The sequence below is a fragment of the Paenibacillus sp. GCM10027628 genome, from assembly GCF_042676385.1.
Classification (GTDB): Bacteria; Bacillota; Bacilli; order Paenibacillales; family NBRC-103111; genus Paenibacillus_E.
In genome coordinates, this window is the sequence record NZ_JBHTHA010000049.1 from 1 (window position 1) to 57,671 (window position 57,671).

The 57,671-nt window shown below is 46.1% G+C and carries 56 protein-coding genes (1 of these 56 running past the window's edge); 3 read left to right on the plus strand and 53 right to left on the minus strand.

Annotated elements, in window-relative coordinates:
• Positions 1-91 precede the first annotated feature (91 nt).
• A complete protein-coding gene (locus tag ACFQZT_RS29830; protein ID WP_379306160.1) occupies positions 92-1,267 on the minus strand; it encodes an MFS transporter in 1,176 nt (391 codons plus the stop codon).
• A gap of 139 nt (positions 1,268-1,406) precedes the next feature.
• Between ACFQZT_RS29830 and ACFQZT_RS29835 the strand changes: the two genes are divergently transcribed.
• Positions 1,407-2,270, plus strand: a complete 864-nt coding sequence (locus ACFQZT_RS29835) for a helix-turn-helix domain-containing protein (RefSeq protein ID WP_379306162.1) — start codon at positions 1,407-1,409, stop codon at positions 2,268-2,270.
• 39 nt (positions 2,271-2,309) lie between these two features.
• Here the strand turns inward: ACFQZT_RS29835 and ACFQZT_RS29840 are convergent, their stop codons facing one another.
• From ACFQZT_RS29840 to ACFQZT_RS29850, 3 genes are all read right to left on the minus strand, one after another.
• The gene (locus tag ACFQZT_RS29840; RefSeq protein ID WP_379306394.1) at positions 2,310-3,098 is read right to left on the minus strand and encodes an ABC transporter ATP-binding protein; all 789 of its coding nucleotides are present in this window, start codon (positions 3,096-3,098) and stop codon (positions 2,310-2,312) included.
• An 8-nt stretch (positions 3,099-3,106) separates the two neighbouring features.
• Positions 3,107-4,333 (minus strand): MFS transporter, encoded by a 1,227-nt coding sequence (locus ACFQZT_RS29845; RefSeq protein WP_379306396.1) that lies wholly within the window; start codon positions 4,331-4,333, stop codon positions 3,107-3,109.
• Between the two features lie 66 nt (positions 4,334-4,399).
• Positions 4,400-5,104: a FadR/GntR family transcriptional regulator gene (locus ACFQZT_RS29850; RefSeq protein WP_379306164.1), complete on the minus strand. Its 705-nt coding sequence runs from the start codon at positions 5,102-5,104 to the stop codon at positions 4,400-4,402.
• A 142-nt stretch (positions 5,105-5,246) separates the two neighbouring features.
• Between ACFQZT_RS29850 and xerS the strand changes: the two genes are divergently transcribed.
• Positions 5,247-6,329, plus strand: a complete 1,083-nt coding sequence (xerS, locus tag ACFQZT_RS29855) for a tyrosine recombinase XerS (RefSeq protein WP_379306166.1) — start codon at positions 5,247-5,249, stop codon at positions 6,327-6,329.
• A 3-nt stretch (positions 6,330-6,332) separates the two neighbouring features.
• Here xerS and mgrA read toward each other — a convergent pair whose 3' ends face one another.
• The 8 genes from mgrA to ACFQZT_RS29895 form a co-directional block, all read right to left on the minus strand.
• Positions 6,333-7,322 carry an L-glyceraldehyde 3-phosphate reductase gene (gene mgrA / locus ACFQZT_RS29860; RefSeq protein WP_379306168.1) on the minus strand — a complete coding sequence of 330 codons (990 nt, stop codon included), beginning with the start codon at positions 7,320-7,322 and terminating at the stop codon, positions 6,333-6,335.
• 205 nt (positions 7,323-7,527) lie between these two features.
• On the minus strand, positions 7,528-8,550 hold the full coding sequence (locus tag ACFQZT_RS29865) for a phosphotransferase (protein ID WP_379306170.1): 1,023 nt from the start codon (positions 8,548-8,550) through the stop codon (positions 7,528-7,530).
• Positions 8,551-8,588: 38 nt separating this feature from the next.
• The gene (locus ACFQZT_RS29870; RefSeq protein ID WP_379306398.1) at positions 8,589-9,095 is read right to left on the minus strand and encodes an ADP-heptose synthase; all 507 of its coding nucleotides are present in this window, start codon (positions 9,093-9,095) and stop codon (positions 8,589-8,591) included.
• A gap of 144 nt (positions 9,096-9,239) precedes the next feature.
• Entirely contained in the window at positions 9,240-9,824 is a 585-nt protein-coding gene (locus ACFQZT_RS29875; protein ID WP_379306400.1) for a ribonuclease H-like YkuK family protein, read from the minus strand.
• 177 nt (positions 9,825-10,001) lie between these two features.
• Positions 10,002-10,295 (minus strand): hypothetical protein, encoded by a 294-nt coding sequence (locus ACFQZT_RS29880; RefSeq protein ID WP_379306172.1) that lies wholly within the window; start codon positions 10,293-10,295, stop codon positions 10,002-10,004.
• Positions 10,296-10,376: 81 nt separating this feature from the next.
• A complete protein-coding gene (locus ACFQZT_RS29885) occupies positions 10,377-12,680 on the minus strand; it encodes a thiamine pyrophosphate-dependent enzyme (RefSeq protein WP_379306174.1) in 2,304 nt (767 codons plus the stop codon).
• 38 nt (positions 12,681-12,718) lie between these two features.
• Entirely contained in the window at positions 12,719-13,729 is a 1,011-nt protein-coding gene (locus ACFQZT_RS29890; protein ID WP_379306176.1) for a 2-oxoacid:acceptor oxidoreductase family protein, read from the minus strand.
• A 114-nt stretch (positions 13,730-13,843) separates the two neighbouring features.
• Positions 13,844-14,020, minus strand: coding sequence for a hypothetical protein (locus ACFQZT_RS29895; protein ID WP_379306178.1), 177 nt, complete (start codon positions 14,018-14,020; stop codon positions 13,844-13,846).
• Positions 14,021-14,238: 218 nt separating this feature from the next.
• Here ACFQZT_RS29895 and ACFQZT_RS29900 point away from each other — a divergent pair, with 218 nt between their 5' ends.
• Complete coding sequence (locus tag ACFQZT_RS29900) at positions 14,239-14,637, plus strand: hypothetical protein (protein ID WP_379306180.1); 399 nt, start codon at positions 14,239-14,241, stop codon at positions 14,635-14,637.
• An 81-nt stretch (positions 14,638-14,718) separates the two neighbouring features.
• Here ACFQZT_RS29900 and ACFQZT_RS29905 read toward each other — a convergent pair whose 3' ends face one another.
• The 41 genes from ACFQZT_RS29905 to truB form a co-directional block, all read right to left on the minus strand.
• A complete protein-coding gene (locus tag ACFQZT_RS29905) occupies positions 14,719-15,195 on the minus strand; it encodes a low molecular weight protein-tyrosine-phosphatase (RefSeq protein ID WP_379306183.1) in 477 nt (158 codons plus the stop codon).
• Positions 15,192-15,926 carry a phosphonate ABC transporter ATP-binding protein gene (locus tag ACFQZT_RS29910; protein ID WP_379306185.1) on the minus strand — a complete coding sequence of 245 codons (735 nt, stop codon included), beginning with the start codon at positions 15,924-15,926 and terminating at the stop codon, positions 15,192-15,194. The genes ACFQZT_RS29905 and ACFQZT_RS29910 overlap by 4 nt, the downstream gene beginning before the upstream one ends.
• Before the next feature lie 168 nt (positions 15,927-16,094).
• Positions 16,095-16,508, minus strand: coding sequence for a YlbF/YmcA family competence regulator (locus ACFQZT_RS29915; RefSeq protein WP_379306402.1), 414 nt, complete (start codon positions 16,506-16,508; stop codon positions 16,095-16,097).
• A gap of 71 nt (positions 16,509-16,579) precedes the next feature.
• On the minus strand, positions 16,580-18,049 hold the full coding sequence (gene miaB / locus ACFQZT_RS29920) for a tRNA (N6-isopentenyl adenosine(37)-C2)-methylthiotransferase MiaB (RefSeq protein WP_379306404.1): 1,470 nt from the start codon (positions 18,047-18,049) through the stop codon (positions 16,580-16,582).
• Between the two features lie 155 nt (positions 18,050-18,204).
• A complete protein-coding gene (pduL, locus tag ACFQZT_RS29925; RefSeq protein WP_379306187.1) occupies positions 18,205-18,774 on the minus strand; it encodes a phosphate propanoyltransferase in 570 nt (189 codons plus the stop codon).
• A 117-nt stretch (positions 18,775-18,891) separates the two neighbouring features.
• Positions 18,892-19,758, minus strand: a complete 867-nt coding sequence (locus ACFQZT_RS29930; protein ID WP_188174089.1) for a 2-oxoacid:ferredoxin oxidoreductase subunit beta — start codon at positions 19,756-19,758, stop codon at positions 18,892-18,894.
• Positions 19,746-21,494 (minus strand): 2-oxoacid:acceptor oxidoreductase subunit alpha, encoded by a 1,749-nt coding sequence (locus ACFQZT_RS29935; RefSeq protein WP_379306189.1) that lies wholly within the window; start codon positions 21,492-21,494, stop codon positions 19,746-19,748. The genes ACFQZT_RS29930 and ACFQZT_RS29935 overlap by 13 nt, the downstream gene beginning before the upstream one ends.
• Before the next feature lie 204 nt (positions 21,495-21,698).
• Entirely contained in the window at positions 21,699-22,640 is a 942-nt protein-coding gene (locus ACFQZT_RS29940) for a dipeptidase (RefSeq protein WP_379306191.1), read from the minus strand.
• A 104-nt stretch (positions 22,641-22,744) separates the two neighbouring features.
• Complete coding sequence (locus ACFQZT_RS29945) at positions 22,745-23,005, minus strand: stage V sporulation protein S (protein WP_005550495.1); 261 nt, start codon at positions 23,003-23,005, stop codon at positions 22,745-22,747.
• Between the two features lie 114 nt (positions 23,006-23,119).
• Positions 23,120-23,914: a TIGR00282 family metallophosphoesterase gene (locus ACFQZT_RS29950; protein WP_379306193.1), complete on the minus strand. Its 795-nt coding sequence runs from the start codon at positions 23,912-23,914 to the stop codon at positions 23,120-23,122.
• 78 nt (positions 23,915-23,992) lie between these two features.
• On the minus strand, positions 23,993-25,531 hold the full coding sequence (rny, locus tag ACFQZT_RS29955; protein ID WP_379306195.1) for a ribonuclease Y: 1,539 nt from the start codon (positions 25,529-25,531) through the stop codon (positions 23,993-23,995).
• A 384-nt stretch (positions 25,532-25,915) separates the two neighbouring features.
• Positions 25,916-26,605 (minus strand): regulatory protein RecX, encoded by a 690-nt coding sequence (locus ACFQZT_RS29960; protein WP_379306197.1) that lies wholly within the window; start codon positions 26,603-26,605, stop codon positions 25,916-25,918.
• Between the two features lie 74 nt (positions 26,606-26,679).
• Positions 26,680-27,726 (minus strand): recombinase RecA, encoded by a 1,047-nt coding sequence (recA, locus tag ACFQZT_RS29965; RefSeq protein WP_379306199.1) that lies wholly within the window; start codon positions 27,724-27,726, stop codon positions 26,680-26,682.
• A 172-nt stretch (positions 27,727-27,898) separates the two neighbouring features.
• Positions 27,899-29,149 (minus strand): competence/damage-inducible protein A, encoded by a 1,251-nt coding sequence (locus tag ACFQZT_RS29970; protein ID WP_379306201.1) that lies wholly within the window; start codon positions 29,147-29,149, stop codon positions 27,899-27,901.
• Between the two features lie 60 nt (positions 29,150-29,209).
• The gene (pgsA, locus tag ACFQZT_RS29975) at positions 29,210-29,797 is read right to left on the minus strand and encodes a CDP-diacylglycerol--glycerol-3-phosphate 3-phosphatidyltransferase (protein WP_379306203.1); all 588 of its coding nucleotides are present in this window, start codon (positions 29,795-29,797) and stop codon (positions 29,210-29,212) included.
• Positions 29,794-31,122, minus strand: a complete 1,329-nt coding sequence (rimO, locus tag ACFQZT_RS29980; protein ID WP_379306205.1) for a 30S ribosomal protein S12 methylthiotransferase RimO — start codon at positions 31,120-31,122, stop codon at positions 29,794-29,796. The genes pgsA and rimO overlap by 4 nt, the downstream gene beginning before the upstream one ends.
• A 118-nt stretch (positions 31,123-31,240) precedes the next feature.
• Positions 31,241-31,732, minus strand: coding sequence for a YajQ family cyclic di-GMP-binding protein (locus ACFQZT_RS29985; protein ID WP_379306207.1), 492 nt, complete (start codon positions 31,730-31,732; stop codon positions 31,241-31,243).
• A 141-nt stretch (positions 31,733-31,873) separates the two neighbouring features.
• Positions 31,874-32,761: a helix-turn-helix domain-containing protein gene (locus ACFQZT_RS29990; protein ID WP_379306209.1), complete on the minus strand. Its 888-nt coding sequence runs from the start codon at positions 32,759-32,761 to the stop codon at positions 31,874-31,876.
• A 48-nt stretch (positions 32,762-32,809) separates the two neighbouring features.
• Positions 32,810-33,553: a DUF3388 domain-containing protein gene (locus ACFQZT_RS29995; protein ID WP_379306406.1), complete on the minus strand. Its 744-nt coding sequence runs from the start codon at positions 33,551-33,553 to the stop codon at positions 32,810-32,812.
• 128 nt (positions 33,554-33,681) lie between these two features.
• Positions 33,682-34,533, minus strand: coding sequence for a hypothetical protein (locus tag ACFQZT_RS30000; protein ID WP_379306211.1), 852 nt, complete (start codon positions 34,531-34,533; stop codon positions 33,682-33,684).
• Between the two features lie 204 nt (positions 34,534-34,737).
• The gene (locus tag ACFQZT_RS30005) at positions 34,738-34,989 is read right to left on the minus strand and encodes a DUF3243 domain-containing protein (RefSeq protein ID WP_379306213.1); all 252 of its coding nucleotides are present in this window, start codon (positions 34,987-34,989) and stop codon (positions 34,738-34,740) included.
• 86 nt (positions 34,990-35,075) lie between these two features.
• Complete coding sequence (gene ymfI / locus ACFQZT_RS30010; RefSeq protein WP_379306215.1) at positions 35,076-35,831, minus strand: elongation factor P 5-aminopentanone reductase; 756 nt, start codon at positions 35,829-35,831, stop codon at positions 35,076-35,078.
• The gene (gene yfmH / locus ACFQZT_RS30015; RefSeq protein WP_379306217.1) at positions 35,828-37,117 is read right to left on the minus strand and encodes an EF-P 5-aminopentanol modification-associated protein YfmH; all 1,290 of its coding nucleotides are present in this window, start codon (positions 37,115-37,117) and stop codon (positions 35,828-35,830) included. Before yfmH ends, ymfI begins: the two co-directional genes overlap by 4 nt.
• A 3-nt stretch (positions 37,118-37,120) precedes the next feature.
• Positions 37,121-38,401 (minus strand): EF-P 5-aminopentanol modification-associated protein YfmF, encoded by a 1,281-nt coding sequence (yfmF, locus tag ACFQZT_RS30020; RefSeq protein ID WP_379306219.1) that lies wholly within the window; start codon positions 38,399-38,401, stop codon positions 37,121-37,123.
• 104 nt (positions 38,402-38,505) lie between these two features.
• Complete coding sequence (gene sleB, locus ACFQZT_RS30025) at positions 38,506-39,312, minus strand: spore cortex-lytic enzyme (RefSeq protein WP_379306221.1); 807 nt, start codon at positions 39,310-39,312, stop codon at positions 38,506-38,508.
• Between the two features lie 113 nt (positions 39,313-39,425).
• Positions 39,426-41,975, minus strand: coding sequence for a DNA translocase FtsK (locus tag ACFQZT_RS30030; RefSeq protein WP_379306224.1), 2,550 nt, complete (start codon positions 41,973-41,975; stop codon positions 39,426-39,428).
• Between the two features lie 64 nt (positions 41,976-42,039).
• Entirely contained in the window at positions 42,040-42,276 is a 237-nt protein-coding gene (locus ACFQZT_RS30035; protein ID WP_379306226.1) for a YlzJ-like family protein, read from the minus strand.
• Positions 42,273-42,998 carry a ClpP family protease gene (locus ACFQZT_RS30040; RefSeq protein ID WP_379306228.1) on the minus strand — a complete coding sequence of 242 codons (726 nt, stop codon included), beginning with the start codon at positions 42,996-42,998 and terminating at the stop codon, positions 42,273-42,275. Before ACFQZT_RS30040 ends, ACFQZT_RS30035 begins: the two co-directional genes overlap by 4 nt.
• A gap of 154 nt (positions 42,999-43,152) precedes the next feature.
• Entirely contained in the window at positions 43,153-44,829 is a 1,677-nt protein-coding gene (locus ACFQZT_RS30045) for a ribonuclease J (RefSeq protein WP_379306230.1), read from the minus strand.
• Positions 44,830-45,046: 217 nt separating this feature from the next.
• The gene (gene dapA / locus ACFQZT_RS30050) at positions 45,047-45,910 is read right to left on the minus strand and encodes a 4-hydroxy-tetrahydrodipicolinate synthase (RefSeq protein WP_379306232.1); all 864 of its coding nucleotides are present in this window, start codon (positions 45,908-45,910) and stop codon (positions 45,047-45,049) included.
• Between the two features lie 44 nt (positions 45,911-45,954).
• On the minus strand, positions 45,955-47,172 hold the full coding sequence (gene dapG, locus ACFQZT_RS30055) for an aspartate kinase (RefSeq protein WP_379306234.1): 1,218 nt from the start codon (positions 47,170-47,172) through the stop codon (positions 45,955-45,957).
• Between the two features lie 48 nt (positions 47,173-47,220).
• The gene (locus tag ACFQZT_RS30060) at positions 47,221-48,258 is read right to left on the minus strand and encodes an aspartate-semialdehyde dehydrogenase (RefSeq protein WP_379306236.1); all 1,038 of its coding nucleotides are present in this window, start codon (positions 48,256-48,258) and stop codon (positions 47,221-47,223) included.
• Positions 48,259-48,293: 35 nt separating this feature from the next.
• Positions 48,294-48,887, minus strand: coding sequence for a dipicolinate synthase subunit B (locus ACFQZT_RS30065; RefSeq protein ID WP_379306238.1), 594 nt, complete (start codon positions 48,885-48,887; stop codon positions 48,294-48,296).
• Positions 48,884-49,783 (minus strand): dipicolinate synthase subunit DpsA, encoded by a 900-nt coding sequence (gene dpsA, locus ACFQZT_RS30070; RefSeq protein WP_379306240.1) that lies wholly within the window; start codon positions 49,781-49,783, stop codon positions 48,884-48,886. Before dpsA ends, ACFQZT_RS30065 begins: the two co-directional genes overlap by 4 nt.
• 147 nt (positions 49,784-49,930) lie before the next feature.
• Complete coding sequence (dut, locus tag ACFQZT_RS30075; RefSeq protein ID WP_379306242.1) at positions 49,931-50,386, minus strand: dUTP diphosphatase; 456 nt, start codon at positions 50,384-50,386, stop codon at positions 49,931-49,933.
• Positions 50,373-51,629: a M16 family metallopeptidase gene (locus tag ACFQZT_RS30080; protein WP_379306244.1), complete on the minus strand. Its 1,257-nt coding sequence runs from the start codon at positions 51,627-51,629 to the stop codon at positions 50,373-50,375. The genes dut and ACFQZT_RS30080 overlap by 14 nt, the downstream gene beginning before the upstream one ends.
• 132 nt (positions 51,630-51,761) lie before the next feature.
• Positions 51,762-52,808: a polysaccharide deacetylase family protein gene (locus ACFQZT_RS30085; protein WP_379306246.1), complete on the minus strand. Its 1,047-nt coding sequence runs from the start codon at positions 52,806-52,808 to the stop codon at positions 51,762-51,764.
• Positions 52,809-53,005: 197 nt separating this feature from the next.
• On the minus strand, positions 53,006-55,108 hold the full coding sequence (gene pnp, locus ACFQZT_RS30090) for a polyribonucleotide nucleotidyltransferase (RefSeq protein WP_379306248.1): 2,103 nt from the start codon (positions 55,106-55,108) through the stop codon (positions 53,006-53,008).
• 310 nt (positions 55,109-55,418) lie between these two features.
• Positions 55,419-55,688: a 30S ribosomal protein S15 gene (gene rpsO, locus ACFQZT_RS30095; RefSeq protein ID WP_188174120.1), complete on the minus strand. Its 270-nt coding sequence runs from the start codon at positions 55,686-55,688 to the stop codon at positions 55,419-55,421.
• 153 nt (positions 55,689-55,841) lie between these two features.
• Positions 55,842-56,789, minus strand: a complete 948-nt coding sequence (locus ACFQZT_RS30100; RefSeq protein ID WP_379306251.1) for a bifunctional riboflavin kinase/FAD synthetase — start codon at positions 56,787-56,789, stop codon at positions 55,842-55,844.
• Between the two features lie 50 nt (positions 56,790-56,839).
• A protein-coding gene (gene truB / locus ACFQZT_RS30105) for a tRNA pseudouridine(55) synthase TruB (RefSeq protein WP_379306253.1) crosses the window boundary here: on the minus strand, positions 56,840-57,671 show its 3' portion. The gene runs 83 nt beyond the window's last position; the window shows 832 of its 915 coding nt (coding positions 84-915); its start codon lies beyond the right edge, outside the window; the stop codon is at positions 56,840-56,842.

Sequence of the window (57,671 nt, forward strand, 5' to 3'; positions counted from 1 at the left end):
GGTTTTTTAATCTCTGTAGACAAGTCTCTGAAAAACAAGGGGTTTGTCGACATCCTGAAGACACCATTTTGGTGTCTTTTTTTTCTATACACTACCTTGCTTCCGCCTCTATTCCCTTCTTGGAAAAGTAAGGAATACATAAGGCACAGGCAAAACTGAAGATCATCACACACCTAAACATATAACCTTTGAAATCCTCGATGTTAAGAATAAGAGCCAACATGAAGACTCTCGAGAAAATGAGGATGAGCTCTCGCCATACCAAGACCCGGGCCTGTTGGATCGGCGCCAGCTTATGAGTCACGATGAACTGCCTCGCGCTCCAGATTGTAAGGAAGAAGAACAGTCCAACCGTCGTCAGCACATTGGAAATAATTAATATCGGTGCTTTTGGAAATAAGACCAGCAGGAAGCCCGCCGCAGCGGCCAGTATCCCAAAGCTCAACCACCTAGAATCATTCACACGCCCTGTGCGGCTAACCCGTTTATAAACGAGCAGAGAAAGAACTGTGAATAATGTATACATAATTTGCAATAGAGCAATGATCAACTTGTCTCTCGTAACGGAAAACGTGAAGATCAAGGAGAAAATCCCTTGGAATTGGATAAAAAGTCCTCCAGCGATCAGCGACGGAATCATCCATTTTAAACTAGGCGAAGCAAATACTTGTTTAATGCCAAAGCTGCGATAGACAGGCTCTCCCGCCTCAGCTAATGTAATCTTGGGCACGTAAAAAGACACAACAATCATTAGCATAATGAAAATAAACATGATAATAAACGATCCGCGAAAGCCCAGCCATTGAATAATAACCGCGAACAGCAGCGGATTGGTAAAGGCAATGATCTGACCGAACAAGTTCGATGCTGAAAAAAAAGAGTTGAATTCTTGGCTCTTACCAAACAGCGAGATGCCAATATTTTGTGCAGCGGAGTAAAATCCGTTTGTAATTCCAACAGGTAAGGCCAGTATGGCCAGATACAGCTGCTTGAGATCTGCATGCACAACGGATAATAAGACAAAGGTGACTCCAGCGCAAATCGCCGATACGCGCATCACATATCCGATCGTGAATTTGGAGAGCAGCTTGGCGCCAAACATGAAGGCTGCGCCCCAACCTGCAAATAAAACGAGATTAAACCAGGCTACATCGAAGATCGACTGACCTTTTTCCCAAATAAACAGGTTAATGAAAATACCCATGTAGTTGAAAATAATACCTGCACTTACATTCATCATGAGCAGTCGCTTGAGTGATGTCGTCATAGGAAGTTCTCTGCTTTCATTCGTATTCTTCAATGGGTTTCCATGGAGCAAATAGTCATATACAATAGATAGAGCACCATTTATACAACAAAGCATTTATCAACATTATCATGGAATACTCTTGGAGGGAATGTACGATATGCCTAGAATCATGGACTATATGATCAGCCCATGCCCTATTCGCATCATCACCCTGACCGTCGATCCCAGCAAATTAATGCTTCGATCCCTGATCATCATCAATGCAGGTCATCTTCCGGGGCGAACCTTATACCGGCATGAAGCCCTCTTCGAAAAGTGGGCGTTTTTATATATTGTCGGTGGAAGAGGGACCTTTCAGGTCAACGGGGGTGTCAAACAAAAAGTAGAAAGCGGCAGTTTATGCTTCATCCGGCCGGATGTCGTTTATAACTTTGGCCCTGATCCTGACGGATACTGGGATGAGTATTACATAACCTTCGAAGGCGATCGAGTTCAGGAATGGCTTAACCACTGGTTCGTGCAATTGGATCAGGTCAAACAAGTTGGCTATGAAGATACGACGCAGCTAAACAGGATTGAGCGTATTTTCATGCTGATGGAAAGCGGCATCCCCGTAAATGTCGACCGCGCAGCCCTTTTGCTCGAAACGCTGCTCTTCGAATTTATGCTTAAAGCGGACTCACCGCCTGAAAATACGAAAACCCAGCAAATGATCGCGCTCATGGACGATCTTGGCGATTCGCTCTACCTGCCTTTCGATGCGCAGCAGACTGCCAAGCGGCACCATATCTCGATTTCGACACTTCGGCGCGCTGTCAGCGAATACACAGGATACCCGCTCAATGAGTATATTCATCGTTTGAAAATTGCGGAAGCCAAAAATGTCCTGCTCAATACGAACGACACGGTCAAACAAATCGCGGATACTTTAGGTTATAAGGACGTTTTTTATTTTTCCCGGTTGTTCAAAAAGTACGTCGGCATTTCCCCGCTTATGTTCCGGAATACAATGCAGCATTAACAAATGAAAGAGCCACTCTCCCTAGAGTGGCTCTTTTCATCAACGGCTGCTCGCCGGCAGCACCCAAGTTCGTTCATCGCGTTGAATTACATCCACCGGCTTCTCGAAGAAATGCGTCAACTGCTCGCTTGTCAACACGTCCCGCAACTTGCCTCTAAGGAACATTTCCCCTCTTCGCATTAGCAGCGCATGACGGAAGATTGGCAAAATCTCCTCTGTATGATGAGTCACATACAGTAGTGTCGGCGCATTCGCATCTTGAGCCAGAAGCTCGATCGCTTCCAGAAGCCGCTCGCGCGAGAACAGATCGAGCCCGGTGCACGGCTCGTCGAGGATAAGCAGCTTCGGCGAAGCCATCAAGCTTCTTGCGATCAGCAGCTTTTGCTTCTCTCCTTGGGAGCACGTTTGAAACGCTCTCCCCTTGAGATGCGAACAGCTGAGCTGCTGCATCAAGGAATCCGCGAGCGCCCAATCGGCATCGCTGGGATTCTCATACAAGCCAATCGTCGCGAATTTGCCGCTGACCACGATATACTCCGCTTTATCGTTCATATACAGCTTTTCCTGCAGAGACGTACTGACCCACCCAATCTCCTTTCGCAAGTCACGCAAATCTACGCTGCCAAAAGGATGGCCAAGAACGGAGACCTTGCCGGAAGTTGGCCATATGTATCCATTAATCACGTTAAGCAAGGTTGTTTTTCCAGAACCGTTCAGTCCAAGTATCGCCCAATGCTCGCCCTTCTTTACTTGCCAGTCGATGTCTTTGAGTAGCTCATTTTCACCTCTCCGATAAGAGACTTGCTGGATGCGAATGACATCTTCCATGTTTTGCATTACCTCTCTTCTCTTGCTTCTCCGCTTAATTTACGATCTGACGGCAATAGTGCAGCTAACAATCCAAGCAGCGGCAAGTAAGCGCAAAGCTTGATTACGTACGTCACGCTTGTGGCGTCCGCGATGGTGCCTAACACTGCGGAACCAATCCCGCCAAGACCGAATGCCAGGCCGAAGAACAGCCCCGCAACCATACCGACGCGCCCTGGAAGCAGCTGCTGGGCATAAACAATGATAACTGAGAACCCAGACATCAGAATCAATCCTACACAAGCTAGCAAAATGATGGCTACGGTCGGATTTACATAAGGCAACAGCAGTGAAAATGGAGCCGTCCCCAAGATGGAAAACCAGATCATGTTCCGTTTACCGAACTTGTCGGCAAGCGGCCCGCCGAAGAAAGTACCCGCCATCCCCGCAAACAAAAGCACGAATAAATAGAGCTGTGATTCCTTAATGGATAACCCAAATCGTTCAATGAGAAAAAAGGAATAATACCCGTTCATACTGGCTATATACACAAATTTAGAAAAGAGCATCATGATTAAAACGAACATCGATAAGGCGACGACTCTTTTTTGGAGCTGATGCGCTTGCCGTGAAGACGTGCGGATTCGGGAGGACTGATTTCTTTGCGATATATCTTGCTGATACCATTTGGCTACGCGGAGCTGAACGATGACCGCAAGAAGCGCAAATAGAGTAAACCAGATCAAGCTTTTTTGACCCGATTGTGCAAAAATAAACGCAGTAAGCACCGGCGCGATGGCCTGCCCCGTGTTGCCTCCCAGCTGAAAAATCGACTGCGCGAGTCCTTTGCGGGTCCCGGAAGCAAGATGAGCGACGCGTGATGCCTCAGGATGAAGGACTGCCGAACCGATCCCGATCAACACCACAAAAAAGAGCAGAACCGCATAGCTATGTACATAAGCAAGTCCAGCAACGCCAACTAGTGAAAATATTACCCCTATAGGGAGTAAATAAGGTTTGGGCTTAGAATCAGTATACAGGCCGATCAGCGGCTGCAGCACCGATGCGGTTACATTTAACACGAATCCAATCCAGCCAATTTGACTGAAAGTTAAATTTAAGGATGCGTGCAGAATGGGAAACATAGACGGGATCACCGATTGGATCGTATCGTTGAGCAGATGGACGAAACTGACTGCGAACAAAATGGAAAATGCCATCGTATTCGCCTGTTTACTTATTACCTGAGCTTGCATGTTCAAATCAATCACTCCTTTTTCTAATTCGTTATATCATCAGACGTTTAAAACCAAAAGAAAGCATTAACGAAGCAAATCTTCCAGCTCTCTTTTAACTCCTTCTAGATGCGTGAGCGTGCATGCAACCGCAGCTTCCGCATCTTGGTCGCGAATAGCCTCATAAAGCTTCACATGCTGCTCCGTATAGTGATTATGAAGTTCCGGATCCGTCGTGTGCTTATCCAGCGCCACGCGCAGTACTTCCGAAAATGTGCGGTACAGATCGCACGTAACCGGATTTTTCGTTGCTGCGGCAACAGCGAAATGAAACGCGATGTCCGCATCCAAATACAGCTTATTGTCGCCTGCAGCCAGATGCTTATTTCGAAGCTCTAGGCATTCGCGAATATGCGCCAAGTCGTTCTCATCCCGCCGCACAGCCGCGAGTCTGGCGATCTCGGTGTCCAGCATAAAGCGCACCTCGTAAACATCAAGCACTTCTGCACGGCGCAGCCGGTAGTCAAGCGGTTCTTGCATATTGGTCGCACCAATGACGAAGGTGCCATGTCCTTGACGCTTTTCCAATAAGCCTGCATGCGCCAAAACTCGCACCGCCTCACGAATTGTCGAGCGCCCTACGCCGAATTGGGCCATGAGCTCAGGCTCTGTCGGGATTTGGCTGCCTACGGGCAGTTCTCCGAGTGAAATCTTCTTCTGAAGCTGCTCGACAACATCGTCGACGATTTGTCTGCGCTGCACCGTTTGAAATGAAATTCGTCCAGAATTCATCAGATGATCTCCTTTATTTTATTATTGAGTTATTGTATCAGAAGCGACCACCATAAATCCAGCTCTTTTTTCATCTCTCTACCAATTTCTGAAGTCCACTGCTATACTAGCAACAAGAAGATCATAAGAGGTGACGCCACCTATGAATATCATTAAGGTGAAAGACCGCAACGAGCTTGAGAAAAAAATCCCCTCAATGCCGTGGTACGTAGAGAAGTTTATCAATTATAAGCTGCCCGACCTCTCCCCCTCTTCTTTGTTGGAGTATGTCCGGGATTATGAAATCTTTTTCTCTTGGCTGCTCGCTGAAGGCTTATCTTCGGCGAATTCCATGTCTCAAGTGCCTCTTGAGGATTTGGAGAAATTACATATGGACAGCGTCGATAATTTTCGCATGTTTCTTGCCACTCGCAAGGAGCAGGCCAATGTCAAAACAACCATTAATCGCAAGCTCTCCGCGCTTCGCTCATTATTTCATTATTTGAGCCAGATTGCCGAGGACGAAAACTTTTACCCGCTTCTAAAGCGCAATGTCATGGCCAAAGTGGAAATCAAGCGTTCGCATAAGCCGAAAGATACCGCCGCGAAGCTGGAAGGCAAGCTGCTGCAAGAGCGCGAAATCCTTGAATTTATCGACTATGTGCAGCATGGATACCAACACGATGTAGCCACGAATAAACAAGCTACCTATTCGTATGAGTTAAATAAAATACGCGACGCCTGTATCATCACCCTGATCCTGAACTCCGGTCTTCGTGTCTCGGAAATATTCAATCTCAACGTAGATGACATCGATCTGAAGAAAAAACTGACACACGTTTACCGTAAAGGTAAAAACGACGATACGTTCAAAACACCTGTCTACTTCCGTCAGGAGGCCATTCAGGCGCTAACCGAATATTTAGCCATTCGTCAAACCCGATACAAGCCTGTGAAAAAGGAAAAAGCCCTCTTTCTTGCCATCGCTAACGGCAACAAAGAAGGCGAACGCATGACCAAACGGGCCATTCAAGAAATGGTGATCAAATATGCCAAACGGTTTGGCAAGCCGTACTTGTCGGTTCATAAGCTGCGTCACTCTTTTGCTACAGACTATTACCTGCAGAACGACTTGTACAAAACGCAGGAACAGCTTGGTCACGCCTCACCGGAAACAACGCAAATCTACGCGCATCTCACGGACAAAACGATGGCCGAGGCCATCGACAAACGTTTGGAATCCTGAAGACTACTTCAGGATTTCTTCGATTTTGGCAAGTTCTTCTGCCGAGAACTCCAAGTTTTTCAGAGCAGCCACATTCTCCTCAATTTGCGAGACGCGACTGGCTCCAATGAGCGCGGAAGTGACACGCTCGCCGCGAAGTACCCAAGCAAGCGCCATTTGCGCGAGACTTTGTCCGCGGCTGCTGGCCAGTTCATTCAGCTTATTGATCGTAGCCAGTTTCTCTTCCGTGATATCCTTCGCATTCAGGAAGACGCTCTTACCTCCAGCTCGGGAATCGCTTGGAACACCGCTTACATACTTGTTCGTCAGCAGGCCTTGCGCAAGCGGACAAAATGCGATGCTGCCCGCACCGAACTCATCTAGCACATCCTGCAGCCCATTCTCAATCCAGCGATTCAGCATGCTGTAGGATGGTTGATGGATCAGCAGCGGTGTACCCAGTTGCTTGAGAATCGATGCAGCCTGCTGGGTTTGCTCAGCCGTATAGTTGGATAAACCCACGTATAACGCCTTGCCTTGGCGTACGATTTGATCCAACGCACCCATCGTCTCTTCGAACGGTGTGTTCGGATCCGGGCGATGCGAATAGAAAATATCTACGTACTCCAAACCCATCCGCTTCAAGCTTTGATCCAAGCTGGAAATCAAATATTTCTTGGAGCCCCACTCCCCGTAAGGGCCTTCCCACATGTGGTAGCCGGCTTTCGTCGAGATAATCAACTCGTCGCGATAAGCACCGAGGTCATTTTTGAGCACCTTACCGAACATTTCTTCCGCTGATCCTGGCGGCGGTCCATAATTGTTCGCCAAGTCGAAATGCGTAATCCCCAGATCAAAGGATCGGAGCAGCATCGCTCTTCCATTTTCATGAATATCCAATCCGCCGAAGTTGTGCCAAAGGCCTAATGAAATCGCCGGAAGCTTCAATCCGGATTTGCCGGTCCGGTTATATTTCATTTCTGCATAACGAGTTGTGCTTGCTTGATAAGGCATGTTTTGTCCTCCTTAGAGTTTTAACTACTTAAGCATCATCTAGAATCTTATGTATCCTTGTACTAGTATAGGCTAACCGTCACAACAAAAAAAGAACTGAAAAAAACGTGTCTTACTTACCTTGAGGTTAGTAAATCCACTAAAATCCACCCGAAAATACGCAAAAAGAGCCGCCGAATCGCTTCGACAGCCTCGCGGCATATTCCTATATTTTCAAAGCATGAAGCAGCTTAGCCCCGTTATCATGAAGCCATTGCACTTTCTCTGCTGTATTATGAACGATATCTACAAGTACACTTTGTGCGTCAACACCGTCCAAATACCTGCCAAGAAAATGAACGAATACATCCAATCTACGCAGTTCAATCAACAATGGCAGCAGACGGAACTCCTCTTCTTGCAAATCGATAAAAGTTTTATAACCGTTGTAAAACGCCGAGCATCTCCGCCACAACTCTACTTCCGGCAAAGCTGGATCAATCAGATCCGACAAACAAACGGCAAGCTCCATGACACGAACATCTTCAGTGACAAATTCAAAATCCAGTATTGCCGATATACGGCCCTCCTCATTAACAAGCATGTTAGAGCCGTTAATGTCACCATGAACAAGCTGGTGCGGCAGTTTTTTTAGCTGAGGAATTTCATCATAAAAGGCTATGAATCGCTCGCGCAGGTACATTAGCGTCGATTGCAGCGCACGAAAAGGCTCTGGCGGAGCAGAACAGAATGCATCAATCACTTCCGGCGTACAGCGAGGATGAATATGTTCGATTTCATAATAAGGCGGGTAAACAGGTTTTAGTCCTACTTGTATAGATGCCAATACCTGTGAAAGCCGGCCGACCGCTTCGCCAAATGGCTGCATTTGTCTTGCATGCTCCCACGTCGGATTGCAGCCAACCGTAAACGTAAACAGCGCAGCTAGCTTCCTTTGATTGGAGTTCACCTCCAAAACCGTCCTGCCAGAGGGAAGCTGAATCGGCACAGGCAGGCGATATGGAAGCTTGTGAGTGGATAATGTCCGTAACACCGCATGTTCATAATGAATCTTATCCAAATCGCGATGCGTTTCATAAATACGAAGAACGTAAGTTTCTCCTTTCACTTCCACGAAACGCGTTGTGTTATTCATTCCCCCTTCTCCCTTGCGCACGGACCAAGTTTGGTCGGGAAACCAGTGTTCCGGCAAAGAGGTGATCAACTCTTCCTGATCCTTTACATGCATCCTGTTATCCCCCGTTTCAACCTGACATTTGACAATGTTTAGACCAAATAATCGCCATCGACTGCGAACTCAAAATCTTCGACGTCATAAGCCTCGACATGAAGACCGGCATCTACGATCCGATCGAGCAACTCAAGTTGATCCGTTAATAGGGCCGCTTGCTCTTTCATCGACGTGAGGATTAATTCCGTTTCAATCGGATCAAAACTTTCGCCGTATTCTTCCGTATCGACAGCAAATATGATCATTAAAGCAACGTGCTCGTTTATGGGTAAAGGAGGGCTTTTGCGCCAAGGCATCGATAATGCCTTCTCTATTTTTTTCTTATTAAACGATTCCTCAAAAAATGTAATAAGTTCTCCTATTTTTTGCTTCACGTAAGTATCGTCCTCAGGGGACAGCATGATGGGTTCATGGCTGATTTGAAGTTCATACAGCTCTTGAATACTCGTGTACGGGATAATATAAGTAACTGGGCGTCCTGGCAGCAGCAATTGACCGTGTACAGCCAACATGACAGCCTCTATGACGAAAGTACGGGACATCATTTGGACCCCCTCCCTCTTTGGTTGTAATAGCAATATTTCGATACTTGCCGTTGAATTTCCTTCTTTGCAGACCATTGATTGAACAAAAACCGTCAGCCCCTCTGATCGTAAGATCCATGAGCTAACGGTTTTTTTCTAGGATTATAGACTGCCATCTGTCACCTCTTGGTCCTGTCTTACGAATTCATAAGGCTTTTTGGAAAAACGGTTTGCATACGAAGACGCTACATAACAATCAGGTTTAATGACCGGCACCATACCTACCGACTCCACTCTTCGCACCATTTCCTGAACGAACTTGGCTGTTCTGTTTTTGTTCTCATCCTGTCCGGCATCAATATGTATATACATATCGATCGAAGCACCTTGATATACATGAGGCAATATGATATCCTCCATGTCCCGACGTTTATGATCATCAAAAAACAGTGCGATTTCTTCGCTCAAGGCTGTCTCTGTAGAAAGTTTTTCTTTTACAGACGTTAACGCCCTTGGAACAATCACCTGTCGATAGCAGGCCCACGCCCCCTTACCCAATCGCTGGATCACTACACCTGTAATGAATTTCGTGTGACCAGGATGCACTTGACAGTCTGTACCAATAATAAATTTATACACGGCTGCAGGGTCAAGCCGCATAAAATGGAGAACGCGTGCGTGAACAGTCTCTATGTCGAGTCCTTTTTCGGTTGTGTTTCGAAATTCCAGTGGTTGATTTGCAGGCATAGGTCTCAAGGATAAGGCTCTTCCTTTCTCATTAGATTGAGGAAGAAGCGGATTTTGGAATGACAACCCGCCCCTTATCTGTAGTATATGGCAAAAACCCTTTGATCGAACCATCCCCTTAACGAAAACGTTGCCGACTTCAAAAATAAGACTATTCCAGTAAACCGGATTACTCTATCAGTGATTTCTTTTTTTGACTTCAGGCTTCCGAGTTGCTGTCCAAAAGAGTTCCAAGTCCGGATCATTTTTCAGTCTTACATTGCAAATCTTCATCTCACTTTCTTCAAGCTCAGTAAGGTCCCATTCGTCTACTTCATTGATCCCTGCGGACTGAAGAAACTGCACCAGCTGCTCCTTCGCCTCTCCCTGCTCATCCCAGAACTTCACGCCATAATAAGCCAACCCGTAGTGATTTACTAGCCGGCAAGTGAAAATTTGCGAAGTCGTTTTTCGCTGCAGCACATAAGGCACTTCTTATACCCCCGCTCTATTCTCGTTTATCCAGAAAAGGCACAATCACCGCATGGCGGGATAGTGCCTTTCTGATTTTTCTTATAAATAAGGACTTTCATGCTTCGCTTTGAGAATATTCCAACGGCGTTCCACTTCGTTCTCGAACGACTTCAAGGACTCCTCATATTCGGGCTTCGTCATATGTTTCGTCTTGCCCATCGTCTTCAACCAATCCGAGAGCGGAATCTTTTTGCTCTTCTCTTCCGGGTTGTACGTCAAGGTCGTCACGCCGTGCTCCACTTCGTAAAGCGGGAAGAAGCATGAATCTACGGCGGCGCCAACAATATTGGAACCTTCCTGGTCTTCGGACAGCCAGTTCAACGGACAAGCAATCAGGATTTTCCCATATACCATCCCTTCATGCTGAGCGTACCACTGAGCCTTAGCTGCTTTCTTCACAAGGTCTTGCGGGAATGCTTCCGAACCGGTAAACACATACGGAATATGCGTTGCCGCCATGATTTGCGCGGTATCTTTATGGTGGAACACTTTACCGCCTTGCTTCTTGCCGACATTGGACGTCGACGTCCGATGTCCAAGCGGTGTCGAATACGACAGCTGCGCGCCGGTGTTCATATAGCCCTCATTATCGTACTCGAGGATAATCATCTTATGATTGCGCAGTGCAGCGCCGATCGCGGGGCCCATCCCGATGTCCATGCCGCCGTCACCTGTAATCATGACAAAGGTGAAATCGTCCGGCAAGTTCAAATCGTCAAGTTCGCCACGGCGTTTGCGCTCCCAGAACATTTCTACAACGCCGGAGAGCGTGGCCGCTCCGTTTTGGAACAGATTATGGATATAAGTCGCTTTGTGCGCAGAATATGGATAACCTGTCGTTACAACCATCGCACAGCCCGTGTGGAACAAAGCCACGATGTCGCCTTCAATTCCTTTGAAGAAGAGCTCCAAGCCCGAGAAAATGCCGCAGCCCGGACAGGCGCCATGACCCGGTGCGATCCGCTTTGGTTTCTTCGTCAAGGAACGAAGAGGCGGAATCCGAACATTTAACTTGCCACTGCTTTCATCAGGCGTTACTGTAATCAAGCCGGTTTTCAGATCCTCATAATTCATCGGATTCAGCAACCGCTTCGGTGCTTTCGCCGGATCTCCTGCCGTATGACCGTAGTAGTCGAACGGCACCTCAACCTTTCCGCTTTGCATCGCATCGATGGCAAACTGGAACAGGTTATGCCCGTCTTCGGCATAAAAGTCCTTGCCGCCTAAGCCGTAGACACGGCTTATGACCAGCGTATCGCGGTTCCCGTGTGTGAACAGCGCCGCTTTAATTTCGTTGACCATGTTCCCGCCATGGCCACCGTACGAATCCGCGCGATCGCCTACCGTGATCGCTTTCACATGCTTCAGCGCTTCCGCGATTTGCTTCGCCGGGAATGGGCGGATCATATTCGGCGCGATGGAGCCGGCCTTAATGCCTTTCTCGCGCAGCTGGTCGACGACATCCTTGATGATTTCGGAAGCCGAATTCATTAGGAACACGGCGACCTCTGCATCGTCCATCCGGTATAAATCCAGGATCGGGTAGTCGCGGCCGGTCAATTCCGCATACTCCGCACGAATGCGGTCGTAAACTTCCTCAGCGTTATACATCGCCATTGACTGCTGGTAGCAGTTATTAATGTAATCCGGTTCGTTCATGTAAGGACCGACGGTAATCGGATTGTTTCGATCGAGTGTATCCGGGAATCCTTGAGGCTTCTCCCCTATGAAAGCATGGACATCTTCGCGATGCGCGAAAGTTTGAACTCTGCGTTTCTGATGCGAGGTGAAATAACCGTCAGACGCAACAAGAACCGGCAGACGAACTTCAGGGTCTTCAGCCAACTTTAGAGCCATAATGTTCATGTCATATACCGCTTGAGGATCTCGGCACATAAGAATAGGCCATCCGGTGTTTAACGCGTAATAGAGATCGGAATGATCCCCGTGAATGTCAAGAGGTCCAGATACCGAACGGCATACCAAATTCATGACCATCGGGAAACGGGTTCCGGACTGGACCGGCATTTGTTCGAGCATATACAAATAACCGTTGGCGCTTGTTGCGTTAAACACGCGGCCGCCAGCGGTGGAAGCGCCATAGCACACACCCGCGGAGCCGTGTTCGCCGTCCGCAGGTATCAGCACGATGTCATGCTGACCGTTCGTTTTCATCAAGTCCAGAAACTGGGCAACCTCCGTAGACGGAGATATCGGAAAATATCCCATGATATGATAATTGATTTGATGGGCAGCATAAGCAGCCATCTCATTGCCTGATTCATAGACGATGCGCTGCTCAATTTTGGCTTGCCCAAATTCCTTCTTAATATCAATGGCCATTTCGTTTGTTCCACCCTTCTCCCTTGAGTGCTATCTTTCTAAGCGTTTACGGCTAGATTGAATCGATGCGGCATCCGATGGGCATCCGCATACCCGTCCTCTTCCCTCTCATTGCTTAGAGCCTCTGTCGGACAGGCCTGTACACATTTCAAGCAGCCTTTACAGTATTGATAATCAATACCTTGGAGAAACATTTGCGGACGTCCCTTCTTGTCCGGCTGCTCATCCCACACAAAGCAGAAATCGGGACACACATTGTCGCAAGAAGCACAATGAATACATTTATCTTCATGAAAATGCGGCATCATCCCCGCACGTGAAATACTTAAATCTTTCAAAATGCTGTTGCCCGGATTCGTAATGACACCGCCGATAGGCTGCGTGGCATATCCAAGCACTGGCGTGTCAAAGCGTACAAAATCAGGCATTGTTTCGCCTTCCGGAAGCGTATAGGTCTGAAATTTCACTTCATCGTAACCACGCTCAAACGTCCGTAGCGCCGGCGCTACCGCCTGCGGGTATTTCTTTTCGAGCGATTTGCGAATGACACCTTTCATCACCTCCGGATCCAGAAAATCGCACAACCGAAATAGGGCACCGAGCATCGCCATATTCACCCGATTTTTTTCCTCGAGAGAAATACCGATGGCATCGATCACCGCGATCGTGCCGCCTTTGAGCTTCATCTTTTCTTTGAGCTGATCCGGCGTTTTCGTCGAATTTACTAGAACAGTACTGTCTTCATAGATGCCGCTGATAACGTTTACAGTTTTAGAAAGCGATTCATGAAAAACACCAACCACATGCGGACGTTCTACTGGAGAGGTATCCCGAATATTCGTAGCCATATCACAAAATCGGATATGCGCCTTAACCGCAGAGCCTTTCTTCTCCGATCCATAGGAGGAAAAGCTTACCCCATTCAACCCCACCCCTACAACGCCCGCTTCGGCGAGCATTTTACCTGCAAGGTTGGCGCCTAATCCACCGATGGATTCCAGCCTAATCTCGAAAAATCCGAGATCGTTCAATTTGGGCAAAGTTACCATTGCATGTCTCCTTTCAAAAATGAGCTGCATCAAAATTGAATAGTATGAATAGTAAGTCTACTTCCATTGTAACAAGAATATTTTGGTAAGCAACAGTTTTTTACGAGGGCGAGCTTAAAGTAAGTAATCGATAATCAATCCGCAAGCGCCCAAATAGTAACTCCCTGTTCCTTCCATCTCGCCTTCAAGCATTTTATGCTCACAATCACCCGCACATTCTTCACAAACGTCAACATAATCTTCATTTAATGGGTCAAAGACAACACCGCATACCTGTGAGCACGCCTTCATCCTCATCGCTCCTCGTTTTCCAATCCGCCAAATTGTAAACGTTTGCAAATCTTCATTTCCTATATTATACAGTGAAAACCACAAGATGCACCAGAGGAATGATGTGTACCTGGCTAATTCAGCAAAAATAGTCCCAAAGCTCTCCATTAACAAGCCAGATGATGTATGTTATTCTGTTAAGACAAGCGAACATCAGGAATTGTGAAGGAGGGCGTACCATGAATCCAGACTTTATACAGATCAAATCCCTTGAAGGCGAGCTGAAAATGTCCCACAAACGAAAGGATTATGGTCTTACCGTCACGACCAAAGAGCTGATCCTTCATAAGCCGCATGTCAACTACTACTTTAAGCTGGAGGACATTATCAATATACTCCCTTTCGATCATTCCGGGTTCAAAAAGGTTTCCTTCGTGAGCTCGCGAGCGGCCAATAAAGAAACGACCTATCTTGCTCCTGGTTCGGAGCATTACCGTATCTATGTCCAAGCGGCGACTGTGCATAATCGAAGCGGATTGTTCCAGATGGGCGCAACCGATGTCATCATTCCCATCCACCGCGAAATATTGCGGGCCATCTCCGAGTGCGGCCAAAAAATGGGCCTGACAGCTTTCTAAATCATAAAAAAAAGACGGCTATGAAAAGTTCATCTTTTCATAACTGTCTTTTTGTTTATTGCTGCGGAGTATAAACAACTTTTATAATTTTTGGGCTTCCCTTACATAGGCAAGTAAATTCTCGCAACTTTCTTCTACCATGTCATAGACCTCTTGGAAATTGCCAGTATAATAAGGGTCTGGTACATCACTAACGCCACGAGTCGGCGCGAATGCCAGAAGTTTATGAATCTCTGCACGCTGCTCGATCGAACCTTGTGCAAATGGAAGAAGATTACGAACGTTGCTGTCATCCATCGCAATGATATATGTAAATTGTTCGAAATCATCTGGCCTGACTTGTCTGGCCGTCATCCCTTGATGATCGATTCGATACTGGTCAAGAATGCGTCTAGTCCCTTGATGCGGCCGCTCGCCTATATGCCAATCTCCGGTACCCGCAGAATCGGTAAATATCACACCGTCAAGCCCAGCCTGTTTTACTTTATGACGGAAAATAGCCTCTGCCATAGGTGAGCGACAAATATTGCCTAAACATACAAATAAGACCTGAATCATGGCGCACCGAAAATAAGCTGTTTTTCTCGCATCGTCAACGATCTTGCGGGGATATCAAGAACGATCCTACCTTCAGCCAAGCCCCAAATCCGAGTCGCATACCGCTCTGCAAGCTCGACCTGATGCAGCGTTGCGATAACGCTCATATTCCGTTCTTGGCATAGGGCTTTAAGGTCTTGCATAATGTACTCAGTCGCTTTCGGATCTAGTCCGGATACAGGTTCATCCGCCACAAGCACCTTGGGATTATGTATCAGGGCTTTAGCGATAGCAACACGCTGCTGCTCGCCGCCGCTGAGCTGCCCGACCTTTTTCTCCCCTTTATCGAGCAATCCGACTTTCTCTAAATAGTCCATACCAAGGACGTGCTCATCCCTTGAAGTGGTACCTGTAAGTAGACGTATCGGGGTCTGGTAAAGACGCCCCATCATGACATTTTTGATAGCGCTTTTATTTCGGTTTAAAACCGGCTTTTCTTCCAAAAATGCGAAGTCCTTTCCGAGCTTCCAACGTTCCATTAACCCTGGGGTTGTCATGTCGTTAGAATGGTAAATCAATTGCCCCGTCGTCCACTTTTCTTGATGACTGATGCAGCGCAGCAACGTTGTCTTTCCGCTTCCGCTTCCGCCAATAACGGCGATGAATTCACCTTCGTCCACTTGAAAGCTGATCTGAGACAGCACTTTGTTGTCCGGGGGAAATACTTTGCTTAAATTTCGAACCGTAATCATGACAACGTCTCCTTAGAGTTTTCTTTAGAAAACTACTTTCGTAAGCATCTGCTGAGTTTTTCGATAGAAAACTGGCATCGCAAGCATAATATTTTGGCAAAAATCGCCGCTCCACCGGCATTAAGCCTGCAAGAGGGCGATTTTCATTTTATGGGTATGGCTACAAGCTTAATCGCAAGAGCTCGGACTTTCTGCTGAGCCTGCTTCCACATTGATTTTATCCGAGATTGTATCCCGAATGACAGACATGACGAGCTGCAGCAAATAATTGATATCCTCTTGGGTCTGTTTAAATTCATTAACAATCGGTATGCCGTCCAGTTCATCCTGCAGCGCATCGATTTCACTTTCGATTTTCTCAACCATTTTCGGGTTTTGAAATTTCTCGAAAGCGACGATTTCTTTTTGCTTTTTCTTGATGGAACTAATTAGGGTTTGGATATCCGGATTAGCGCTAATTTGCTTTTCTGCCTTCTGGTAAAACTGCACCTCATTGGATGTAGTCAACAGCTCTGCCAATTCTTTAGCTTTTGCCAAAATATCTTCCCGAACAATCATTTCTGTATTCGTGTATTCCTCCATTTGAAAAGCATGGGGATGATTATGATGATGATCTGACACTTGGGCACACTCCCGTCATATTTACTTCCTGATTAAATGGATATTTGTAACGGCGATGGTACGATCTCGCCTTTCAAAACCCAAGTTTGCGCATGCGTAACTTTCACATTCACCATCTTGCCGATCAAATCTTTAGAACCGGTAAAATGGATCAGTTTATTCGTACGCGTACGACCGGATAGCACATCCGGATTGTTCTTACTTTCGCCTTCGACGAGCACTTCAACCGTTTGTTCGAAGAGCTTCTCATTACTTGCTTTACTGTGAGCATTTACGAGCTCATTCAAGCGATACAAGCGCTGCTTCTTCACATCCATAGGTACGTTGTCTTCCATTTCAGCAGCAGGCGTACCTTCGCGCGGTGAATAAATAAAAGTAAAGGCAAAATCAAATCCTACTTCTTGATACAAAGACATCGTATCTTCGAACTGTTCATCCGTTTCACCCGGGAAACCAACAATGATATCTGTTGTAAGTACCACATCAGGCAGCGTTGCTTTGATTTTACGGGCAAGCTCGAGGTAGTGTTCACGCGAATATTTACGACTCATACGCTTCAAAACTTCACTATTCCCAGCCTGCACGGGCAGATGAATATGTTCGACAAGATTGCCGCGTTTGCCTAATACTTCAATTAAGCGATCATCGAAATCGCGTGGATGCGATGTTGTGAAACGAATGCGCGGCACATCAATTTTGCGAATATCGTCCATCAAATCAGCAAATGAATACGAAATATCTTCAAAATCCTTACCATAAGCATTGACATTCTGGCCAAGCAGTGTAATCTCTTGGAAGCCTTGACGCGCCAAATCTCGCACTTCAGCAAGAACGTCTTGAGGCCTCCGGCTTCTTTCTTTGCCTCGTGTATAAGGAACGATGCAATACGTACAAAATTTATCACAACCGTACATGATGTTCACCCAAGCACGGATACCTTCCCGTTTTTTCGGCAAATTCTCGACGATATCGCCTTCTTTTGACCAAACCTCTACAACCATCTCTTTGTTATAAAAGGCATCCTTCAAAAGTGTTGGCAAGCGATGAATATTATGCGTACCAAAGATCAAATCTACAAAAGCGTGCTTCTGCATGATTCGATTCACGACCGCTTCTTCTTGTGACATGCAACCGCAAACGCCAAGTACAAGGCCGGGCTTTTCCGCTTTAAGCGATTTTAAATGCCCTAGCTCCCCGAACACCTTATCTTCTGCGTTTTCTCGGATCGCGCACGTATTGAGCAGAATCACATCGGCCTGAAACTTGTCCTCCGTCGATTGATACCCCATCTGTTCAAGCAGGCCTTTCATCACTTCTGTGTCATGCTCATTCATCTGACAACCGAAGGTGCGAATCAAATAAAATTTATCCTTGCCGAACTCCTGCATATCTTCAGGAATAGTAAAATCGTAATGAACGGCGATCTCTTCTTTTCCGCGCTTCTTGGCATCTGTCAGTGAAGGAGGCTGAAAATATTGGGAATAATCCTTATCGGATTTCACATTGTTAGCCACTTTCTTTCCTCCTAAGAGTTTTCCTTCTGGAAAACTTTCATCGTAAGCATATTTGTGCAAAATATGCACCTTCCATTATAACATCATGAGCCTACTGAGTTCAAAAGAAAAATGGCGTAATCGTGAAAAAAGACATTTTTTCCCTAAGACAATATTTCAGCAACGTCTCCCGTCTTAACGCCTGCCGCATTTCCTTCATCTGTATCGATATGCATATCTAGCTCATACAGATCCGAAACACGTGCGATCACATCTTCGAAAATTAATGGGCGCTCCCCATTTAATTTGACCCGAAGGATCTGCTTATCTTGTATCCCCCACTTGTCTGCATCCGAAGTATGAAAATGGATATGCCTCGCGGCTACAATGACACCCTTGTCCAGCTCGACTTCGCCTTGTGGACCAATCACTCTTAAACCGGGAGTTCCTTCAATGTTACCGGACTCACGGACTGGAGGGTTAACACCAAGTGTGAAAGCATCCGTTCTGGAAACTTCAATTTGTGTCGCCCCGCGCGCCGGTCCTAAAATACGAACTTTATCAAACTTGCCTTTTGGTCCTTCTATAGTAACCGTCTCGTTAGCGGCAAATTGGCCTGGTTGCGATAAATCTTTGAAATTGGTTAGCTGATAACCCTTTCCGAATAATAGTTCAATGTGTGCTATTGATAAATGAATATGTCTAGCTGAGACACCGACAGGTACTGTTTTCATGGTTATGTATCCATCCTTCCAAATCTCTATGTACATCTTCCATTATAGGCGAAATATAGCCTCTCAGCAAAAAAGGAAGGCATACGGAGAATCTCCATATGCCCTCTAATGTAATTCTTATTTGAACTCAGTAAGCAATTTGTTGAAGTCTGCTTCGGAGATTTGAAGATTTTGTTTAGCAAGACCTTCTGTAGCAAAGTTAGGAACGGAATCTTCGTAACTCTTTTTGTCTTTATTTTGATAGATGATGCCTGTAAGCATGGAGTTTGTTTCCATGATTTTCGTCATCGCCATCACGCGATTTGTTGAATCATAGTCAGGAATTTCATCCAGATCTACGATGTTCTCTTTGAACCAGTCATACGTATTCACTTTGTTGAACGTAACGCATGGGCTGAAAACGTTGATCAAAGAGAAACCTTTGTGGTTCAAACCAGCTTCGATAACAGCTGTTAACTGTTTCAAGTTGCTGGAGAACGATTGGGCTACGAAAGTTGCACCGGCAGCCATGGCAATTTCAAGCGGTGAAATCGCGGACTCGATGGAACCTTGCGGCGTACTTTTGGTTTTGAAGCCTTCCGCGGAACGCGGGGAAGCTTGACCTTTAGTCAAACCGTAGATTTGGTTATCCATAACAATATACGTAACGTCGATGTTACGGCGAATCGCATGTACTGTATGACCCATACCGATTGCGAAACCGTCTCCGTCACCGCCCGATGCGATAACTGTCAGATCACGGTTTGCCATTTTCACGCCTTGAGCGATTGGCAAGGATCTACCATGAATACCATGGAAACCGTAAGCATTGATGTAACCCGAGATACGACCGGAGCATCCGATACCGGATACGATTGCTAAACCTTCTGGCTCCAAGCCTACGTTAGCTGCTGCTCTTTGAATCGCCGCTTGTACGGAGAAGTCTCCGCATCCTGGACACCAGTTCGGCTTTACATTATTACGAAAGTCTTTTAACGTTGCCATGCTAGGGTCAACTCCTTACATTTTTGTTCGATTTCTGCCGGCAAGAAAGGGTTACCGTTGTATTTCAGGACGTTCTTAATTTTATCTGCATGACCAACGTTCAATTTGATTTGATCCGCTAGTTGACCTGTCGCATTATTTTCGACAACAATGACTTGTTTCGCTTTTTCAACAAGTGGTTTCAATTGATCGGCCGGGAATGGGTGAATCAGACGAACGGTTACGTGGTTAGTTGTAATTCCTTCCTGCGCAACACGGCTTCTTGCTTCGTCGATCGTACCGCCAGTGGAACCCATACCGATAATCAAAAGATCCGGATTCTCGTGAGGAGCGTCAACTTTAATCGCATCCGTTACTTGAATATGTTTCAGCTTCTCTAAACGTTTATCCATCATTTTCTGACGGTTTTCCGTGCTCTCGGATGGACGGCCCGTTTGATCGTGCTCAACGCCTGTTACGTGGTGAATACCGTTTTTCACGCCAGGAATGACGCGCGGGGAAACACCGTTCTCCGTAAATTCATAACGTTTGAACAGTTGGTTATCTGTCAATTCAGGAGCTTCTGTTACCAGATTTCCACGGTCAATCACAATGCGGTTGTAATCCAGCATCTCAGCGGATTGTTTACCCAAGGAAAGCTGAAGGTCAGTCATCAGAATAACTGGACATTGGTATTTCTCAGCCAAGTTGAAAGCTTCGATTGTGTCGTAGAAGCATTCCTCGATAGTGCTTGGAGAAAGTACGATTTTCGGGATTTCACCGTGAGTACCGTACACCATTGCATTCAAGTCGGATTGTTCTTGTTTCGTTGGAAGACCAGTACTTGGACCACCGCGTTGCGTATCTACGATAACGACAGGAGTCTCTGTCATACCGGCAAGACCGATGGCTTCCATCATCAAGGAAAGACCAGGACCTGCGGACGCGGTAAGTGCACGTGCACCTGCATAGTTAGCGCCGATTGCCATCGTACATGCCGCGATTTCATCTTCCGTTTGGATAACGGTACCGCCAAATTTTGGAAGCGCTTTGATTAGGTATTCCATAACTTCGGAAGCTGGCGTAATCGGATATGCAGGCATGAAGCGGCAACCTGCAGCTACGGCTCCGAGCGCGATCGCATCGTTACCGATCATGAACAATTTTTGTTTGCCGTCAGCTGGTTCCAATTGGAAGTCAGCGATAGGTCCGCCGGCTAATTCCAATACGGATTCTGCCCCTTTGCGAACAGCTTCAACGTTTTTCTCAACGACTGCTGCGCCTTTACGGCCGAACTCTTCTTCAACGGCTTTATTAAACACATCAAGCGGCAGACCAAGCAAAGCCCAAGAAGCGCCTGATGCGGCCATGTTCTTAAATAGGGATGTTCCTAATTCTTCTGCAATTGCAGTGATTGGAACAGGGAACAAACGTGCTTTAATACCTTCCGGCAATACTGGATTGAACTTTGCATCCGCTACAATGACTCCGTTGTCACGAAGTTCATGTGCATTGAAATCAATACTTTCTTGGTCGAAAGCAACCAGAATGTCCAAATCGTCGGAAATTGCGCGAATCGGCTTGGTGCTGATGCGAATCTTGTTATTTGTATGTCCCCCCTTAATCCGTGAAGAGAAATGACGGTACCCATACAAATAGTAACCGAGTCGGTTCAATGCAGTGGAGAAGATACGGTCTGTCGATTCGACCCCTTCACCCTGTTGACCCCCGATTTTCCAAGATAACTGACTAATCACCGTACGTCCACTCCTTTTGATTGTAGCTGCATGAAGAAAACATTAACTAACACTTAAGTAATTTGGAAAAGAGTAATAAAAAAAATCTTTCACTTGTCAAACAAATTCTATGCCTTTATGGAGCAAAATGCAAGAGGTTTGAACGAATCTAAAACATAGAGTTTTTAGATGAAATCCATATCAATTTTAGATCGATTCACATCTTTATGTGGGAAGGTTGGCAAGCATAAATCTTCGCCAATTTCCATATAAGAATCGCTCCACCTGCGCTTCCTTATAGTTTTTGCATAAAGCTTCTATTATATTTTCATAATCACCCGCATGTCTAAGTCCTTCAATCCATTTTTCAATGCCGTCAAAATCTGAACCGAAGCCGACGTGGTTTTCCCCGCCCAAAGAGCACACATGATCGATATGCGTTAGCAATTGGCTGATTTGGACTGGCGTACGGGAAGCTTCAACAAAGTAAGGGACAAATGTAATTCCGATTTGTCCTTGCTTTTGAATAATGACGGAGATTTGCTCATCTGATAAATTTCTTGGATGAGGACATAACCTCCCCGCATTGGAATGTGACGCAATAAAAGTCTTTCCGTAAAGTTCGGCTAATTCCCAAAAAGCTTTTACAGAAAGATGGGACACATCCACTATTATATCCATAGTTTCTAATTCTTTTAACATCCGTTTGCCTTTTAAAGTAAATCCCCCCCTGCGCGGCTCCATAACGCCATCAGCTGCCCAGTTCGCATAATTCCACGTAAGACCAACACTTCTAACACCAAGGTGGTATAGAATCCGTAAATACGTTAAATTACCCGCTATTGCGTCTAAGCCCTCAAGAGTTAGGATGGCTCCGATCCGATCGCTTTTCTCCAATGCAAGCCAATCCGTCGCATTCTGTATAAAAGACATCCCTGGATGACTTGTAATTTTCCGATGAAAGACGTCTATCATCTGTAATACATGTTCGAAAGTGGGTGCGACTATACTCTCAGCTAAATAGATCGCAAAGCATTGCACCTTGATTCCGGCTTGCTGAAGCCGCGGATAGTTGACATCCAGCTCCATCTCCTCTTTATGAAAATCAAGTTTAGGGTTCAAATACAGCTTTGTTAACGCATCGCAATGACCGTCCATAATTTTCATTGTGGTTCCCCCTCCAACTTAGCGCTTTCCGTTTGGAGACAAAATAAAAAACCTGTCTACAAGGTAAACAGGTGTTGGGTCTTGTCTATGTATGATTGTTAATCTTACCTAGGCTCTACAATTAATTTAATGGCCGTCCGATCTTCCCCGTCAATTACGATATCCGTGAATGCTGGAACGCAAATTAAGTCAACCCCACTAGGCGCAACAAATCCTCTTGCGATAGCTACTGCTTTGATGGCCTGGTTTAAAGCTCCTGCGCCGATAGCCTGAAGCTCCGCTGCTCCACGCTCACGCAAGACGCCTGCCAGTGCACCTGCAACGGAGTTTGGATTGGATTTTGCTGAAACTTTTAATACTTCCATGAAAAGTACCTCCTCGGGAATGATGGATAGATTCCAGTAACCATCATATTCTAGAGGTTCTCCAAAAATACCTTTTCATGCAGAATGAATATTCTCAATATTTAGAATTGTCCGTTAGTCCAAGAAAACTTGATCTTCATCATATCGAATGAGACTAATCCCTTTTGCCAGACCCGTTTGATCGTTCAATTCGATGACGACCGCGTGAAAATGCCATTTGCCTTCATCCGTTACGAATCGAACCGGCAACTGGGTTTTGAATTTCTGCAGAACCGCGTTGCGTTCAACTCCAAGAATACCGTCACGTGGCCCTACCATGCCTACATCAGTTACATAAGCTGTTCCTTGCGGGAGCACACGGTTATCGTTCGTCTGTACATGGGTATGTGTACCTACGACTGCTGATACCTTACCATCCAAATGCCATCCCATCGCGATCTTCTCAGAGGTCGCCTCCGCGTGAAAATCAACAAAAACAAATTTATGTTTCTTTTTATCCGCCTCCAAAATTTCATCCGCTTTGCGAAACGGACAATCAATTGGAGGAAGAAACGTACGCCCTTGCAGATTAATAATCAGAAGCTCCTGATCCTTGACCTTGATAACGGTATGGCCTCTACCTGGCGTACCTGGCGGGAAGTTCGCCGGTCGTACCATCTTCTCATCGCGATCGATGAAATCAAAAATTTCTTTTTGATCCCACGTATGATTTCCCATGGTTATCGCTTGAATGCCTAGTTCATAAATCTCTTTGGCAATGGCAGATGTAATACCTTTGCCTGCGGCAGCGTTCTCTCCATTCGCAATAAACACAGCACCTGGATGAGCTTGTTTTAATCGCGGCATGACGTTTTTGAGTGCCTTTCTGCCTACAGACCCCACGATATCTCCGATAAATACAATTTTCATAATGATTCTCTATTCTCCTCTATGGAACTGAAAATGAGGAAAAGTGGCTGCATCAGCCACTTTTCACATTGAATATGCTTATTTTGCGTACTCGACTGCTCTCGTTTCACGAATAACCGTGACCTTGATATGTCCTGGATAATCGAGTTCACCCTCGATTTTCTTCGTAATATCCCGGGCCAGACGGAACGCTTCGGTGTCATCCACTTTCTCCGGTTGAACCATCACGCGAACTTCACGGCCTGCCTGAATAGCGTACGATTTCTCAACGCCTTCGAATGATTCAGAAATTTCTTCGAGCTTTTCAAGACGTTTAATGTAAGTTTCCAGTGTTTCTCTGCGTGCCCCTGGTCTTGCCGCGGATAATGCATCTGCCGCCCCAACCAGCATCGCAATAACAGAGGTAGCTTCAACGTCGCCATGATGTGACGCGATACTGTTAATTACAACTGGATGCTCTTTATACTTCTTGCCGATCTCGACGCCGATCTCCACATGAGATCCTTCGACCTCGTGGTCAAGCGCCTTACCGATGTCATGAAGCAGCCCGGCACGTTTCGCCAAAGTTACGTCTTCCCCGAGTTCTCCAGCCATCAGACCAGCTAGATAAGCTACTTCCATTGAATGCTTCAGCACGTTTTGACCGTAACTTGTTCTGAATTTCAGTCGACCCAAAATTTTGATCAAGTCTGGATGCAATCCGTGAACGCCAACCTCGAACGTTGCTTGTTCCCCGTACTCGCGAATGCGCTCATCCACTTCCTTACGGGATTTCTCTACCATCTCCTCAATGCGAGCTGGATGGATACGACCATCAGCAACTAACTTCTCTAGAGAGGTACGAGCAATTTCACGTCGGATCGGATCAAATCCTGACAAAATAACCGCTTCTGGCGTATCATCGATGATGAGGTCGATCCCCGTCAATGTTTCCAATGCGCGGATGTTACGTCCTTCACGTCCGATGATGCGACCTTTCATTTCTTCATTTGGCAATGTGACAACGGAAACGGTCGTTTCAGCTACATGATCAGCAGCACATCTTTGAATGGCGAGCGTAATAACCTCTCTGGCTTTCTTATCGCCTTCCTCTTTGGCTTGCTGTTCAATCTCTTTAATCAACTGCGCAGTTTCATGACGAACTTCTTGTTCTACATTTGTCAGAATAATGTTCTTCGCTTCTTCCATAGTAAGACCCGAAATTCGTTCCAACTCTGCAACCTGACTTCTATACAACTGGTCAATCTGTGATTGCGTATCCTCGATTCGCTTCTCTTTGTTGGCTACTTGCTCTTCTTTACGTTCGAGAGATTCTAATTTTTTATCCAGCGATTCCTCTTTTTGCAACAATCGTCTTTCTTGTCGTTGAATTTCATTTCGACGTTCACGAATGTCTTTTTCAGCTTCGGACCGCAGTTTATGCACTTCGTCCTTCGCTTCCAGAACCGTTTCTTTTTTCAGCGCTTCCGCTTCTTTCTTAGCTGATTCACGGATCTGCTCAGCGGCAATTTCTGCACTGGAAATTTTCGCTTCTGCAAGAGACTTGCGGATAAAATAACCAATCCCTAAGCATGCAGCTCCAACAACGAGAATGATCGCGATCCAGATGATAGTCATCTTGTTCACCTCCTCGTTGGTTTCTCCAAGGTGTTAGCTTGGGATTCCTTCGGTTTTTTAATCCGATTTTTTAATTGTTAGGCAAGGCAAAGTCATAACTTCCCCATACTTTTTTTAGAAAGAGCATGGCTCAAAATGAATGTGCACGGTGCGCTAATGGCACGAATGTGCGAATAATTCATAACCAACAGCGTAAAAATTGGCGGTTTCTACAACTGTTTCATCAAAATCAACCAATTCCTTATGATTTTGAATCTTTATGAAAATATACATTGTTATTTTATCTTTTGTCGAAGAAGCTTGTCAAGCGATTGTCCAAGAGATGGAAGAATAGTGAGATGATAATTAATGTCATTAATCAACATTCTCATTTATTTAACCACATTAATAATCGTAAGAATCCTCAAACAGTTCAACCTCTTCATCGTCAGATCCCTCGTTCAGCTCTTTCAATACTTTACTTACAACAGAGCCTGTATAGCCCCTTCTCATTAAAAATGCCGCCGTTTTACGTTTCTTATCAATCGTTTCTCCTGAGGTTTGCTTCCATTTAGTACGTGCGACCTTCAACGCACCCTGTAGCTCCTCATCTGGATCGATGGTTTGCATGGCTCCCTGTACTAGCTCTTTATGGATTCCCTTTTGCTGCAGCTCTTGGCGAACTAAATTGCGGCCTTTGCGCTGCGAATAGATGCGGTGCTCCGTCCACATTTTTGCAAATTCCTCATCGTTGATATACTTCTGCTGTTCTAATGTATCACAAGTCCATTGAATGATCGGTGGCTCGAAGCCATGCTCTTTCAGCTTTCGCTTTACTTCGCTGGAGGAGTGCTGCCTTCTTCCGATCATTCGTAAAGCTTTCGTGTAAGCGTTATTCCGTTCCTCGTCCCTTAGTATTACCGCCATCTGCTCAGGGTCTATCATCTCTCCCTTAAGTAACCGATGCTTAATCATAATATCTTCATGTACGGAAAAAGCGTACTCATCATTAAGAAAAATGTTATAGCGGTGTCTACCGCGCTTTTGCTTCTCGACCAGTGTGATGATCGATAGCTGCTGCTCTTCATCGCTCAAATGGAAACAACTCCTCTAAAAAACGAAAGCACCTTAACCCGAGGTTTAAGGTGCTGCCATCTTATTTCAAGAACTTATTCAAAAGCAAGTGCTGCTTCATCTTCCTCATCATCATCGGTATTCGGGCCCGTCACTTTAATCAAATTACTGTTATCACGGATTTTCAACTCAATCGTATCCGCAATGCCCTTGTTTTCTTTCAAGAATTGTTTCGCATTTTCACGGCCCTGACCCAGTCTCTCGCCTTCGAACGAGTACCAAGCTCCGCTTTTGTTGACAATATCCATCTCAGTCGCGATATCAATGATACTACCTTCGCGGGAAATCCCTTCCCCGTACATGATATCAATCTCCGCTTGCTTAAATGGAGGAGCTACTTTATTCTTAACGACTTTAATTCTTGTGCGGTTACCCACCATGTCATTACCTTGCTTAATCGTTTCTACACGACGTACGTCCAAACGAACGGAAGAGTAGAACTTCAGTGCGCGGCCACCTGGCGTAGTCTCTGGGTTACCGAACATAACGCCAACTTTCTCACGCAATTGGTTAATGAAAATCGCAATAACTTTGGATTTGTTGATGGCACCAGAGAGTTTGCGGAGTGCCTGGGACATCAAACGAGCTTGAAGACCTACGTGAGAGTCACCCATCTCGCCTTCGATCTCCGCCTTCGGCACGAGTGCAGCTACGGAGTCAATGACGATAATGTCGACTGCACCGCTGCGGACGAGCGCTTCCGCAATTTCAAGTGCTTGCTCACCGGTATCCGGTTGAGAAAGCAAGAGTTCATCTATGTTAATACCGAGTTTGCTTGCATATGAAGGATCCAATGCGTGCTCCGCATCGATAAATGCGGCTTGTCCGCCAACCTTTTGTACTTCTGCGATTGCATGTAAAGCTACAGTTGTTTTACCGGAAGATTCAGGTCCGTACACTTCAATAATTCTTCCGCGCGGATATCCACCGATACCCAGTGCAATATCAAGAGCAAGCGATCCGCTGGGAATCGTTTCAACTTGCATATGTGTGGATTCTCCAAGCTTCATGATGGAGCCTTTTCCGAATTGTTTTTCGATTTGACGCAGTGCCATTTCAAGTGCGGCGCGACGATCTGTCAAAACACTCACTTCCTTTTATCATTATAGGTATATGATAACTTGTTTTGGAGTGTTTGCCAAGCATTTTTTCGAACATACATTCGATTTTTTAGCAGACAAACAAAAAACCGCAACAAAGTTATCGCTTTGCTACGGTTCTTCCGTTAACAGATACTTTTATTATAAGCTATTTCTAGCATTCTTTCAACAATTTCCAGAAATGATAGAGCGCTGCTTTTGCAGCCCTGTGCTTAATCGTCTCACGAGTGCCTGAGAGCTGCAAAGTGACCACTTTTGGCTCGGTGCCCTTCTGGGCCAGACCAACGTAGACAAGGCCAACAGGCTTGCCTTCAGATGGGCTAGGACCGGCAACGCCCGTTACCGAGATACCAAAGTCACTAGTAGTTGTCGCTAGCAGTTGCTGAGCTAATATCGCAGCTGATTCAGCGCTAACTGCTCCTGGAGCTCCTTCGCCTTCTAGCACTTCTATAGGAACGTTTAGCAGCTTATTTTTTAATACGTTAGAATAACATATGATACCGCCAAGAAACGATTGAGAGCTACCAGGCACAGTCGTAATCAAATCACTTAGAAGACCGCCAGTACAGCTTTCAGCTACAGCAAGCCTATGCCCTTTCTCCCCTAGCATTTGCAGAACGACCGTTTCAATAGGCACATCCTCAACTGCATACAAATGATCCCCGACACGTCGTCTGATCTCCTGTTCCGTTGCTTGAAGGTTGCGCTCTCCTTCGGCAGCTGATTTCGCCCTGGTCGTTAATCGAATGGTAACCTCGCCTTCTTTGGCGTAAGGCGCGATCGTCGGATCTGTTTGAGCTTCAATGAGATCAAGCAATTGATGCTCCAAATTGGATTCACCGATACCTGCGAATTTCAGCATTTTGGAGTACAGCGGCACTTCATCCGTCATCACGCCGCGCAGCCATGTTGACGCATATTTTGTAAACATCGGTTTCATCTCTTTTGGCGGTCCTGGCAAAAGAATGAAATGCGTGCCTTCATGCGTATAAGCAATGCCTACGGCAAGCCCCGTTTCATTATGTAAAGGATCACTGCCTTCGAGCATAAGTGCCTGCCTTCTGTTGCTCTCGACCATGTGAATGCCCCGGGTGCTGAACAATTCCGTAATCGACTTCATGGATGGCTCGTGTAGAACGAGGTTCCGCCCGGTAAATGCAGCAAGCACATCCTTCGTCAAATCGTCCTGAGTCGGACCCAGCCCTCCTGTGCAGATTACGACGTCAGCGCGTGAAGACGCCAGTTTAAACGCATCCATCAACCGCTGCTCATTATCGCCAACGACCGTCTGATAGAAAATATCGATGCCTAGCGCTGCACATTCGCGTGAAAGGAACTGTGCGTTCGTATTCACAATTTGACCTAATAAAAGTTCAGTCCCTACCGCCACAATCTCCGCTTTCATGGATTACCCTCCTAAGCGTTTTCGATTTATCGTCAAAATGGGAAAAAACAATAGGTTTCCCTATTGCGACTTTTCCGAAAAATCTATGACATGCTTGTTTTTTACGAAATACTCGATACCTGAATACAGGGTAATGATGGCCGCTACCCAACTTGCGATAACATCAAAGGGAAAACCCACAAATGTGAACGGAAAATTATTGATAAGCAGCGCGATGATAGCAGTAATCTGTGCAGCTGTCTTTGCCTTTCCCCATTTGCTGGCCGCCATAACAGTTCCTTCCAATAAAGCTATCTGGCGAAGACCCGTAACCGCCCACTCTCTGCTGATGATCACAATAACGATCCATGCATCGACCTTGCCCATTTCAACGAGCGAAACGAGCACAGCTGTAACAAGCAGCTTATCCGCCAAAGGATCAAGCAGCTTGCCCAGATTTGTCACCAGCTTACGCTTTCTTGCAATATACCCATCCAAGCTGTCAGTACTTGCTGCAATAATAAAAATTAATGCAGCAATAATTTGATTATAAGTAATGCTGAACTCTTCGATCCGGATGTGAGGAAACTTCACTTGTATCAACAAGAAGAACATGATGATCGGCACAAGCAATATCCTCGCTACCGTGATGCGATTGGCTAGGTTCATGCAATAACCTCCCCGGACAAGTCAAACTCGTAAGAGTGGGTAATGCGTACTTTTGCCAGTTCACCAATGTTTAAGCGAGCGTTCGATACGAACACCTCACCGTCAATCTCAGGCGCATCGAATTGAGAACGCCCAATATAAACATCGCTTCTACCATCATATCTTTCAATTAGCACATCGATTTCTTGCCCAATGCGACGTCCACCGCGCTTGTTCGAGATTTCTCGCTGAATTTCCATCAGCGTATTCGCGCGATATTCCTTCACATCATCTGGAACTTGATCAGGCAGACGAGCAGCTGGCGTATCGTCTTCTTTCGAGTAAGCGAACACACCGAGGCGGTCAAACTCCATTTCGCGAACAAATTGTTTCAAATTCTCGAAATCTTCTTCAGTCTCGCCCGGGAAACCTACGATCAAAGAAGTACGAAGCGCAACGTCTGGAATGGCTGCACGAATTTTACGCACCAGCTCACGCGTATCCTTCTGGCGACCAGGTCTGCGCATGCGCTTAAGAATAGAATCTTCGCTATGCTGCAGAGGCATATCAATATATTTGCAAATCTTCGGATTCGCTGCCATCGTGGCAATCAGTTCATCGCTGAAGAAACCAGGGTATGCATAATGCAGACGCACCCATTCGATGCCCGGCACTTCACTAACTTTGTTAAGCAGCGTAGGCAGCATAAAACCATCGTACAGATCCGTCCCGTAATTGGTGGAATCTTGGGCGATGAGACTAATTTCTTTAACCCCTTGTGCGGCTAATCCGGCTACTTCAGCTACAATCGACTCCATGCTTCTGCTGCGGAATTTGCCCCGCATGATCGGAATACTGCAGAATGTACAAGCATTATCGCAGCCTTCGGCTATTTTAACATATGCGGTATAACGCGGTGTCGTCACTTGTCTGGGCAGATCCGCGTCATAGTTAAATACCGGATTTCCAACCAGAACCGGTTTTTTACCACGTAAAGCTTCATCTACAATGTGATTGATTTTATCGAAATCCCCAGTTCCGACGATACCGTCGATTTCGGGCATTTCTTCCATTAATTCCTTCTTATAACGTTGAGTCAAACAGCCAGAGACGATTAGTGCCTTCAGATTCGCCGTTTGCTTCAACTCCGCCATATCCAGAATCGTATTCACGGATTCTTCTTTCGCCGCATCGATAAATCCGCAAGTATTTACGATGATAACGGTGGCATCTTCTTTGTTGTCAACAAGTTGAAAGCCGCGCCCGTGAATCAATCCGGCCATGATCTCGGAATCGACCAAGTTTTTCTCGCATCCGAGGGTAACTACTTTAACCTTTTCTGTCATGAATGAAACAACCTCCAATAGTCCTAAACCACTCCTTACAAGTATAATACATGCCCTATAGGGTGTCAAAAAAGATAAGACCCCCTATATCTAGGGGGTCTTGGTTGTACTAAGTGCATTATTTCAGGTTCACGAATTGCAGATCCAACGGAATGTCAGCTTTGCGAAGCAAGGCGATAACGGCTTGCAGATCATCCTTGCTTTTTCCTGTCACTCGAATTTGGTCGCCTTGAATTTGACTTTTCACTTTCAGCTTCGAATCGCGAATCAGGATGTTGATTTTTTTGGCATTTTCTTGATCAACACCTTGTTTCAAAGAGATCTTCTGTCTGACTGTCGAAGAGGCGGCAGGCTCGACTTTGCTATATTCAAGGTTTTTGATCGAGATACCGCGTTTCGTCATTTTAGCATGTAAAATATCAAGCACGTTTTGAAGCTTAAACTCATCATCTGAGATGACCGTCAGTTGGTCTTTTTCCAGTTTAATGCTGCTTTTGCTCCCTTTAAAATCAAAGCGGGTCAAAATTTCTTTCTCCGCCTGTTGAATGGCGTTGTTTAGCTCCTGCATGTCCAGCTTGGATACAATATCAAACGAGCTTTCTGAACTCATTTCTATAAACTCCCTTTCCATGAAATTACATAATGCATTATAGCAAGAAGCGGTACAAAAAGAAACATCCCACAGCCCCTCGGCTCAGGATGTCATTGCCCAGCTTTCATTACCCGGGAAAGCGCAGAAAGCGCCAAAATGCTAGCTTTTTTGCAAGTTGAGCTGCACTCTTTTCGGATTAGGCGTATCGCCAACGGGAACAACCGTACCATTCACAGTCAATTCCAGCGCGCTCGCTGCACCTACGTTCAGATAAGCGGAACTCGTTAGATCAAAAGAATCGGTATCTCCATTTTTGTAAAGCTTCTGTCTGAGCATATCGCCCTTCACACCTGTATCCGTTAACGCATTGACTTGAATCCAGCATTGTGCGCCCGTGATTTTCATCTGAATGTCAAGTTTAGAAGTTCCCGTGATCGTGTAATTGTCAACGCCCTTTTCACTGCTGCTGAACTTCACTTGAACAGCAGGTGTTGGCGTAGGCGAAGGCGTTGGAGTCGGTGTCGGAATCGCTGCGGCCTTACTGTCGCCGGTTGCATTCGCAGTTGAACTCGACTTCGTTCCTGCTGAAGGATTGGTGGAATCGGTTATTCGCGGAGATTGCGTCTGGGAAGGTTTGTCCTCCGCAGGCGTTCCTTTATGATTCTTGTAAGTATAATAGTACACAATCCCGAATATGAGCAAAATAAAACATATAAACATGACGCTGGAGGCCCAGCGGCTCAATTTTTCCATATTCCGAACACTCGTTCTTTTCGTGCGAATCGTCTCAACAGCCGGCTTTTCAGAAACCGGGGAGGGATTCGTTGTCTGATACATATTCAGCACTTCCGTAGGATCCAGCCCTACTGCCTCCGCATAACTCTTGATGAAAGCACGAACATAGAAACTTCCAGGAAGCACTTTATAATTCCCCTCTTCAATAGCCTCCAGGTAGCGTTTACGGATTTTCGTCACTTCCTGCAGGTCATCAAGAGATATTTTCCTATCTATGCGCGCTTTACGCAGTATATATCCTAGATCAGACACAAGGTCACCTCCCCGAGACAGTCGTTATATGTATGGACGTTGCAGGCATTAAAAAGGTTCGGAAGTGTAGGTAAAGGAATCGTAATTAATCTCTTCATCCGGATTGTTTCGCAATTCAATAATATAATCGAAGTGATTATAAGTATATTCGGATTCACGAATAAATATATCCGGGTGTTCGATCACTTTGGTCGATGGCATCGCCATAATTTCCTGCAATAGGCTGTAATGCTTTTCATTGGAGCGGATTGTAGAAACAATACCGTCAATAATGTAGACATTGTTAGGTGTCATTTCATCTTCGGAAAGCTGACTGCGAACCGTTTGTCTCAATAAAGTGGACGATACGAAAGTCCAACGTTTATTGGCACATACGCTTCCGGCAATAATCGATTCGGTTTTACCTACACGAGGCATTCCGCGTAAACCTACGACATGGTTGCCTTCGCGTTTGAAAATCTCACCAAGGAAGTCGACCAAGAGCCCAAGCTCATCCCGAGTAAATCGGAACGTTTTACGATCATCCGAGTCTCGCTCGATGTACCGGCCATGACGAACGGCCAAAATATCAACAAGCTTGGGTGGACGAAGGGCAGTAATAGTAATATTATCTACTTTTCTTAACATTTTACCCATTAAGTCAATTTTTTCTTCATCATTCGTTTGCAGAAGCATTCCGCGAGTGCGGTCTTCCACCCCATTAATGGTCACAATATTGATATCGAGCATCCCCATTAAGGAAGCGATATCCCCCAGCAAACCAGGACGATTCTTATGAATCTTATACTCCATGTACCACTCTTTAACGTCCAATCGTTCCACCTCATCGCAAATTAAGTAACTATCCGATAGTTACCAAGTAAAATATTTCTACAAAATTCGGCAAACTCCTTCTCCATCTAGCTCAGAAAAGCAATTTATTATTTCATTTTTAGTTCTTTCAGCTCTTGATCCGTGAATACGGTTGCACCCGGTTTCCATGTCTTTTGCAGCATGGCATTCAAACGGTTATTCAAAATGGTTGCCCAATTCAACTCGGCTGATAATGACCCGTTTAAATCCATGACAGACACACCGAGCGACTTGGCTTTTTGAACATGGGCAGCATCTGTTGGCGCGTAGAAGATGATCCACGTAGAAAGATGTTGTCTCGTTTGAAACGCGAGCTGTTGGAACCATTGATCATTGTTATCAAGTAAAATAATATGATCTGCTTCCTCAGAGGGAGCCCATGCAGAAGGAATCGGATGATCGGCTTGAGTGATCCATTCTATTGAGGCATTTTGATTTAATAAATCTTGAATCCATTTGCCTTTCAGATTGTCTACCTGATTCGGATCGATCTGAAATAAGGCCGCTTGATTGCCAATAAGATTGGATGACCCGTTTGCATCCAGCTGACTTTGCAGCAAAGTCCATTTGCTAGTCACTGCGTCTTGTTGAATCACTTGTTCCGCAGACGGCAACAATTCATTGCCTATTACATATATGTAGTCATAAGTCCTGACTTTCAGCTTCGTTACAATGTCATTATCAATGACTGTGGCGTCCTTGATCCAATCGTAAGCAATTAAATTAGAATCTCTCCATTGTTGAAGCGCAGTGGATACAGATTGCTTGGCAGTATCGGAAATGCCAGCGCTTGTGAGCATTAGCACAGATATTTTTTTGTCCAGCAATTCTTGCTTAATGACAGGAATCCCGCGGTTCCCACAACCTGTCACTACAAAAGTCAAAAGCAGTAAGCTTAAAACAATACGGTGAATCCTCATGATTGACTGTTCCTTCCTCCCAATGAGAAAACCTCTATCGATGCCATTCAAAGATGAGTGACCGCGTTTAGAGGATGGCTTTATCGCTACAAAGAAAGAAGTTTTTCAACTTTGAAAACCATACTCTCTTTTGTGGAAAAGCATGCAAAAGCCTCCGAAAGAGGAGGCTTTCACAAGTTGCCTTATTGAATTGTAAAACGGTTATTAGGCTTTGTCCACTAATTTTACCATGAGGCGGGCAAGTGTGCGTTTTTCTTCTTCGTTCCCGGCATCCCACAGCTCTTTAAGCACTCGCTCCTGTGTGTTTTCAGGATCTACTTTATTAGCAAGAAATTCACCGATTTGAAAAGCGAGCTTGCTGATCGTCTCGTCGCTCATCCCAGCCCGTTCGGCTTGACTAACACGCTCAGCAAGAAACTCTTTCCACTTATCAAATACTTGAAGTACAGTAGCCATTGTAAGAAGCCTCCTTTGAGTTGAGAGAAATGGTCATTACATAGGTAATATTCACTTTTCCTCAAAGAATTATGCGCTTGGTCATGTCAGGTCAGCCATCCACCGTTTGGACTGATAATCTGTCCCGTAATATAGCCGGATTCCGGAAGCGCCAAAAAGTAAACCAGCGAGGCGATTTCATCTGGTAAAGCAAACCGCCCGACAGGGATTTCACTTTCCAACGCCGCCTTCTCCTCCGCTTGAAAACCTGCCATCATTTCGGTGTTGACTGCTCCAGGCGCAACAGCATTCACAGTAACTCCGGAAGGCGCCAGTTCCTTGGCTAGTGCTTTCGTAAAAGCATTCATTCCGCCTTTGGCGGTTGAGTATACGACTTCACAAGATGCGCCGGATATGCCCCATATGGAAGAAACGTTAATAATTCGCCCATATTTTTGCCGGATCATGGCCGCCATAAACGTTTGAGTACAAAGGAATGCCCCTTTGAGATTAACGTCCATGATCAGATCCCAATCTTCTTCGCTCACGTCGGAAAGCAGTCCATAATGGGCGATTCCCGCATTGTTAACGATGATATCGGGGATCATTTCCCTCTGCTCCAGCTTTTCCTTCATCTTGTTGATTTGTTCGCGTGAACGAACATCCGCTGATACCGTAAGGACTTTGGCGCCATGCTTGATGCAAGAGCGAGCCACCTCATTCGCGGCCTCGTGCGAATCCCGATAATGGATGACGACGTTCATGCCTACCATCGCAAAACGTTCGGCGATTGCCGCGCCAATGCCTCTGCTGGCTCCTGTAATTAAAACGGTTTGTTCCGTAAAAGGTTTAGAGCGCGTCACGATTGACCACGACTTTGGACGATAGAAATCGCAAGTCTGCTCCAATCAAAATGCTCGCGAAGCCGCTTGTTTACGTCTTCAAGTGTAATACTTTCATAGACGGGTAGAATATCAAACAAATCAATACCTTTGAATCGGTATTTTGTGAACTCATTCGCGATAGCTTCCGGTGAGTTCAACATGCGCAGGAAATTGCCAATTTTCTTTTTACGACTTCGCTCAAAGGTAACGGGATCAAAACCAGGACCTTTACGTTTGTCGACTTCATCTCGAATCCTGGCAACAAGCTGGTCAGGATCCTTCGTATCTCCCCCTAGAATGGAAAAAGCGAAGTCCTCACTGCAATTATACTCATGGCCAAAATTATCCGAAATCAGCTGCTCATCATATAAGGCCTGATAAATGTCTGAACTGGAGCTAAATAAAATATCCAGCATGAGTTTGGTCGTTAGTTCTCTGATCAGCAGGTCTTTACCTGCTACCGATGGAGCAGCCTCTTTTAGACCAAACAAGCATTTGGGAAGAGATACGGGAAGTGTAATCACTCTTCTCGGTTCTTGAACTTCCAAAGGTTCATCCTCAAAAAATCGCGCGATGCGCCCTTGGGGAGCAAACGATTTGGCCGCCTGGTTTTCCTTAACAAACGCAACAACCTCTTGCGGGTCGACCCCGCCTACCACAAATAAACTCATATTGCTAGGGTGGTAAAACGTATGATAGCACTCATACAAGGTTTCTTTCGTAATTTGCGCTATAGATTCTACAGTACCGGCGATGTCGATGTGGACCGGATGCTTGGCGTACATGGACTCGATAAGACCGTAATAACTGCGCCAATCGGGATGATCTTGGTACATCTTGATTTCCTGCCCGATGATGCCCTTCTCTTTTTCCACATTTTCATCCGTAAAAAATGGGTTTTGCACAAAATTAATTAATGTCCTTAAGTTTGTCAAAATATGATCCGTCGAGGAAAACAAATAGGCCGTTCGATCAAAACTTGTAAAAGCGTTCGCTGACGCACCTTGCGAAGCAAAGCTGGCAAATACATCACCCTCCGGCTCCTCAAACATTTTGTGCTCTAAGAAATGAGCGATGCCATCCGGTACGCGAACTTCCTCTTTGCCTTCAACTTGAAAATGGTTATCGATTGAACCGTACTTCGTGGTGAACGTTGCATACGTTTTTTGGAATCCTTCTTTGGGAAGTACAAATACATGCAACCCATTATCTAGCTGCTCGTGATAAATCTTTTCATTGAGATGTGGATATGGAATAACCTGCATCTTCTACTCCCCCTTCTGATCCCGTAAAAAGTAAATGGTATCCAGCTGAACACGCTTGGCAGCCTCCGCTATTGCTGGTACGTCCACCCGTTCTACGGCTTCGATTAAGTCTGCAACCGTGCGCTCTTTGCCAGATAAAATCGCATTAAAGTCAAATGATATCAGTTCAAAGGCCGAATCCTGCAATTCACGCAATTGGTTCGAAATCATCGCACGGGTTTGACTCATTTCCGTCTCGCTGATATCCCCCCGCTCCATCGCTTGCAGCTGCTTTCGGATGATATCCACCGCTTTTTCGTAATTTTGCATTTCGATACCCGATTGAACCGTCAGAATGCCTTTATGCCCATCAAATCTCGATGAAGCATAGTAGGCCAAGCTTGCTTTCTCACGAACATTAATAAAAAGCTTCGAATGTGGGTATCCGCCAAGCACACCATTGTACATCAAGGCAACGGGATACTGCTCATCACGGTATGAAATATTGGTACGCAGACCCATATTCAGCTTACCCTGATTTACATCCAGACGCTCGACGACCGTTTTCGCTTCACGCGATGTGCTTCTTGGAATTACGGTTTCATAATGAACGTCCTTATTTCTTCCGATCGAAAAAGCTTGCTTGACAATTGCCTCAACTTCTTCAAGAGTGGTATTGCCTACAACATAAATATCTAACGGAGCATTTTGCAGCCACTCCTTATATTGTTCGTATAAGTTCTGCGGGGTAATACCGTCGAGATCATCAATTTTACCTAATGGGTGAAGACGGTAAGGCTCGTCGCTGCACATTTCTTCAATACAACGCTCCGCGGCGTAACGAACTTTATCATTGATCATAGCCTCAATACGTTTTTGAAGTGTCTGTTTCTCAGAATCCACATATTTGCTGCGGAAATGGCCGTCTTCTTGTGCTGGCTGGGTTAATGTTTCACCAACGAATTCAAGCCCTTTTTTCAATAAAGATTCGTTCGAGGAAACAAAACGGTCGTTAATAATATCCATGCGCAGTTGGACGATTTGGTAGTCGCCGCGTTTGTATATATCAAAGCCAAACCCCGCTCCATACAGATCATCTAAATACTCACGGAATTGTTGTGTTTCCGGATGAAGCTGGGTGCCTCTTCGCAGCACAAATGGCGTCAATGCCGTATTCGTGACCGTATCTTCCGCTAAGGGACGGCCTATGTACACCGATATGGCAAATGTCTTGAATTGATCCGTTGGCAGCACATGAAGTCGAATATGGTTCCACGTGCTCCGCTGAAATTGTATATGCTTCAAAGGTCGTATCTCCCTTCATGAATCCAAGATTTATATCCATTATATTCCTATACGAACAGGAGAAGCAACCAATGCTGGTTCCTTCTCCTTGTCCATGCCGCATATTATTTACAGAAGATGTGCTTGCCGATATTTTTGACTTGAGGTCTGCTCCAAATCCATTTGGATGTCGCTGTTTCAGGGTTAAAATAATAAATACAACCGCCTGTCGGATCCCAACCGCCCAGTGCATCTCTAACCGCTTTTTTCGTGGACTCACTTGGGGTCAGCCAAATTTGCCCGTCAGCTACAGCAGTGAACGCTCCCGGTTGAAAAATAACACCGGATACCGTGTTAGGGAAACTAGCCGACTTCACACGATTAAGAATAACGGCCGCAACTGCAACCTGACCAATGTAGGGCTCTCCTCGTGATTCACCATTAACGGCATTTGCCATTAAATTAATGTCCTGCTCCGATAATCCCAGGTTGTTTGAGGGCATCAAATTCGCCGGCCTATCACTGGATCCCGCATTTTCGGTTCCACCACCACCACCGCCTCCGCCTCCAGCGGTACCAGCATTCCCAGTTGTCGGTGCTGTCGGCCTCCATTCTTTCGTAGCTTCCCAAATCCTAAGCTTCGTCTTGGGACCAACAATACCATCGACCGTCATGCCGAATTCACCTTGGAAACGTTTCACGGCAACTAAGGTTCTATAACCAAAATCTCCGTCTATGTTTCCGCCATAGAAACCGATGAATTTCAATCGACCTTGCAGCTCATTAACATCTGATCCTGTTGCACCATATCTGATCTCGTTTTTACTAAACGTTTCTTCCGTCTTCGGATGGGTTTTGTTGTTCTTCAACTGAAATGCGGCAAACAAAACGAAAACGATACATAATGTAAGTACGATTAACCTTTTGTTCATTCCCCTTCAACCTCTCTTTTCAAATTGCAGCCTTTTCTTGCTTATTATGAGAAAGGGGGGCATTGATTATTCACGATAAAAAAACACTCTCGCAGGAGAGTGTTCAATTCAGATCAAGAACTTATTCGGTTGTGGTGATACTGCTCGATCGACATCAATACTTCACGAGGTTTACTGCCTTCATAGGGACCGACTACACCTTTAGCTTCCATCGAATCTATCAATCGCGCAGCGCGCGTGTAACCGACCCGCATACGGCGCTGCAACAAGGACACGGAAGCTTGCTTCGCTTCTAGCACAATTTGCACTGCTTGGTCGTATAGCTCGTCAGCAAATTCGTCCTGCTCTTCTGGCTGTTCCTCGACCTGTGGAACCATTTCTTCCTGGTAGTTGGCTTGTTCTTGCGTACGAACAAAGCTTACCACATGCTCAACCTCCTGATCGGATAAAAAAGCACCCTGTACACGAACCGGCTTGGATGCGCCGACAGGCAAATAAAGCATATCGCCGCGGCCCAGCAGCTTCTCAGCACCGACCATATCCAAGATCGTCCGGGAATCGACTTGTGAAGACACACCAAACGCGATACGCGAAGGAATGTTCGCTTTAATGACTCCCGTAATAACGTCGACAGAAGGACGCTGAGTTGCAATAATCAAGTGAATTCCCGCTGCACGCGCCATTTGTGCCAGACGGCAGATCGAATCCTCCACATCATTAGCCGCAACCATCATCAAGTCGGCTAACTCGTCCACGATGACTACATAGTAAGGCAATGGTGCTGCTGTGCCGCTTTCCGTAAGCATCGCGTTGTAACCTTCAATATTTCGGGTCCCGCTTTTAGAGAAAAGCTCATAGCGTTTCTCCATCTCGACAACGACCTTTTTCAGAGCAAGTGATGCTCTTCGCGGGTCGGTAACAACAGGTGCCAGCAAATGAGGAATGCCGTTATATACATTCAACTCGACCATTTTCGGGTCAATCATCAGAAACTTCACTTCGTTCGGCTTGGCTTTATACAAAATGCTCGTAATAATACCGTTAATACAAACTGATTTACCTGATCCGGTAGCCCCGGCAACGAGTAAGTGAGGCATTCTGGCCAAATTACCGACGATCGGTTGCCCGGAAATATCGCGACCAAGCACGACGGACAATCGCGAGCTCGACTCATTGAAGGCATTCGTTTCCATCACTTCGCGCATCGTCACGACTGAAACTTCCAGGTTCGGCACCTCGATACCGATCGCAGATTTACCGGGAATCGGCGCTTCCATTCGAATGTCCTTCGCCGCAAGCGCCAAAGCGATATCGTCGGTTAAGCTGACGATTCGGCTAACCTTAACGCCAACGTCGGGCTGGATTTCGTAACGCGTAACAGCTGGTCCGCGGACAACTTCAAGAACCTTGGCGCGGACGCCAAAACTCTCCAATGTCGCTTCAAGCTTCCTTGCGTTCGCTTTGTAGTCCGACATCTCGCTGCCCTTGCCGGCAGCAGGCTTGGCCAACAAATCGAGTGCCGGAAGTTCATATGGCCTCGAATTGACCTGTGGAGCATCCTGCTGGAACTCCACTGAAACAGGCTCTTGATCGCCGTCTTGCACCTCAGAGACTTTGGCTTTCGATATTGATGGAACGCTTGGCTGGGATGCCTGTGGCTTGGCCACCTGCGCCTCTTGAAACACCTGCTCCTGAAAATCACGAATGATCGGAGTTACCGGCTGTTCTTCTTGCTTACCAACGGCTTCAAGTGAATCATGTTCAGATTCCGCCTGGTAGACGACTTTCTCAGCAGCGCCTACCACATTAACGGACGCATCATCCTCATCCTCGAAATGGTCGGTGCTTGCCTTTTTCCGTCCTTCTTTGACTGGGCGAAGCAGCTCCATAAATAACGGCGCTTTCTTCGAGCGCTTCACCGGCTGGAAAACTTCCTCGTCGAACTCGTCATCGACAGGGACATACGATTGCTTCTTCACCCTGCTAACGGGAGCCCCAGCTGCTGCGCTCTGCGGTTGCCGTCCTCCGCGGTCTTGCAGCCATTCTTTCATTCTGTCTTTGAAATTATCTCCGACATTTTTGAAGCGGCCGCGTACCATGTTTCCGATGTCGACATACGAAAGACCTGTCGCCAGAATGAATCCGATGACAAACAACGCATATTGGATCAGCCTTGCTCCTAAATAATCAAACAAAAAATACAAAATGCCATATAGGATGGCACCGATCATGCCGCCGCCGATACCGAATTGTAGCGCAGCTTTGCCTGCATCCGTAGGATGTAACCCCGCTAGCATAGCTTCCCAAGTCGAAGAAATAATCTTACCTGAGGAGAATCCGCCATCCGGATATAACTGGGCAAACAAATCGATATGATTCTTGATAAGTAGTCCTAATATGAATAATAGAATGCCTGCCTTTTTCACTGTTCGCATATTCGGCCAGGCTCTTTTAATCATGGCATACAAGGCCACATATATGAAAATCAGCGGTATCAACGAATACCATGTCCCCACGAAAAAACGAAACAGGTACATAAGCGAATTCCCGACATGTCCTTGCTGGGCAAGGGCAATAACCGAAAAAATCAAGATCACAATCCCATACAATTCGAATAACAAGCTCGTCTTCACATTCTTGCCTTTTTTCTTGCGTTTTGCCACGCTTGTCACCCCCGAGACCACATTATACCATAATGGGTCAAGGGGAAGATACTGGCAGAAAGGCTTACACGTTCGCCCCAGAGAAATCCGGGTTATACGCAATGATGGAACCCGGCATATATTGCTCCTTTAAATAATCTTGCGGGTTGCAACTGAGCAGACGAACAATACGGGCTTGAAAACCGCTTATCGGCTCAACTTGCATCATCACACCCTGATGTGAAATTTCCATATAGTTCGGCGCAAAGGATTCCATCCCTTGAAAAACATCTTCCATCGGAATAACGGAATAGAGAATCATTGAACAAGCCCTCCACCGGCCAACGATTTCTTCTCTTCTATTCGTTGGTTCAGTTCTTTAATAGCTTCTCCGACCCCACCAACTTGATCGATCAAACCATATTTTACAGCGTCCGCTCCAATTACCGTTGTTCCGATATCACGAGTGAGCTCTCCTGTTTTGAACATCAATTCTTTGAATTTCCCTTCCGTCACATTAGAATGCTTCGTAACAAAGCGAGTTACGCGTTCTTGCATTTTATCCAAATACTCGAACGTTTGCGGCACGCCAATCACCAAACCATTCAAACGTATGGGATGTATCGTCATCGTCGCTGTTTCTGCAATGATGGAATAATTGGCGGATACGGCGATCGGCACCCCTATGCTATGACCTCCCCCCAGAACAAGCGTTACCGTAGGTTTAGATAGCGTAGAAATCATCTCAGCAATCGCGAGTCCCGCTTCCACATCGCCCCCAACTGTATTTAAAATAATCATTACGCCTTCGATTTTCGGATTCTGTTCGGCCGCTACCAGCTGCGGTATAATATGCTCGTACTTCGTCGTTTTATTTTGCGGAGGCAGAACGATATGCCCTTCAACCTGACCAATAATCGTAAGACAGAAAATATTAGATTCGCCTGCGGGGGTGTTCGTCTGCCCTAATTGCTGAATATTTTCTAATGTAGCGTTCTTCTTCCCCTCTTCTACACCCGGTTCCTGCTGCTTCGGATCTGCCATTGAAGTTCCTCCTTGGATTGTCCTATAATCCCCCATAGTATGAATAGTCCAAAGTACTTTCATACATCTGGCAGCTCATGAATAATATGAAAAAGCTCTCCCCGTTAAGGAGAGAGCTTTGTTATTTGCATAGGTTCAAGTGACTTGTTCGAGACTAGACTTCCATAATAATAGGAAGGATCATTGGTCTTCTTCTGGTTTGTTCATATAAAAATCGTCCCAGTGCGTCTTTAACATTCGTTTTCAAAGACGCCCATTCATTCACATTTTCATTCATTAATTTCGTTAACGTATTCGTTACGATACGGTTGGCTTCTTCCAAGAGACCTTCAGATTCACGTACATAGACGAATCCTCGGGAGATAATATCCGGACCGGATAAAATTTTGCCATCTTGTTTGCTGAGCGTAACCACTACCACCAGAATACCATCTTGCGACAGTAACTTACGGTCACGCAGAACAATGTTTCCTACGTCGCCAACACCAAGTCCGTCAATCAGAATGTTGCCGCTTTGAACTTTGGATCCTTTGCGTGCAACGCCATTCTGAATCTCGACCGTATCACCGATATCGCACATGAAAATATTTTCTTTATCAATGCCGACAGACTCGGCAAGCAATCCGTGTTGACGCAGCATGCGATATTCGCCGTGAATCGGTATAAAGTACTTCGGCTTCATAAGATTCAGCATGAGCTTCAGCTCTTCTTGACTGCCGTGACCGGATACGTGTACGCCGGTTACTGAGCCAGGGCCGTAAATTACGTTAGCGCCGATACGGAACAATTCATCCACAGTACGACCAACATAACGTTCGTTACCTGGAATCGGAGTTGCCGCGATAATGACCGTATCACCTGGTAAAATATCGACTTTACGGTGGGTAGAACGCGCCATTCTCGTAAGCGCAGACATCGGCTCACCTTGACTGCCTGTTGAAAGAATAACAACACGGTCGGCAGCAAGCTTGTTTACCTCTTCAGGCTCGATCAGCATTCCATCCGGAATGTGAAGATAGCCAAGTTCGCTTGCGATCGATACGACATTGACCATACTTCGGCCAATTACCGTCACCTTGCGATTCGTTGCAGCAGCTGCATCGAACACCTGTTGAACACGGTGAATGTTAGATGCGAAAGTCGCAATAACGACTCTTTGCTTCGCCTTACGAAACACTTCTTCAATTTCGACACCAACGCTTTTTTCCGATCCTGTATAACCAGGACGCTCCGCATTTGTACTATCTGAAAGCAAGGCAAGAACGCCTTTCTTCCCGATTTCCGCCATTCGATGCAGGTCGGCGTATTGATCATTGACAGGAGTCTGATCGAATTTAAAGTCGCCTGTATGAACGACGACGCCTTCCGGCGTATCCAGAGCGACACCCACGGAATCCGGAATACTATGATTGGTTTTGAAAAATGAAGCGGTTATGGTTCCGAGGGAAAGAATGGATTCCGAGTGAATCAAAATCCGTTTCGTTTCACCAAGCAAATTGGCTTCCTTCAGCTTCGCTTCAATAAGGCCGAGTGTCAGTTTCGTACCGTACACAGGAACATTCAGATGCTTGAGCACATAAGGCAAACCACCGATGTGGTCTTCATGGCCGTGAGTAATGATGATGCCGCGTACTTTATCGCGATTCTCCGTTAGGTAACCGATATCAGGAATGACGATATCAATCCCCAGCATGTCTTCCTCCGGGAATTTCAAACCGCTATCAATCACAACAATATCGTTCGCATACTGAACACAATACATATTTTTTCCGATTTCGCCCACGCCGCCAAGAGCGAAGATCAAAAGTTTGTCTACATTTTTTTTGGACAAGAATATACCTCCTTCTAAGATTGGACGACGAATTTTAAATGATTAAACCGAACCAGTCACTTGCAACCATTATACATGAAGAAAAACAGCAAATACAAGTCGATACCCATGTGTGAATTTGTCAATGATATTCAATAATTGCAAATCACACCCTGCAAACGCTAGTGTCCCCAAAAAAAGAAAACCGATGCCGGAAGCACCGATTCATTAGGCGTTATCATACAAAAAGAGATTGGATGAATTGTCCTTCTTGCTCGGATACCTGAACTAACGGAAGTCTCACTCCACCTGTCTGAATACCTTTCAGTGCCAAAGCATGCTTGATTGGAGCAGGACTTGGTGCACAGAAAATACCGGTAAAAATCGGGTGAAGCTTACGATGGAGCTCTGCCGCTTGCTGTATGTTGCCTTCTACGTAATACTTTATCATAGATTGCATTTCTTTTCCAATCACATGACTCGCAACGCTTACAATCCCTCGACAGCCGACGGCAATCGCAGGAAGCGTATTGCTGTCCTCACCGCTGTATACGGAGAAATCAGCGTCAACACCGTTTAATATACGAGTCAATTGATCCGTATTGGCGCAATCTTTGGTAGCAACAATGTTAGGAATCTTCGAAAGACGAATAGTTGTATCCGCATCGATATTTACGCCTGTGCGCCCTTGCACATTATACAGCACCACAGGAACACGAACTGATTCTGCAACTGCTTTAAAATGCTGGTAAAGCCCTTCTTGGGAAGGACGATTATAGTAAGGAGCTACGACGAGCAAAGCGTCCACTCCAAGCTTTTCAACTTTTTGGGAAAAATGAATGGTATGGGCTGTATCATTACTGCCGGTGCCGGCAATAATTTTGCAGCGTCCCTTGGCATATCTTACGGACAACTCGATAAGTTTCAGTTTCTCATCTTCCGTTAAAGTCGGCGACTCCCCCGTCGTTCCGCAAATCACGAGGCTATCCGACTGCTGCTCTTCGATCAAATAATGAATCAGTGGCTCCACCTGGTCCCAATTGACTGCTAATTGATCGTCAAATGGAGTTACCATCGCTGTGACTACTCTTCCGAAATCCACCGTATACGCCTCCTAAAACTAAATCTAAATCTTATCTAAGTTATTCACTTAGATAAATTGAACTTATGATGAAGTGCCCTTACCGCTTTAATCATATCCTCACCATGGACAAGGACCCATATTGTTGTATTCGAGTCGGCAGACTGAAGTATACGAATATCTTCATCTGTCAAAGCTTCTACAATATGCGCCATGATTCCTGGCACACCGTTCATCCCGCCTCCGATGATGGAAACTTTCGCGCAACCGCGTAAAACTTTTGGCTCATAGCCTTGGCTTTCAAGCAGTCCAATCGCTCGGTCCGCTTCATGATCGAACACGGTATAAACAACCCCTGATGGGTTCACATTGATAAAATCAACACTAATTTGATGCTGCGCCATCGATTTGAACACACGAAGCTGGAGATCGAAATGACCCCTAGCAGCCGCAACTTGAATTTGGGTAATATTCGTAAATTGTGCGATCCCCGTCACAAAACGATCCGCAACTTGATTCGTTTCATGATGGATCGTATCCCCAGCAGCAACCAATGTTCCCAATTCCTTGGAAAACGTAGATCGGACACGTATCGGAATGTTCGCTTGCATCGCAACCTCAACTGCACGAGGGTGAATAACTTTGGCGCCATTATGCGCCATATTGCAAATTTCAGCGAAGCTGACCCGCACAAGGGGCTTGGCATCCTCAACGATTCGCGGGTCTGCCGTTAAGATTCCGTTCACATCCGTAAAGATATCAACAATCTCGGCTTTCAACGCCGCACCAAGTGCTGTTGCGGACGTATCGCTTCCACCACGTCCAAGCGTTGTCAGTTCTCCTTGACTTGTGATGCCTTGGAACCCCGTTACTACAACAACCTGTTCATTCTCAAGAAGTTCTAGAATCCGATTAGGCTGTATCGAAACAATTTGAGCGTTACCGTGCACATCATTCGTATGAATACCGGCTTGCCCACCTGTTAGGACGGTTGAGCGTATGCCGGCTGCCTGCAGCAGGCTGCACAAATGCACCGCGGAAATCAACTCTCCGCAGCCCATCAACATATCGAGCTCCCTCGCTGGCAGCCCCTCCCCGTTCTGACGAACGAGGTCCAGGAGCGTGTCAGTTGCATAGGGTTCCCCTTTTCTTCCCATCGCGGAAACGACAACGACCAATTGATAATCTTGTGCTAGTGCATCTTGAATATGACCAATAACGTGTTCTCTGGCTTGAACGGTGGAAAGCGATGTACCTCCGTACTTCTGTACAAGAATTCGCATGAGTTTCCCCCATATTCATGTCTTACTGCTCTCGTTAAGCAGTGCTGATTACTGTTCAATAGCAATGTATTCAGCAATTTGCACGGCATTCCATGCCGCACCTTTCAGCAAATTATCAGAAACGATCCACATGTTAAGCGCTTTTGGATTGCTAAGATCACGACGAACACGACCTACGAAAGTCTCCAATTTACCCGCAGCGTCCGTTGCAAGCGGATACTGTTGTTCAGCAGGGTTGTCAACCAGAACAATACCTGGTGCATTCGCAATCAAATTTTTTACTTCTTCAATGTCAAAATCCTCTTTCAGCTCCACGTAGACGGATTCTGAATGTCCATAAACAACCGGAATACGTACGCATGTCGCTGTCACATCAATGGACTCATCGCCCATAATTTTTTTCGTTTCGAGAATCATTTTCATTTCTTCATTCGTGAAACCATTCTCGTGGAATTTGTCGATTTGCGGAATCGCATTGAACGCGATTTGATGCTTCACCGGCAATGAACCCACCGGTAAAATATCCGGATTCGACTCTCTTCCCTCGAGAACTTCCTTGGACTGTCTCAGCATCTCGTTAATCGCTTTGGCTCCCGCACCCGAAACAGCTTGGTAAGTCGAGACGATGATTTTGGAAATACCAAACCGGTCGTACAACGGCTTCAAAGCGGCAACCATTTGAATCGTGGAGCAGTTCGGATTCGCGATAATCCCTTTATGCTCGTTAATTTTATCAACATTGACTTCAGGCACAACTAAAGGAGTATCTGGATCCATACGGTAAGCGCTGGTATTATCGATACAAATCGTTCCGGCTTCAACCGCATGCGGTGCCAGCGCCTTAGAGACGTCTCCTCCAGCGCTGAACAATGCAATATCAACGCCTTGGAAGCTTTCAGGCGTCGCTTCTTGAACAGTAATTTCTTGGCCTTTGAATGAAAGTTTTACGCCGGCTGAGCGAGCGGATGATAATAATTTCAATTCCTTAATGGGGAAATTCCGTTCTTCTAGTAGACGAATGATTTGTTCACCTACGGCACCGGTAGCGCCGACGACTGCAACATTAAAAAGTTTCTGGTTCGACATGTCCTGTCCTCTCCCCTGTGTCTTTTGTATATGAATTAATATTGAAATCTCTCAATAATCATAGGCTGCAGCTGTTTTCCTTCGAGGGCCGCTTCGCAAGCTTCCTTGATCAAATCCATTCTGGCTACCAAAGAATTGGGCTTCACACCAGGGGCATCCTGACCGAAAGGCACAAAATAAATATTTTTGGTAATAAGAAGCTTCGCGATATTCATCGCATTGAGTCCGAGTCCGTCATTGGTAGAAATGGCCAAAACAAGCGGACGCTGATTTCTCATTTGGGCTTTGGCCGCCATAAGTACTGGACTTTCTGTCATCGCATTGGCCAATTTGCTAGTTGTGTTACCGGTACATGGCGCAATAACCATGACATCGAGTAATTTGGATGGACCTAACGGTTCAGCATCTACTATTGTAGAAATAATGTCGTTACCCGTGATTTCCTTCAACTGCTGCTGCCAATCTGCGGATTTGCCGAAACGCGTATCTGTCGTTAAAATCGAATTCGATACGATTGGAATAACGCGCGCACCTGCATCTACAAATCTCTTAACCTGCGGCATGACTTCTTCCAGCGTACAATGAGAGCCAGTTAGTGCATACCCGACCGTTTTCCCTTGCCAATTCATTCCACATCGCTCCTGTCTTTGAAGTCTTCCTCAATCAGCTGACTCAGCGTATTCGCCATAATTCGACCAGCTGTTTTGGGTGCGACAATGCCAGGCAATCCGGGCGCGAGCATCGCTTTAATCCCTCTTCTTTCGGCAAATCGGAAGTCCGTTCCGCCGGGTTTGGAGGCCAAGTCGATGATAAGCGCGCGATGTGGGATATTGGTAATAACTTGCGCTGTGACTATCATAGTCGGAATTGTGTTAAAAAGCAAGTCAATATTCCCCACTTCCGGGTACAAGTCTTTCGTATAGAAAGGCTGGAAACCCATCTCCCACGCTCTTGCAAAATGCTCCGGCTTCCTCACGCCTACCTTCACTGTCGCCCCTAATCCCTGCAGTGTTTTTGCCATCGTGAACCCTGTTCGACCAAAACCCAAAACCATGCATACCGATCCATGAATCGTAATATCCGTATTCTGAATCGCCATCATGAGCGCACCTTCGGCAGTCGGAATGGAGTTATAGATCGCAACGTCATCCCGATCGAATAATTCAATAACCTCTATCCCATGTGAAGCACAAAGTTTCTTAAGGTAGCTCTTGGCCATCCCCGTATATACTTTGGCATGCTTAGGCAGCGAGGAGATATGATCGTCTGTCAAAATCAACTCCTCACTGGAAAAGATCGATTCCACTTGTCCCGAATCGTCCGTACCAACCGCTGGCAATATCAAGACGTCAATCGTTTGAAGCAGCGCCGGTTGCAGCTTCGCATTGGTTACGCCGCTAAACTGGCGCCCCAGATTATCAAAGCCAATTAACGTTACTGTAGCATCGAGCTCGGTAAATTTCTGAATTACTTCTAGCTGCCGGGCGTCACCGCCCATGAAAGCAACCGAAATCCCAGTAAGCATTCCCGCTTACACCCCTTTCTCGGTCCGTTTCGATACGATATAGTATGCTTCCGCCTAAAGATGGGTGACTTCACAGCAGTTAACAAAAAAAGCTCCTTCCCTAAGGAAAGAGCTTGATCTATAGATGCTTATGAGAATACCTCGCAGTTATCGGCCAGTATGACCAAAGCCGCCGGTACCACGCTCGGTGTCTGTTAGTTCCGCAACTTCTGTGAGCTGAATCTGAGGAACGAGTTGAAATACCATCTGCGCGATGCGTTCATTCCGCTGGATCGTGAAGGGCTCCTGCCCGTGATTGATCAGCAGCACTTTCACTTCGCCGCGATAGTCCGCATCGATTGTTCCAGGCGAGTTCAGCGTGGTGATGCCATGCTTGAAGGCCAGACCGCTTCGCGGGCGGATCTGCGCTTCCAGTTCCGGCGACATGCTGAGCGCGAAGCCGGTCGGAATGAGCTGCCGCTCGCCGGGGTGCAACACGACCGGCTCACTGACGGCAGCATGCAGGTCGAAGCCGCTGGCGGCGGCTGACATTTTTTGCGGCAGAAGGATGTCTTCTTGGCCGGACATGCGTTTGATCTGCACTTCGTAATTAAAGAGAGACAAGTTGATCCCTCCTGAATCCTTGGATTACTTCATCGGAATGTCCGACCATGGATAGCGCGAACGGCGCTGAGAACAGCGTTTTCGTGAGCTCGCGCACATGCTCCATTTGAACACTTTCAATCCGTTCAATCATTTCATCCAAGCTGTAATGCTTGCCGGTCATCAGCTCATTTTTGCCCAATCGGTTCATCCGGCTGCTCGTACTTTCCAGACTAAGAATCAAGCTTCCTTTCAGCTGCTCCTTGCCTTTCTTCAGCTCGTTATCCGTCATGCCTTTTACCGCAATATCATGAAGCAGTTCCATCGTCACTTTCAGCACTTCATCAGTCTGTTTGGGCGCTGTACCGGTATAAATCGTGAACATTCCGCTATCAATATGCGAGGAATGATACGAGTACACGGAGTAAGCGAGACCTCTTTTCTCACGAATCTCTTGAAAAAGTCTCGAACTCATGCCGCCGCCAATGGCATTGTTCAGCAAAACCATCGGATACAGATTTTCTTCCTGAAGCGAAAGTCCCGGCAAAGAGAGACAAATGTGATTTTGTTCCGTTTTCTTGGCATGGAAAATGAGATCCCCAAGAAAATCCGGAGCCTCGTAATCCGTTTCAGCCCCAGACTGAACGAAGCCGCCAAAATGCTGCTCAATCAAAGCTCTAACACTGTCATCGATGTTGCCCGCGATACTGAGCACCGTATTTTCAGTGTTATAGAAATGCTTCATATAATTGCGAAGATCATCAGGCTTCATACCTGACAAATTATCCTGCGTCCCTAAGATCGTATAACCGAGTGCATGGGAACCGTACGCAGCTTTCGCCACTAAGTCATGTACAAGATCGTCCGGCGTATCTTCATACATCGAAATTTCTTCAAAAATAACGTTTTTCTCTTTTTCAAGCTCGCCTTCGTCGAAAGTCGAATTGAAAAACATGTCCGCAAGTACGTCCATCGCCAGCGGCAAATGCTCATCAAGCACTTTTGCATAATAGCATGTATACTCTTTGGAGGTAAATGCGTTCACATTCCCGCCGATACCGTCGAAAATTTCGGCGATATCTTTGGCGGAATGACGCTCCGTCCCTTTGAAAAGCATATGTTCGATAAAATGTGAAATTCCGTTATTATCCTGCTTCTCATTTCGCGATCCGGTTTTCACCCAGATGCCGAATGACACTGAGCGGCAGGTCGGAATTTGTTCCATGACGACTCTTAAGCCATTATGTAAGCGGTATTTGATCACCTATGTTCCTCCTCGATATGTAGCACCTAAAGTCCAATTCCCCATATATACGCTAAAATTGACTTAAATAGCCCACTTTGACCATTTAAAACGTACTTTAATAGTCTAACAAAAATGTGCCTTTGACTCAACTTACTGCATTAGAACGTCAGTTTTCGGAACTCGATTCGGGGATAACAATTCGGAGACGGTCCCTAGCGTCAGACCTTTATTCTTGATGATTCGTATCATCCCGTCAAGCGCTTCACTGGAAGACGCCGTCGGATGCATGAGTATGAGCGAGCCTGGTTCTACACTTTTGGAAAGTCGCTGAATAATTTGATCCGCGCCAGGATTTTTCCAATCGATCGTATCAAACGTCCAGAGAACGGTTTTTAGCTTAAATTGTGCAGCCACTTGAACGGTTTCTTCATTAAAATAACCCGATGGCGGAGCGAACAAAGTGTTGGTCACGCCTAATTGCTGCTTAAGCAAATCCTCGGTTTTGGAAATTTCCTCTACAGCTTTACTTCGGCTAATGCCTCTCATATCTTTGTGAGAATAAGCGTGATTGGACAGTTCGTGGCCTTCACTTTGAATTTTCTTGGCCGTTTCAATATTTTTCTTCAACCATGAACCATCGAAGAAGAAGGTGGCATGTACATGTTCTTTACGAAGCGTTTCCAGGATGCGCGGCAGATATTCATTCCCCCAGGCTACGTTTATCATGATGGATGCCATAGGTTTCTTGGGGTTTCCTTTATATATCGGGCTTGGGCCCAGATCGTCCAGTTGAATGGCCGGTGATGTCTCTTTCATGATGTAATGAATTTTACCCGGTATCAAATGATGCTCGGCCAGCTTGAGGGTTTCATCAATATCTACCTCTAAACCGTTGTAACCCGGAATTGCTTTCCACACGGGATCTATTTTAGCGTTAATGGGTGCTACTTTGCGTTTGGCCGCTTCAGCTTTAATAATATCGAGCAAATTGCTTCGACTGACCCAACTGCTCTTATCCACTTGTGCTGCAGCCATTGCCGGCACTGCTTCTTGATTATCTAAATCGCTTATTATTACTGGTGGCTTATAGCCGGCCTTTACTGCGCTAATATACGTTCCGATGCCGGGAAGAGCCTGGAGCGAAACCAGCACCATAGCAAAAAAACTTCCTAGCAGCAGCCATTTTTTGTCAAGCATAGCCATGTCCTCCTAATCGTTTTGCTTTAGCAAAACTTGCATCGTCAAACATAAGCTTTCCTTATGTCCTGATCTTATGCATGGAAGGACAAGGTTAGAACGAGGTAAGTTCGCGCTTCTGAAAAGCAAAAAAGAGACAGATTGATCTGACTCTTTATCCCTGAAGTATAAAATTGTGACTCGCAAGTCACTCGGCTTTAGGTTTGAGCCGGGACTTGCGAAGTTAAAGTGGCTTTGCGGGAAAGATTGACTCTGCCCTGTTGATCGATTTCCGTAACTTTGACAGTGATTTGGTCGCCAACATTCACGACGTCTTCAACTTTCGCTACACGTTCAGTGGAAAGCTGTGAAATGTGAACCAGACCTTCTTTACCCGGTAAAATTTCCACGAATGCACCGAACTTCTCAACTCGTTTAACAGTTCCGAGATACGTTTCACCGACAACAACTTCACGAACAATACCTTCAATGATCGAACGTGCTTTTTCGTTCATCTCTTGGTTCGAAGAAGCGATAAATACGCGGCCATCCTGCTCAATGTCGATTTTCACGCCGGTTTCTTCAATAATTTTATTGATGATCTTACCGCCCGCTCCGATCACATCACGGATTTTGTCCGGATTAATTTGCATAGTAAGAATTTTAGGCGCGTAAGGCGAAAGAGCTTTCTTAGGCTCATTAATACGGGAAAGCATTTTATTCAAGATGTGCATACGGCCTTCTTTGGCTTGTTCCAAAGATTGCTGCAAAATGCTGCGGTCGATGCCATCGATTTTGATATCCATTTGCAGAGCCGTTACGCCTTTGGCAGTACCCGCCACTTTGAAGTCCATATCGCCAAGGTGATCTTCCATCCCTTGAATATCGGAGAGGATCGAGAAGTGATCGCCGTCTTTGATCAGACCCATCGCAATACCCGCTACAGGAGCTTTGATCGGTACGCCTGCATCCATCAATGCGAGTGTGCTTGCACAAATACTTGCCTGTGAAGTCGAACCATTGGATTCAAGCACTTCAGAGACCAGACGGATCGTATATGGGAAATCAACTTCATTAGGAATGATCGGCTCAAGAGCTCTCTCCCCTAGCGCACCATGACCAATTTCGCGGCGGCCTGGAGGACGAAGCGGTCTGGCTTCACCAACGGAGAACGGCGGGAAATTGTAGTGATGCATGAAGCGTTTAGTTTCTGTCAGATCGAGTCCATCCAGAATTTGCACATCACCAAGAGCACCTAAAGTACAAATGCTTAATGCTTGAGTTTGTCCACGTGTAAACAATCCAGAACCATGGGTACGAGGCAGAAGGGTAATATCGCACTCGATTGGACGAATTTCTTCCAGTTTACGGCCGTCAGGTCTTACTTTATCATGCGTAATGAGTCGACGCACTTCTTCTTTCACGATGTCATACAACGTTTCTTTGACGTCATCCATCGCATCTGGCGTATCCGCATAAACTGCTGTGAAATGTTCTACAGCCTCAGCGTTAACAACGTCGATCGCTTCTTGACGAGCGTGCTTCTCAGGAATCTTGATTGCTTCTACCAATCTTGTCTGAGCGAACTCACGAACAGCTTGGCTTACTGCAGCATCAACCGCGTGAAGTTTCACTTCCATTTTCGGCTTGCCGGCTTGTTCAACTAATTCTTCAATCTTGGCAACGATTTTCCGGATTTCATCATGTCCGAACATAATAGCTTCGAGCATCACTTCCTCAGGCACTTCGTTTGCGCCAGCTTCAACCATCATGATCGCATCTTTCGTTCCTGCAACGGTCAGATGAATGTCGCTTTTTTCAGCTTGCTCAGTCGTTGGATTGATTACGAATTGACCGTCAACACGACCCACGATAACGCCGCCAATTGGTCCGTTGAAAGGAACGTCCGAAATCGCCAGCGCCGCGGATGTACCGATCATCGCCGCAATTTCAGGCGAACATTCTTGGTCGACACTCATCACGATCGAGACGATTTGCACATCGTTACGGAAGCCTTCCGGGAACAGCGGACGAATCGGACGGTCTGTCAGACGACTCGCCAGAATTGCTTTTTCGCTTGGACGACCCTCACGTTTAATGAAGCCTCCAGGAATTTTACCGACGGAGTATAATCTTTCTTCATAATTCACAGTTAACGGGAAAAAATCCAGATCCTTTGGTTCGCTGGATGCCGTAACTGTACAAAGCACAACCGTATCGCCATACCGTGCGGTAACAGCTGCATTGGCCTGTTTGGCAAGTCGGCCCGTTTCAAGAATGAACGGTCTGCCACCAAGGTCCATTTGTACCCTTTTCTCCATAATATCCTCCTTTAAGCTTTGCCTGTGCTAAACTTTTTTCGTAAGCAAGCATTTGCCGTAAGCTATACTTTCTTAAGTATGTTTGTTTTGGTATCGCGCAGAAAGCTATGAACTCTGCTCCTGCTTGTCAAGCTCCGTATGTATTCCAAATGTTGCCTAGAGCCCACATCTACCTCTACTTCTGCGTAATACCTAGTATTTCCTTCTTTTACGGTTTTAAAAATACAAGAAAAAGCAACCTGGTTGCCGCTCTTCGCTTTAGCTTATCAAGCCCAGCAAAGGAGCAACAGGTTGCTTCTCATTGTCGGTTTTATCGACGCAAACCAAGCTTTTCAATCAAAGCACTGTAACGGCTCACATCTTTGTTCTTCAGGTATGCCAGCAGCTTACGGCGTTGTCCAACCATTTTAAGCAAACCACGGCGGGAATGATGATCTTTCTTGTGCGTCCGCAAATGATTTGTCAGGTTAACAATGTTTTCCGTAAGGATAGCTACTTGAACTTCTGGAGAACCCGTATCGGTATCATGTACCTTGTGAGTTGCAATCAGTTGAGTTTTGCGTTCTTGTGTTAATGCCATCCTTGTTCACCTCCTGTTCCAAAGTATCCCCTATAGCCGAGATCACGCCGGTGATAGCGGGGTTCCAAGCTAAGGTTCGTGCAAAAAGAATAGGTTCCTTTTGACAACGTCATTCAGTATATCATAATCGTAAGGCAGAAGTAAATGCTTGATTTAGACAAGCCGTTCTAATCTTCCTCTTGCCGATTCAGCATCCTGCCTGATCTGGGCAATGAGCTCATCAATCGAAGCAAACTTTCGTTCAGCACGCAAATAAGCAATCAATTCAACGGTTATGTGCTCTCCATAGATTTGACTGGAAAAATCAAATAAATGAGCCTCGAGCGATTGTTTCAATTCTCCAGTTGCGACGGTCGGTTTAACGCCGATATTCATAACGCCTTTATAGCTTTCCCCATTCACAATTGCTCTAATCGCATACACGCCATTTACTGGAATGACATAAGGCTCGTCCAATTGGATATTCGCCGTCGGAAAGCCAAATTCGCGTCCCCGCTTCGCTCCATCCACGACAATACCGCTCATACTGTAAGGACGTCCGAGCAACCGGGTCACCGTTTCAATATCCCCTTGCTGCAAGGACTCACGAATTAAGGTGCTGCTTACTTTTTCCCCATCCATATGAAAAGGTCTCACCACTTCTACGGAAAATTTGCCGTGACTCAACTCACAGAGAGAATCCGGGGTTCCTTTACCTTGATAGCCAAATGTAAAATCAAAGCCACAAATGACACTATCAACACCCAACCGATGAAGTACATCATCGACAAACTGATCTGGCGAAAGTCTCATTAATGAAGCATCGAAAGTTACAATGTAAACATGATTTACGCCGAGAGAAGCAAACAGTTCCATCTTCTTCTTCATAGGAGTCAAGAGTTCTGTGTACTTGTCCTGCCCCATAACAGCTCTAGGATGCGGATGAAAGGTCATAATGGCAGCAGGAAGGCGAAGACGCTCAGCAGTCTGTATCGCACGACCGATGACTTCTCGATGTCCCAGGTGAACACCATCAAAGTCACCAATCGCTACGACCTGATTACCCACATAAACAGGAGCTGACCCCAACTCCATCGGATACGATAGCGGAATTATTTGCATATAAGTTCATTTCACCTACCTATATCAACCTGTCCGGCAAAGCCAGCCTATTAGAGGAAGACTTTGGCCGGGGTCAGGCTTTGGCTAACGCTTTTCCATTCGAAAATACCAAGAAACCGTTCATCCGGCGAGTACGCGCGGAATATCGATGATGAAGCATCCGCCCCCGCGACGCGTTCCGAATTCATGGCAATTTTTTTTCCCTGCAAGGCATGTACCGATTCAGTTGAAGTAAGCCGGATCGACGGGATATGCATTATCGCTTGGTCCATCGGGATCAAGTGTGCTTGCAGCGATCCGTCTTCCTTGAACTGCTGGATCTGCTCGAAAGTCAAACACTGATCTCGACGAAGGCTTCCTGTGGAGGTTCGAACCAGGCTTTTCATAACGGCAGGATACCCGAGTGATTTGCCAATATCCACACACAAGGTTCGGATGTAAGTGCCTTTGGAGCAGGTAACGCGGAAATGGATCTCAGGATGCTGCACTTGCAAGTTCATCCCGAGGATCTCGATACTGTGAATCGTAACTTTTCTTGATTTCCGTTCAACTTCCTTGCCTTCCCTAGCCAGCTCATACAGCCGTTTCCCATCAACCTTGACCGCTGAGAACATTGGCGGCACCTGCTCGATTTCGCCGATAAAAGTAGCCAGCGCCGTCCGAATCTGATCCTCGGTGAGGCTGACATCCCGTACTTCCTCCAGAACAGTCCCCGTCATATCTTCCGTATCGGTTGAAAGTCCGATGCTAAGCACGGCTTCATATTGCTTTGGGAGCTCTTGTATGTACTCAACCATCCGGGTTGCTCGTCCGATACAGAGCGGCAAAACCCCTGTTACTTGAGGGTCCAGCGTTCCGGTATGACCGATTCTCTTGACACCG

Coding starts and splice junctions, on each gene's coding strand:
- ACFQZT_RS29840 (WP_379306394.1), bottom strand. CDS start 3,098: ATGGAAGATGTCATTCGCATCCAGCAAGTCTCTTATCGGAGAGGTGAA.
- ACFQZT_RS29830 (WP_379306160.1), bottom strand. CDS start 1,267: ATGACGACATCACTCAAGCGACTGCTCATGATGAATGTAAGTGCAGGT.
- ACFQZT_RS29890 (WP_379306176.1), bottom strand. CDS start 13,729: ATGGTAACTTTGCCCAAATTGAACGATCTCGGATTTTTCGAGATTAGG.
- dpsA (WP_379306240.1), bottom strand. CDS start 49,783: ATGCTTACTGGGATTTCGGTTGCTTTCATGGGCGGTGACGCCCGGCAG.
- ACFQZT_RS29885 (WP_379306174.1), bottom strand. CDS start 12,680: ATGGCCATTGATATTAAGAAGGAATTTGGGCAAGCCAAAATTGAGCAG.
- ACFQZT_RS29835 (WP_379306162.1), top strand. CDS start 1,407: ATGCCTAGAATCATGGACTATATGATCAGCCCATGCCCTATTCGCATC.
- pduL (WP_379306187.1), bottom strand. CDS start 18,774: ATGAAAACAGTACCTGTCGGTGTCTCAGCTAGACATATTCATTTATCA.
- ACFQZT_RS29900 (WP_379306180.1), top strand. CDS start 14,239: ATGAATCCAGACTTTATACAGATCAAATCCCTTGAAGGCGAGCTGAAA.
- rimO (WP_379306205.1), bottom strand. CDS start 31,122: ATGACAGAAAAGGTTAAAGTAGTTACCCTCGGATGCGAGAAAAACTTG.
- sleB (WP_379306221.1), bottom strand. CDS start 39,312: ATGAACAAAAGGTTAATCGTACTTACATTATGTATCGTTTTCGTTTTG.
- ACFQZT_RS29875 (WP_379306400.1), bottom strand. CDS start 9,824: ATGCCTGCAAATCAACCACTGGAATTTCGAAACACAACCGAAAAAGGA.
- ACFQZT_RS29845 (WP_379306396.1), bottom strand. CDS start 4,333: ATGCAAGCTCAGGTAATAAGTAAACAGGCGAATACGATGGCATTTTCC.
- ACFQZT_RS29895 (WP_379306178.1), bottom strand. CDS start 14,020: ATGAAGGCGTGCTCACAGGTATGCGGTGTTGTCTTTGACCCATTAAAT.
- ACFQZT_RS30005 (WP_379306213.1), bottom strand. CDS start 34,989: ATGGCTACTGTACTTCAAGTATTTGATAAGTGGAAAGAGTTTCTTGCT.
- xerS (WP_379306166.1), top strand. CDS start 5,247: ATGAATATCATTAAGGTGAAAGACCGCAACGAGCTTGAGAAAAAAATC.
- pnp (WP_379306248.1), bottom strand. CDS start 55,108: ATGGAGAAAAGGGTACAAATGGACCTTGGTGGCAGACCGTTCATTCTT.
- ACFQZT_RS30040 (WP_379306228.1), bottom strand. CDS start 42,998: ATGGCAGATCCGAAGCAGCAGGAACCGGGTGTAGAAGAGGGGAAGAAG.
- ACFQZT_RS30000 (WP_379306211.1), bottom strand. CDS start 34,533: ATGAGGATTCACCGTATTGTTTTAAGCTTACTGCTTTTGACTTTTGTA.
- yfmH (WP_379306217.1), bottom strand. CDS start 37,117: ATGCAGGTTATTCCATATCCACATCTCAATGAAAAGATTTATCACGAG.
- ACFQZT_RS29915 (WP_379306402.1), bottom strand. CDS start 16,508: ATGGAGGAATACACGAATACAGAAATGATTGTTCGGGAAGATATTTTG.
- mgrA (WP_379306168.1), bottom strand. CDS start 7,322: ATGCCTTATCAAGCAAGCACAACTCGTTATGCAGAAATGAAATATAAC.
- ACFQZT_RS30065 (WP_379306238.1), bottom strand. CDS start 48,887: ATGAATTGGCAAGGGAAAACGGTCGGGTATGCACTAACTGGCTCTCAT.
- ACFQZT_RS30085 (WP_379306246.1), bottom strand. CDS start 52,808: ATGCTTGACAAAAAATGGCTGCTGCTAGGAAGTTTTTTTGCTATGGTG.
- rpsO (WP_188174120.1), bottom strand. CDS start 55,688: ATGGCATTAACACAAGAACGCAAAACTCAACTGATTGCAACTCACAAG.
- ACFQZT_RS29930 (WP_188174089.1), bottom strand. CDS start 19,758: ATGGCAACGTTAAAAGACTTTCGTAATAATGTAAAGCCGAACTGGTGT.
- dapG (WP_379306234.1), bottom strand. CDS start 47,172: ATGCGAATTCTTGTACAGAAGTACGGAGGTACATCGCTTTCCACCGTT.
- ACFQZT_RS29945 (WP_005550495.1), bottom strand. CDS start 23,005: ATGGAAGTATTAAAAGTTTCAGCAAAATCCAATCCAAACTCCGTTGCA.
- ACFQZT_RS29850 (WP_379306164.1), bottom strand. CDS start 5,104: ATGAATTCTGGACGAATTTCATTTCAAACGGTGCAGCGCAGACAAATC.
- pgsA (WP_379306203.1), bottom strand. CDS start 29,797: ATGAACCTAGCCAATCGCATCACGGTAGCGAGGATATTGCTTGTGCCG.
- ACFQZT_RS29970 (WP_379306201.1), bottom strand. CDS start 29,149: ATGAAAGCGGAGATTGTGGCGGTAGGGACTGAACTTTTATTAGGTCAA.
- ACFQZT_RS30060 (WP_379306236.1), bottom strand. CDS start 48,258: ATGTCGAACCAGAAACTTTTTAATGTTGCAGTCGTCGGCGCTACCGGT.
- rny (WP_379306195.1), bottom strand. CDS start 25,531: ATGACTATCATCTGGATCGCGATCATTCTCGTTGTTGGAGCTGCATGC.
- ACFQZT_RS29865 (WP_379306170.1), bottom strand. CDS start 8,550: ATGCATGTAAAGGATCAGGAAGAGTTGATCACCTCTTTGCCGGAACAC.
- ACFQZT_RS29905 (WP_379306183.1), bottom strand. CDS start 15,195: ATGATTCAGGTCTTATTTGTATGTTTAGGCAATATTTGTCGCTCACCT.
- ACFQZT_RS29950 (WP_379306193.1), bottom strand. CDS start 23,914: ATGAAAATTGTATTTATCGGAGATATCGTGGGGTCTGTAGGCAGAAAG.
- ACFQZT_RS29985 (WP_379306207.1), bottom strand. CDS start 31,732: ATGAGTTCAGAAAGCTCGTTTGATATTGTATCCAAGCTGGACATGCAG.
- ACFQZT_RS29995 (WP_379306406.1), bottom strand. CDS start 33,553: ATGGAGTATAAGATTCATAAGAATCGTCCTGGTTTGCTGGGGGATATC.
- ACFQZT_RS30100 (WP_379306251.1), bottom strand. CDS start 56,789: ATGCAAATAATTCCGCTATCGTATCCGATGGAGTTGGGGTCAGCTCCT.
- ACFQZT_RS29940 (WP_379306191.1), bottom strand. CDS start 22,640: ATGAAAATTATGGACGGTCATTGCGATGCGTTAACAAAGCTGTATTTG.
- ACFQZT_RS30035 (WP_379306226.1), bottom strand. CDS start 42,276: ATGATTCTCTATTCCGTTATTCCGATGGAAGATGTTTTTCAAGGGATG.
- ACFQZT_RS29910 (WP_379306185.1), bottom strand. CDS start 15,926: ATGATTACGGTTCGAAATTTAAGCAAAGTATTTCCCCCGGACAACAAA.
- ACFQZT_RS29870 (WP_379306398.1), bottom strand. CDS start 9,095: ATGTCCCGTACTTTCGTCATAGAGGCTGTCATGTTGGCTGTACACGGT.